Raw genomic sequence first — 48,199 nt, forward strand, 5'->3', positions numbered from 1 at the left:
CCATCCGGCTGGGAACCCTTGCAGATTCACGCTATCACGCGGCACTGATAACGCAGTTCACTATTTTCCCCGTAGCGACGCCCGGCTGGCTGCGTAACCATCCTGTAGAATCGCTTGAACAGCTGGCGAAAGCTGACTGGATTATTCATGAGCGCTTAGCCTCGCCGCTGCGCTGGCAGGTGAACGATGCCTGCGGTGAGCCCGCCACGCTGGAAATTAAAAAAGCACCGCGTTTGTTTGCGGACAGTGCTCAGGCGCTGATGGCCTTTGCGCTCGCGGGATGTGGCGTGGCGCTGTTGCCGGCGTGGCTGGTGCGCCATGCGCTTGATGACGGCAAGCTGGTGTCGGTTTTACCGGAATATACCTTTGCGCGGCAGGGCATCTATGCGGTTTATCCCGATGCCCCGCATGTGCCTGCGAAAGTGCGCACCTTTATCGACTTTATGCGCACCCGGGTTAACTAGTCGCGCATCATTTTTTTGACGAGTGCGGAGAATTGCGCCCGCTCGTCGTTGCTCAGCCGCCCTAAAAACGCCTCGTCCACGTCATTGCCGATCGGTTTACAGCTGGCAAGCAGCGCTTCACCTTCCGGCGTCAGGAAGACGAAACGACGACGCTTGTCCGCCGGATCGTGCTCGCGTTTTACCAGTCCACGCGCCTCCATGCGGCTCAGCATCTCCGCGAGCGTCGCCTTTGTGCTGACCGCCACTTCTGTCAGAGCAACTTGCTCAATCCCCGGATTTTCGGCAATAGACCGCAATACCGCGTACTGCGGTTTGGTCAGTTCCGGCAATGCATGTTGCCAACGGGCAGTATGCTGTTGAAAAAGCTGGCGTAACAGGTGAAACGCCTCTTGTCTCAGTTCCATGAACACTCCGACGAAAAATTCTCTCCCTATGATAGCCGCTCTTGCCCAGGATTTTAACGCGGCAATTTTTAGCAATTAATGTGATCGTGTACGAACAATATTGTCAGAAACGGGATCCGGGAGTAACGTATTTAACATGTTCGTATGCGAACGAATTCATTGAGGTGCTGAATGAGATTGATAGTTGGAATGACGGGCGCAACGGGCGCGCCGCTGGGCGTAGCGTTGCTGCAGGCATTACGTGACATGCCGGAGGTGGAGACCCATCTGGTCATGTCGAAATGGGCAAAAACCACCATTGAGCTGGAGACGCCCTACACCGCACAGGATGTGGCTGCGCTGGCCGATGTTGTCCACAGCCCAGCCGATCAGGCTGCCACTATCTCATCCGGCTCGTTTCGCACCGACGGCATGATCGTCATTCCCTGCAGTATGAAAACCCTGGCAGGCATTCGCGCAGGCTACGCCGAAGGACTGGTGGGCCGTGCGGCAGATGTGGTGCTGAAAGAGAGGCGCAAACTGGTGCTGGTTCCTCGTGAAACCCCGCTCAGCACCATTCATCTCGAGAATATGCTCGCACTGTCCCGTATGGGCGTGGCAATGGTGCCGCCGATGCCCGCGTATTACAACCACCCGCAGACCGCCGACGATATCACCCATCACATTGTGACCCGCGTGCTCGACCAGTTTGGTCTGGAGCACAAAAAAGCGCGCCGCTGGAACGGGTTGCGGGAAGCAAAACATTTTTCACAGGAGAATAAAGATGGCATTTGATGATTTGAGAAGCTTCCTGCAGGCGCTCGATGAGCAAGGGCAACTGCTGAAAATTGAAGAAGAGGTGAATGCAGAACCGGACCTGGCCGCGGCAGCCAATGCCACAGGCCGTATTGGTGACGGCGCACCGGCGCTGTGGTTCGAAAATATTCGCGGGTTTACCGATGCCCGGGTGGTAATGAACACCATTGGTTCCTGGCAGAATCACGCTATTTCTATGGGACTGCCCGCGAACACCCCCGTCAAAAAACAGATTGATGAGTTTATTCGCCGCTGGGATAAATTCCCCGTCACGCCAGAGCGCCGTGCAGATCCCGCCTGGGCTCAAAATACGGTGGAGGGTGAAGACATTAACCTTTTCGACATCCTGCCGCTGTTCCGTCTGAACGACGGTGACGGCGGTTTTTATCTCGACAAAGCGTGCGTCGTTTCGCGCGACCCGCTTGATGCGGATAACTTCGGCAAGCAGAACGTCGGTATCTATCGCATGGAAGTGAAGGGAAAACGCAAGCTGGGTCTGCAACCGGTTCCGATGCACGATATCGCCCTGCATTTGCATAAAGCGGAAGAGCGCGGTGAAGATCTGCCGGTCGCGATTACGCTTGGCAATGATCCGATTATTACACTTATGGGCGCGACGCCGCTGAAATACGATCAATCTGAGTATGAGATGGCCGGTGCGCTGCGCGAAAGCCCCTATCCCATTGCGACGGCACCGCTGACCGGCTTTGATGTACCGTGGGGATCTGAAGTCATTCTGGAAGGGGTGATTGAAGGCCGCAAGCGCGAAATCGAAGGACCCTTTGGTGAGTTTACCGGGCACTACTCTGGTGGCCGTAACATGACGGTGGTGCGTATTGATAAAGTGTCTTACCGCACAAAACCCATTTTTGAATCCCTCTACCTCGGCATGCCGTGGACCGAAATTGACTACCTGATGGGCCCGGCTACCTGTGTACCGCTCTACCAGCAGCTGAAAGCAGAATTTCCGGAAGTGCAGGCGGTCAATGCCATGTATACCCACGGTTTGCTGGCGATTATCTCCACCAAAAAACGCTACGGTGGCTTTGCCCGCGCAGTCGGCTTACGTGCTATGACCACGCCGCACGGCCTGGGCTACGTGAAGATGGTGATTATGGTGGATGAAGACGTTGACCCGTTCAACCTGCCGCAGGTGATGTGGGCGCTGTCCTCGAAGGTGAACCCGGCGGGCGATCTGGTGCAGTTGTCGAATATGTCGGTACTTGAACTGGACCCGGGCTCCAGCCCGGCAGGCATTACCGACAAACTGATTATTGATGCCACCACGCCTGTTGCACCCGACAACCGGGGCCACTTCAGCCAGCCGGTGCAGGATTTACCTGAAACCAAGGCCTGGGCCGAAAAACTGACTGCGATGCTGGCTGCACGCCAATAAGGAGGAAAAGATGATATGTCCACGTTGTGCTGATGAGCATATTGAGGTGATGGCAACATCACCGGTGAAAGGGGTCTGGACTGTCTATCAGTGCCAGCATTGTCTGTATACCTGGCGAGACACGGAACCGCTACGCCGGACCCACCGCGATCATTATCCGCAAGCGTTTCGCATGACGCAGAAGGATATCGATGACGCACCACAGGTGCCGACGATCCCGCCGTTACTGGCCGACGATAAGCGCTAAAAAAAGCCGGGAGGCGGTTTCGCCTTACCCGGCCTGTTTGTTTCAGATACCGCTACTTCCCGGCAGGCCCGGTAAGCATTGCGCCACCGGGTGCAGACTACACCAGGCTTTTCAGGCGATAAATCCACTCCAGCGCCTGACGCGGTGTGAGCGAGTCCGGATCGAGATTTTCCAGCGCCTCAACGGCCGGTGACGTCTCTTCTGCCGGGGCTAGCAACGACATTTGCGTGCCATCAATCTGCGTGGCCGCGGCATTCGGTGACAGGCTCTCCAGCTCACGCAATTTCTGGCGCGCACGTTTGATCACCTCTTTAGGAACCCCCGCCAGCGCGGCCACGGCCAGGCCATAGCTCTTGCTTGCGGCACCATCCTGTACGGTGTGCATAAAGGCGATGGTATCGCCGTGTTCCAGCGCATCGAGGTGGACGTTTGCCACGCCTTCCATCTTTTCTGGCAACTGTGTCAGCTCGAAATAGTGGGTTGCGAACAGCGTCATTGCCTTGATCTTATTGGCAAGGTTTTCAGCGCAGGCCCATGCCAGTGACAGACCATCATAGGTTGATGTTCCGCGCCCGACTTCATCCATCAATACCAGGCTGTATTCGGTCGCGTTATGCAGAATATTGGCGGTTTCGGTCATCTCCACCATAAAGGTTGAGCGGCCGCTGGCCAGATCGTCCGCTGCCCCGACACGGGTAAAGATACGGTCGATAGGGCCAATCTCCACTTTTTGCGCAGGAACGTAGCTGCCGATATAGGCGAGCAGAGCGATAAGCGCCGTCTGGCGCATATAGGTACTTTTACCGCCCATGTTTGGACCGGTAATGATCAGCATTCTTCTCTGTGGCGACAGGCTTAGCGGGTTGGCGATGAACGGCTCGTTCAGCACCCGTTCCACAACCGGATGACGGCCTTCGGTGATGCGAATACCGGGTTTATCGGTAAAGGTCGGGCAGGTGTAGTTCAGCGTTTCAGCGCGTTCTGCCAGGTTGACCAGCACGTCCAGCTCTGCCAGCGCACTGGCGCTTGACTGCAGGTCTGCAAGGTGCGGCATCAGCATGTCGAACAGCTCTTCATACAGCTGTTTCTCCAGCGCCAGCGCCTTGCCTTTCGAGGTGAGAACTTTGTCCTCATACTCTTTCAGTTCAGGGATAATGTAACGCTCAGCGTTTTTCAGCGTCTGGCGGCGCACGTAGTGGATGGGGGCCAGATGGCTTTGTCCACGGCTGATCTGAATGTAGTAACCGTGAACCGCGTTATAGCCCACTTTGAGGGTATCGAGCCCAAGGCGTTCGCGCTCGCGAATTTCCAGCTTATCCAGGTAGTCCGTGGCACCGTCGGCCAGCGCACGCCATTCATCCAGCTCTTCGTTGTAGCCCGGGGCAATTACGCCGCCGTCACGCACCAGAACCGGAGGTGCGTCAATAATGGCGCGTTCGAGCAGCTCGCGCAGCTCGCTAAATTCACCCATGGTTTCACGCAGTTTCTGCACCGGCGCGCTATCCACATCGGCGAGCAGGCTGCGCAATTCCGGCAACTGCTGGAAGGCATGACGCATGCGGGCGAGGTCGCGCGGACGTGCCGTACGCAGCGCCAGACGCGCAAGAATACGCTCCAGATCGCCAACCTGGCGCAGCACGGGCTGCAGTTCACTGTAGCGATCCTGTAACGCGGCAATCGTCTGCTGACGACAGGTAAGCGTGTCGGTATCGCGAATGGGCATATGCAGCCAGCGTTTTAACATACGGCTGCCCATCGGCGTCACCGTGCTGTCGAGGACGGAAGCGAGGGTGTTTTCCACGCCTCCGGCCAGATTCTGGGTGATCTCCAGATTACGACGCGTCGCGGCATCCATAATGATGCTGTCCTGCTGCCGCTCCATCGTGATCGAGCGGATATGCGGCAGGGTGGTGCGCTGAGTATCTTTGACGTACTGCAGCAGGCAACCCGCGGCACACAGTCCGCGCGGGGCATTTTCCACACCAAAGCCAATCAGATCGCGGGTGCCAAACTGCAGATTCAACTGCTGGCGCGCGGTATCAATTTCGAACTCCCACAGCGGACGACGGCGCAGACCGCGGCGGCCTTCAATCAGCGCCATCTCGGCAAAATCTTCGGCATAGAGCAGTTCTGCCGGGTTCGTGCGCTGCAATTCAGCCGCCATCGTTTCACGATCTGCCGGTTCGCTCAGACGAAAACGTCCGGAGCTGATATCCAGCGTCGCATAACCGAAACCTTTGCCGTCCTGCCACAGTGCTGCCAGCAGGTTATCCTGACGCTCCTGCAGCAGGGCTTCGTCGCTGATCGTACCAGGCGTGACGATGCGCACGACTTTGCGCTCAACCGGCCCTTTTGAGGTTGCCGGATCGCCGATCTGTTCGCAGATGGCGACTGACTCACCCTGATTCACCAGTTTCGCAAGGTAGTTTTCTACCGCGTGATGCGGAATACCGGCCATGGGAATGGGCTCGCCTGCAGATGCGCCACGCCGGGTCAGAGAGATGTCGAGCAGCTGCGACGCACGTCTGGCATCGTCATAAAATAGCTCGTAAAAATCGCCCATACGGTAGAACAGCAAGATTTCCGGATGCTGTGCTTTCAGCTTCAGGTACTGCTGCATCATCGGCGTATGTGCGTCGAAATTGTCGATTGTGCTCATGGAGTTATGATGTCCATTTCTTTGAAAATAATACGCTTTGGGCGGCTCAGTGGCCGTTAGTTCCTTCTATTGTCGCATGAAAAAAAGGTACGGCGCAGAAAAATGTCGCGGCTTTACGAGGTGCCTTCCTGCACTAACTCAATGACAATTTTTCCATGCTCAACCCCCACTCTGACCTGCGAATGGGTGGTAAACCCCGCTTTTTCAAGCCAGTCGCCCTTTAAGCTCAGCGCCGCATGCACGCTGTAGCGTTTGGGTATCTTGGTGTTACGGTCTTCATGACGCTTTCTGAAATACCCCACTTTCAAATGACGATAGGATTTGGTGATAGCGATCTCGTGCATACGGCCTCCGGACAACGTGGACAAGGGTCATTCCTGATACTGTATAAAATACCAGTGATTTACTGCAGGCGTGGGCTTAATACTGGAATCAGCCTTCAGAAAACAGAATGCAACACCTGAAATCAGTAGCTGAAAGGCGTATTATAAATGCACTTTATTATCTGGTGAGCCGTTATGTCCGGAAAACGCATTACACGTGAGAAAGAGACGATCGCGAAAATGATCGCGCTGTATGAAACACAGTGTCCCCAGGCTTCGCAGGAAGAGGGGCATTATCAGGCGCTGAAAGCGTATGCCAATAAGCGCCTGGATAAATGCGTTTTTGGTGAGGAAAAACCCGCCTGTAAACAGTGCCCCGTTCACTGCTATCAGCCTGCCAGGCGCGAAGAGATGAAGCAGGTGATGCGCTGGGCTGGCCCACGCATGTTATGGCGTCATCCCATCCTGACGGTACGCCACCTGATGGATGACCGTCGCCCGGTGCCGGAATTACCGGAAAAGTATCGCCCGAAAAAGTAACCGTTCAGGCGCTTCGCTGACAACCGTATCCCAACGCCTGCATGCGGGATCTCAGCCAGAATGACGCTACACCAGGCTCTCTTTATCAATCCCGAGACGTTTCATGCGCGAGAGCAGCGTGGTGCGTTTTAGCCCCAGTCGCTGGGCGGCACCTTTCGGTCCGGCCACGACACCGTTAGTCTCTTTCAGCACGCGCATGATCAGCTGATATTCGTCTTCACCTTCCTGCGCCACGTCGGTGGCTGTAACCGGGGTTTCGGGCAGGGAAACTTCGGGCAGGGAGAGTTGCAGTACGTTACCGCGCGTCAGCAATACCGCGCGCTCAATGACGTTTTCCAGTTCACGGACGTTACCCGGCCACTCCATCGAGGAGAGGGTACGTAGCGTCTCGGCGGGGATACTGTCGATGTTGCGGCCCATCCGGCGGGCTATTTTGGCGGTAAACGCTTTGACCAGCAGAGGGATATCTTCCGGCCGTTCACGCAGGGGCGGCAGGCAGATTGGGAAGACGTTCAGGCGATAATAGAGGTCGCTTCGAAACTCGCGGTCGGCGACCATTTTTTTCAGATCGCGGTTGGTGGCGGCAATGAGCCGCACGTCTGTCTGGATAAGTTTGTTACTGCCAAGACGTTCAAACTCCTGCTCCTGCAGGACGCGAAGCAGTTTGGGCTGCAACTCCAGAGGCATGTCACCCACTTCATCAAGGAACAACGAGCTTTTGTCCGCCAGCTCGAAACGGCCCAGGCGCTGGCTGCTGGCACCGGTAAACGCGCCGCGTTCGTGGCCAAAGAGATCGCTTTCCAGCAGGCCTGCGGGCATAGCGGCGCAGTTCATCTTCACCATGCGGCGGCTGTTACGGTTGCTGAGGTTGTGGATCGCACGGGCAATCAGCTCTTTACCGGTGCCGGTTTCACCGAGGATCAGCACCGTACTGTCACTTTGCGCCACCATCTCCACCTGTTTCAGCACGCTGTACATGGCATCGCTGCGGCCGATGATTTCGCCAAACTCGCTGTCCACGTTGTTAAGCTGTTCCGTCAGCGCCAGGTTTTCATCCACCAGCCGTTCTTTCAGACGGTGGATCTCCTGATAGGCCAGCGCGTTATCCAGTGCGATGGAGATACGCTCGGCAATCTGGCGCAACAGTTTCAGGTTGGCGGTGGTAAAGACGCCCTCTTCACACTGCGCCAGCTTCAGGACACCAAGCATAGTATTGCCGGACATCAGCGGCAGCAGGCACAGCGTCTGGATTTTATTCCCCCAGGTGTTAAACAGCATCCGCTCATAAGGCGCGAGCGCATCCTGCTCGTTGAGGTTGAGCAGCAGGATCTCTTTGCTTTTAAATACCCGCTCAGAGAGCGTGCCCGCCTCATCCACTTCACTCTGTTCGTGGGCGGGGTTTGCCTCATCAAGATAGTGGGTGGAGTAGATGTTCAGCTTGCCTTTCCGGTGCCCCCGGAGCGCAATACTGATGGCGTCGATTTTGAAATAGTGGTGGATCTCTTTTGAGACTTCGCTGACCAGCTCATCCATATCGAGGCGCGAAAGCACCGCGTTGGTGATGGCCACCAGGATCCGGAAATTGTCACGTTCGCGGCTCAGCAGGTCGTAATCCACATTATTGGTGACGCGGCTTTGAATTTGCTCTGCGACCACGGCCACAATCTGGGTAAAGGTGTGCAGACGCTCGTATTCCGCCTCGCTCCACGGCTGGTCGGTGTGACGAATAAACTCGCAGCCGCCGAAGATATGCCCTTCCACCGCCAGTGGCAGCAGGCTGTAGTGGCCGAAAGGCGGGTATAACTGACTCTGCGCCAGCATCGGCCACGCTTCGCGGAATTCCTCAAAATTGCAGTGCAGCGCCTCCGGGCGGGAAAGAATACGCCGGACAGGACCATGAGCGAGGTAGGTTTCATCCTCGTACTCAAACGCTTTGCCATTGTCGCGCGTTGAATAGTAGCTCGCGCGATGGCTTGCGCTATGCCAGAGCACAATTGCGGCGCTGTCTGCCAGCGCTGATTGCCTGACCAGCCGCGTCAGGGCATCGCTCAGCGCGCCAAGATCGGGCTGCTGTAAAAGTGTGCGCGTAATGTCAAACAGGCCCTGCTGTCCAAGATCGCTCATCGGTGTATACGGCATATTGCTTTCCAATAGAAACTGGCAAAAAAGAGAAAGTCAGTGCTGACCGCTTTTGGCGCGGTTCTAGCAAATGCGGGGTAAAGGTTCCGCGTGCGGCAGATCCAGCGTCCGCTTGACGCCATACAGCCCGGTCAGGCGCACCCCTTTGCGCTCAACCACTTCACCAATCAGCGCGGCCTCTTTCCCGAAAGGATGTGCCCGCAGCTGTTCAAGTACGGATTCGGCCGCCGCGCGCTCCACGCCAATGACCAGCTTGCCTTCATTCGCAAAGTTTAGCGGGTCGAGCCCGAGGAGTTCGCACAAGCCGCGAACGGCAGGCTTAACGGGCAGCGCGCGTTCAGTGAGTTCAATACCCAGACCGCAGCGTGCCGCGAACTCATGTACCACGGCGTTAACCCCGCCGCGGGTCGCATCGCGCAGGGCTTTCACGCCCGGAAGGGAACGCAGGGTCTGGATAAGCGGGGTCAGTACCGCGCAATCACTGCGTAATTCTCCGTCCAGCCCCAGGCCTTCACGCAGGTTCAGGATCGTCGCCCCGTGGCAACCCAGCGATCCGCTGACGATCAGCACGTCGCCGACGGCAAGCTGCTGCGCGCCCCAGTGAATGTCGGCAGGGATCGCCCCCATGCCGGCGGTATTGATGAACAGTTTGTCGGCTGCGCCACGCTGGACCACTTTGGTGTCGCCGGTGACGATGGCGATACCCGCCTCGCGTGCCGTGTGCGCCATGCTGCTGACGACCGCAGAGAGCGTCTCCATCGGCAGCCCCTCTTCAAGAATAAAGCCGCAGGAGAGAAAGCGCGGAACAGCGCCGCTGACGGCCACGTCGTTTGCCGTGCCGCAGACCGCGAGCTTGCCGATATCGCCGCCCGGGAAGAACAGCGGGTCAATCACGTAGCTGTCGGTGGAAAAGGCCAGCCTGTCGCCCTGCGCGGTCAGAATGGAGAGGTCAATGCGGGCCTGATCCTCCTGTTCCGCCAGCCAGGGGTTATCAAACGCGTCCATAAACAGACGGTTAATCAGCTGCTGCATCGCCAGGCCGCCGCTGCCGTGTGCCATTTCAACCGTATTCATGCTTCAGACTCCTGATTGCGATACTGATACCACGCGGCACACGCCCCTTCGGAAGAGACCATCAGCGCGCCAAAAGCCGTTTGCGGGTTACAGGTGTTGCCAAATAACGGGCAGTGATGGGGTTTGCATTTGCCGGTGAGCACTTCGCCACAGCGGGCCCGCGGGTCGTCACACACCTGTTGCGGCTGCGGGCGGAAGTGGGCTTCGGCGTCGAACGACCGGTAGGCTGGCGTCAGGCGCACGCCGGACTCTGCAATCAGCCCCAGACCACGCCATTCGCTGTCGCCCTCGACGCTAAATACCTCGGCTATCGCCTGCTGGGCCACCACATTTCCACTGTCGGGGACGACACGGCGGTACTGATTTTCTACTGCACTCTGGGCTGCTATTTTCTGCTCAACCAGCATGGTCACGCCTTGCAGTAGATCAAGAGGTTCGAAACCAGCCACCACTAAAGGCCGTTCGAACTGTTCAGCGATAAAGCCGTAGGCCGCCGTCCCGATAACCATGCTGACATGGCCTGGCGCCAGAAAAGCGTCAATTCCGTTGTCCGGCTCTTCAAGCAGACTGCGTAACGTCGGGATGAGCGTAATGTGCTGGCAAAAAAAGAAAAAGTTATCAATGTTGCGGGCTTTGGCCTGCTGCAGCGTGATGGCCGTGGCGGGCATGGTGGTTTCAAAACCAAGCCCGAAAAAGACGACCTTGCGACCGGGGTTATGGGTGGCCAGCGTCAGGGCGTCCATCGGCGAGTACACGATCCTGATATCCGCGCCCCGGGCTTTTGCCTGCAGCAGCGAGCCGTTTTTGCCCGGCACGCGCATCGCATCGCCAAAGGTACAGAAAATCACGTCAGGCTGGTGGGCTATCTCAAGGCAGGCGTCGATGCGTCCCATCGGCAGGACGCACACCGGGCAGCCGGGGCCATGGATAAACTCGATGTTTTCCGGCAGAAGCTGGTCGAGGCCAAATTTAAAGATGGCATGCGTGTGCCCGCCGCAGACTTCCATAATACGCAGCGGCTTTTCGGTGGTATAGCTCAGCCGTGCCGCCCGTGTTTTCAGATGTTCAATCAGCTGCATCACCTGCTCAGGCGCGCGATATTCATCAACGTAGCGCATGGTTTACCGCTCCTCGCCGTACAGCAATGCCCCGACGTCCGGCTCCACGTCGAACATATTCTGAAGGGCATCGAGCGTGTCGCGGGCCTCCGCTTCGTTGATGATGCTCATGGCAAACCCCACGTGCACCAGCACCCACTGACCGAGGCGTGAGGCGCCGGTTTCGTCGGTGCTGCCGACAAGCGTCAGGTCGACGTCACGCAATATGCCACACACCTCAACGCGGGCCTGATTCCCGTCAATGGCGTGAATTTGTCCGGGGACGCCTATGCACATCGTTCGCTCTCCAGCCAGTTCAGCCAGGCATCCATCCCGTCACCGCGGGTGGCGGACACCAGCATGATGCCAATCTCCGGGTTCACTTCACGGGCATAGGCCATGCATTTATCCACGTCGAAATTCAGGTACGGCAGCAGGTCAACTTTGTTCAGCAACATTAGCGAAGCGGCGGCAAACATATGCGGATATTTAAGCGGCTTGTCTTCACCTTCGGTCACCGAGAGCACCGCGACCTTATGTCGCTCACCGAGATCGAAGCTGGCCGGACAGACCAGATTACCCACGTTCTCAATAAACAGGATGCCGTTGTCCGCCAGCGGCAAGCGCGGCGTGGCGTCGGCAATCATTTGTGCATCCAGATGGCAGCCTTTACCCGTATTAACCTGAATGGCGGGCGTGCCGGTTTCGCGTATACGCGCGGCGTCGTTCACCGTCTGCTGATCGCCTTCGATGACCGCGCAGGAGATGCGCCCGTTCAGGCGGTGGAGCGTTTGTGTCAGCAGCGTGGTTTTGCCGGAGCCGGGGCTGGAGACCAGGTTCAGGACCAGCTGTTTACGCGTGGCAAAGCGGGCGCGGTTGCGTGCTGCAATCTGGTTGTTTTTATCCAGAACGTTGATTTCCACCTCCAGCATCTGACGCTGGCTGAGCCCCGGCGCGTGGGTACCGGCGACGCCATGCCCGTAATGCAGGTCGCCCGCAGCGGAGTGTCGGGGGGCGAAGGTGATACCGGTTAATGCCGCTGCAGGACGAGGGGCAGGTGAAAAGGGTGCGGAGCGAAACGCGGCGTGAGGACGGTGTTCATCCCCTTCTATATACAGGTTGCCTTCAGCGCAACCGCAGGTACTACACATATTTTACTCCTTCTCGATTTCGAGACGTTGGATCTGCATGCCGTCATCCGCCACGATGCGAAGCTCGCTGCTCTGGCATTGTGGACAGCGCTGAACCTTCGAAGAAAGCAGAGTGACGTATTGCTGACACTGCGCGCACCAGCACTCCGCCTGCTGTTCTTCAATATGAAGTTCACAGCCTTCCGCCAGCGTGCCGCGGCACACCAGCTCAAAGCAGAAGGTCAGGGCGCTGGTTTCAACGCAGGAAAAGGCCCCGACCTGTAGCCAGACGCCGGTGACGCGTTTCGCATTGTTTGCCCGCGCCTGCTGTTCAATTAACTCGACGGCCCGCTCGCAGAGGGTGATTTCGTGCATGACGCCTCCTCAATGAATTGCCCCGATAATGCAATAACGGTGCCAGCTTGATTTTTGTTAAGGCGTGACGATGTCAATGCTGTCGAAATGACACGTCGACACGGCGCGATTGACACGCTTCTTTTGATTAAAATAGTTAAAAATCAATTAGTTAAAAACTGGCATGGAATCTGCTTAACAGCCGCTATCTCCATTAACCGGATACCTTTTATGACTATTTGGGAAATTAGCGAAAAAGCGGATTACATTGCGCAGCGCCATCAGCAGTTACAGGAGCAGTGGCACCTTTACTGCAACTCTCTGGTTCAGGGCATCACCCTGTCAAAAGCCCGTCTTCACCACGCCATGAGCTGTGCAGCGCAGGGGGATATGCGCTTTGTGCTCTTCGGCCATTTCACGATAAACGTCACCCTGGCAGACACTTTCAACAGCCACACCATCGAGTACTACGTCGAAACAAAAGAAGGTGAAAAACAGTGTATTGCGAAGGCGCAGCTGATGGCCGACGGGATGGTCGATGGTCACGTCAGTAACCGCGATCGCCAGCAGGTGCTGGAGCACTATCTGGAAAAAATCGCGCCGGTTTATAACGGCCTGTACGCCGCTGTTGAACACGATCTCCCGGTCAACCTGAAACAGCTGATGGATGGAAATCCCTCAGCGAACGTGGCCTGACCATTGCGTGTCGAGAAGTGTCGACAAGACAGTTTTTCGTCAAAAATGACTATCACCAGAGGATGACCCGGTGAACCGTTTTGTAATTGCTGACTCGACGGTCTGTATTGGCTGTCGAACCTGTGAGGCGGCCTGTTCGGAAACGCACCGTCAGCACGGGCTACAGTCCATGCCGCGCTTGCGCGTCATGCGTAATGAAAAAGAGTCTGCGCCGCAGCTCTGCCACCACTGTGAAGATGCCCCCTGCGCGGGAGTCTGTCCTGTTAATGCCATCACCCGTGTCGAGGGGGCGGTGCAGCTGAATGAAAGTCTGTGCGTGAGCTGCAAACTGTGCGGCATTGCCTGCCCGTTCGGCGCGATTGAATTTTCCGGCAGCCGTCCGCTGCATATCCCGGCGAATGCCAACTCCCCGAAAGCGCCGCCAGCGCCACCTGCGCCGGCGAAGGTGAGCACGCTGCTTGACTGGGTTCCCGGCGTGCGTGCCGTTGCGGTCAAATGCGACCTGTGCAGCTTTGATGAACAAGGGCCAGCCTGTGTGCGCACCTGCCCGACGAAGGCGCTGATTCTGGTCAATATTCGCGACATCGTTCGCACCAGTAAACGTAAGCGTGAGCTGACCATTAACAGTGATTTCGGCGATCTTTCTCTGCTTCAGGCGCTGAACGAGGGGGCGAAATGAACGCGGTGATGATGATTACCAGCGCGGTGGCCTATTTTGCCGCCGCCGCTGTGTTGGCCTTGATCTTCTCTTTCCATAAAACCCTGAGCGGCTGGATAGCCGGTATCGGCGGGGCGGTTGGCAGCGTGATGACGCTGGTGGCCGGTGGCCTCGTGTTAACAGGCGGACAATCCGTCGAAGCGGTGATGCCGCTGATACGGCACACCGTTGAAATTACGCCGCTGAATGCCATCTGGCTGGTGACCTTTGGTCTGTGCGGCGTGTTTATCAGCCTGTTTAATATTGACTGGCACCGCCATCAGCACACTCAGCCCAACGGTCTGCTGGTCAATCTGCTGATGGCCGCGGCGGTCTGTACCGTCACTGCCAGCAACCTCGGCGCGCTGGTGGTGATGGCCGAGATCATGGCGCTGTGCGGCGTATTCCTTACGGGCTGTAGCACCTCCGGCAAACTGTGGTTTGCGCTGGGGCGTCTTGGCACGTTGCTGCTGGTACTGGCCTGCTGGCTGGTGTGGCAGCGCTTCGGCACGCTGGACTTCTCCGCCCTTAACGGTCAGTCGCTGGGGAATGATGTCTGGCTACTTGGCGTGATCGGCTTTGGTCTGCTGGCCGGGATTATCCCGCTGCACGGCTGGGTGCCACAGGCACATGCACATGCCTCCGCGCCTGCCGCAGCGCTCTTCTCGACGGTTGTCATGAAGGTTGGTCTGTTCGGCATTCTGACGATAACGCTCACCGGTGGGCAGCCACCGCTGTGGTGGGGCGTTGTGCTGCTGGTCGCCGGGATGATCACCGCCTTCGTCGGCGGCCTGTACGCCCTGATGGAGCACAATATCCAGCGTTTGCTGGCGTACCACACCCTTGAGAACATCGGCATTATCCTGCTGGGTATTGGCGCAGGCGTTACCGGGCTGGCGCTCAATCAACCGGCGCTGATTGCGGCCGGCTTTATCGGCGGCCTGTATCACCTGATCAACCACAGCCTGTTTAAAAGCACCCTGTTCCTCGGGGCAGGTAGCGTCTGGTTCCGCACCGGTCATCGCGATATCGAAAAACTCGGCGGCATCGGCAAAAAAATGCCCGTTATCTCTCTGTGCATGCTGGTGGGGCTGATGGCAATGGCTGCGCTGCCGCCGCTGAACGGCTTTGCCGGCGAGTGGGTTATCTATCAGTCCTTCTTCGCACTCGGTCAGAGCGAGGTGTTTATCGCCCGGTTGCTCGGCCCGCTGCTGGCGGTTGGGCTGGCGATAACCGGTGCGCTGGCGGTGATGTGTATGGCTAAAGTTTACGGCGTGACCTTCCTGGGTGCACCGCGCACGCGTGAGGCCGAAAACGCCTGCTGTGCACCGGCATTGATGGGGGCGAGCGTTGTCGCGCTGGCGCTGTGCTGCATCGCGGGCGGGGTGGCCGCCCCGTGGCTTCTGCCGCTGCTGGGTAACGCCATTCCTCTGCCGCTCACCACGGCGCATACCACGGTGTCCCAGCCGATGATTGCGCTGCTGCTGATTGCCGCGCCGCTGCTGCCGTTCATGCTGATGCTGTTCTTCAGACGCGACCGTCTCTCCTCCCGCGCACGCGGTACCGCCTGGGCTTGCGGTTACGCACATGAGCAATCCATGGTGATCACAGCGCACGGCTTTGCCATGCCGGTCAAAGAGAACTTTGCCGCGGTGCTGAAACTGCGGGACTGGCTTAACCCGGTGGGGTGGGTGCCGGGCTGGCAGCGCGCTGCCGTGCCCGTGCTGTTCCGCCGACTGGCGTTGATCGAGCTGGCGGTACTGGTTGTGATTGTGATTTCACGAGGAGCCTGACATGAGTCTGTTACTGGCAATACTTCAGGCGCTGGTGCTATTTGCCATGGCGCCGTTGCTCTCCGGGGTGAGCCGCGTGGCGCGTGCCCGGATGCATAACCGTCGCGGGCCTGGTGTACTCCAGGAGTACCGTGATTTGTTCAAGCTGATGGGACGTCAGAGCGTTTCCCCGGACGCGGCAGGATGGGTCTTTCGCCTGACACCGTTTGTGCTGGCTGGCGTCATGCTCACCATCGCCACGGCGTTACCGGTCGTCGCCGTCGGGTCGCCGCTGCCGGTGCTGGGCGATCTCATTACGCTTATCTACCTCTTCGCCATCGCGCGTTTCTTCTTCGCGATTGCCGGCCTTGATACCGGCAGCCCGTTTACCGGGATTGGTGCCAGCCGCGAGGCCATGCTCGGCGTGCTGGTTGAGCCGATCCTGCTGCTCGGCCTGTGGGTCGCTGCGCAGGTCGCGGGGTCAACCCATATCAGCTTTATCACTCATACCGTGTATCACTGGCCCGTGGACCGTTCCCTTCCGTTGCTTTTGGCGCTCTGCGCCTGCGCATTCGCGACGTTTATCGAGATGGGCAAACTGCCATTCGACCTCGCGGAAGCGGAGCAGGAGCTGCAGGAAGGTCCGTTGACTGAGTACAGCGGTTACGGCTTTGCGGTGCTGAAGTGGGGCATCAGCCTCAAACAGCTGGTGGTGCTGCAGATGTTTGTCGGTGTCTTCTTCCCGTGGGGGCAGATGACGCACTTTTCCGCGGCCGGTCTGGTGCTGGCGGTGGTCGTTGCCGTGCTCAAGCTACTTGTCGGCGTGCTGGTGATTGCCCTGTTTGAGAACAGCATGGCGCGTCTGCGTTTTGTGGCGACGTCGCGCATCACCTGGGCCGGTTTTGGTTTTGCATTTTTAGCGTTCGTCTCCTTGCTGGTGGCGTGATTAAAGAGAGTTTTTATGTCTGAAGAAAAGAAAGGTCAGCAGTATCTCGCCGCGTTGCACCAGGCCTTCCCGGGCGTGGTGCTGGAGGAGTCCTGGCAAACCAAAGACCAGATAACGGTGACCGTGAAAGTGAACTACCTGCCGGAAGTGGTGGAGTTTCTTTACTACCAGCAGGGTGGCTGGCTGTCAGTGTTGTTCGGCAACGACGAGCGTCAGCTGTGCGGAAACTATGCGGTTTACTACGTGATGTCGATGGAGCAGGGCGAGAAGTGCTGGCTCACCGTGCGTGTCGAAGTGGATCCCAACAAACCGGAATACCCGTCTGTCACCCCGCGCGTGCCCGCCGCCGTCTGGGGCGAGCGCGAAGTGCGCGATATGTATGGTCTGCTCCCGGTTGGGCTTCCGGATGAGCGCCGTCTGGTGCTGCCGGACGACTGGCCAGACGAACTCTATCCCCTGCGCAAAGACAGCATGGATTACCGTCAGCGTCCGGCTCCGACCACCGACAGCGAGACTTACGCGTTCATCAATGAGCTCGGCAGCAAAAAGAACAACGTGGTGCCGATAGGCCCGCTGCACGTCACGTCTGACGAGCCGGGCCACTTCCGTCTGTTTGTCGACGGCGAGAATATTATTGATGCCGACTACCGCCTGTTCTACGTGCATCGCGGGATGGAAAAGCTGGCGGAAACCCGGATGGGATATAACGAAGTGACGTTCCTCTCTGACCGCGTGTGCGGCATCTGCGGGTTTGCCCACAGTACCGCCTACACCACCTCGGTGGAGAACGGCATGGGGATTGTGGTGCCGGAACGCGCGCAGATGATCCGTGCCATCCTGCTGGAGGTGGAGCGTCTGCACTCGCACCTGCTGAACCTCGGTCTGGCCTGTCACTTTGTCGGTTTTGACTCCGGCTTTATGCAGTTTTTCCGCGTACGTGAAGCCTCCATGAAGATGGCGGAGATCCTGACCGGGGCGCGTAAAACATACGGTCTGAACCTGATCGGCGGGATTCGTCGCGATCTGCTGAAAGATGACATGATCCAGACCCGCCAGCTGGCGCAGCAGATGCGTCGCGACGTTCAGGAGCTGGTGGATATGCTGCTCAGCACGCCGAACATTGAGCAGCGTACCGTCGGTATTGGCCGACTGGATCCGCAAATCGCCCGCGATTTCAGTAACGTTGGCCCCATGGTTCGCGCCAGCGGCCACGCCCGCGATACCCGCGCCGATCATCCGTTCGTCGGCTACGGCCTGCTGCCTATGACCGTGCACAGCGAGCAGGGCTGCGACGTTATTTCGCGTCTGAAGGTGCGTATCAACGAGGTCTTCACCGCGCTGAACATGATCGACTTCGGTCTGGATAATCTGCCGGGCGGTCCGCTGATGGTTGAGGGCTTCACCTACATTCCAAACCGCTTCGCGCTGGGGTTTGCCGAAGCCCCGCGTGGAGACGATATCCACTGGAGCATGACCGGTGACAACCAGAAGCTCTACCGCTGGCGCTGCCGTGCGGCAACCTACGCCAACTGGCCAACCCTGCGCTACATGCTGCGCGGCAATACGGTATCCGATGCGCCGCTGATCATTGGCAGCCTCGATCCGTGCTACTCCTGCACCGACCGCATGACGGTGGTGGATGTGCGCAAGAAGAAAAGCCAGGTGGTGCCGTACAAAGAGCTGGAGCGCTACAGCATTGAGCGTAAGAACTCGCCGCTGAAATAGGGGATTTTGTGCAGGCTGATGCCCTCACCCTGACCCTCTTTTTGATGAGAGATCCGGGTGCGGAGCACAGGCAGCACATAAGCAGGAGTCAACATGTTTACCTTCATCAAAAAAGTGATCAAAACCGGGACGGTGACCAGCCGCTATCCGCTGGAGCCGATGCCGGTCGATAAAAACTTTCGCGGCAAGCCGGAGCACAACCCGCAGCAGTGCATCGGCTGTGCTGCCTGCGTTAACGCCTGCCCGTCAAATGCCCTGACGGTGGAAACCGATCTGAAAACGGGCGAGCTGGCCTGGCAGTTCAACCTCGGGCGCTGCATTTTCTGTGGCCGCTGCGAGGAGGTTTGCCCGACGGTGGCGATCCGTCTCTCGCAGGAGTACGAGCTGGCGGTCTGGAAGAAAGAGGATTTCCTGCAGCAGTCGCGTTTCGCGCTGTGCAACTGCCGTGTCTGCAAACGCCCGTTTGCCGTACAAAAAGAGATCGACTACGCCATCGCGCTGTTGCAGCACAACGGTGATGCCCGCGCGGAGCATCATCGCGAAAGCTTTGAAACCTGCCCGGACTGCAAACGGCAGAAATGCCTGCTGCCGTCGGACCGCATCGATATTACCCGTCATATGAGAGAGGCCAGCTGATGGAAAACCTGATCGGCCCACGCGACGCTAACGGCATTCCGGTGCCGATGACGGTGGAGGAATCCATCGCCAGCATGAAGGCCTCGCTGCTGAAAAACATTAAACGTTCGGCCTATGTGTACCGCGTGGACTGCGGCGGCTGCAACGGCTGTGAGATTGAGATCTTTGCCACGCTGTCGCCCCTGTTCGACGCCGAACGCTTCGGTATTAAAGTGGTGCCTTCGCCGCGTCATGCGGACATTTTGCTGTTTACCGGTGCCGTTACCCGCGCCATGAGATCGCCAGCATTGCGTGCCTGGCAGTCCGCACCGGATCCAAAAATCTGTATCTCTTACGGTGCCTGCGGCAACAGCGGCGGTATCTTCCATGACCTGTACTGCGTCTGGGGCGGCACCGATAAAATTGTTCCGGTGGATGTCTACATTCCCGGTTGTCCGCCAACGCCTGCGGCCACGCTGTACGGTTTTGCCATGGCGCTCGGGCTGCTGGAGCAGAAAATACATGCCCGTGAACCGGGTGAACGCGACAACCAGGCTGCCGCAATTCTGCACCCGGATATGGTGCAGCCGCTGCGCGTGAAGGTCGATCGCACGGCGCGCCGGCTCGCGGGGTATCGCTATGGTCGCCAGATTGCCGACGATTATCTGCGTCTGCTGAGTCAGGGCGATCATCAGGTCACGCGCTGGCTGGAGGCGGAAAACGATCCTCGTCTTAATGAGATCGTCGCGAACCTGAATCAGGTGGTGGAAGAGGCGCGTATCCGATGAGTGAAACGGTGGTGTTCAGTCAGCTGAGCCGTAAGTTTATTGATGAGAACGATGCCACGCCGGATGCGGCGCAGCAGGTGGTCTATTACAGCCTGGCCATTGGGCATCACCTCGGGGTGATAGATTGTCTCGAAACGGCATTAAGCTGCCCGTGGCCTGATTATCTGGCGTGGATCGCCACGCTGGAGGAGGGCAGTACGGCGCGCCGCAAAATGGAAGGCGTGCCGAAGTACGGTGAGATCGTTATCGACGCCAACCACATTGCGATGCTCGCCAGTGCTTTCGACGCCGCGCTGAGCGTGCAAACCCCACAGCAGCAGGCCTGGAGCAAAATTTTGCTCAGCATGCTGCATGATATTCATCAGGAGAGTGCCATCTACCTGATGGTGAGGAGATTACGTGACTGATGTTTTACTGTGTGTCGGCAACAGCATGATGGGCGACGACGGCGCGGGCCCGCTGCTTGCACAAATGTGTGCCGCGCATCCGCAGGGTGAATGGGTGGTTATTGACGGCGGCAGCGCACCGGAAAACGATGTGGTGGCGATCCGTGAGCTGCACCCGGACAGGCTGCTGATTGTGGATGCAACCGATATGGGACTTAATCCGGGGGAAACTCGCCTGATTGATCCGGATGACATCGCCGAGATGTTTATGATGACCACCCACAATATGCCGCTGAACTATCTGGTCGATCAGATTAAAGACGATGTGGGAGAGGTATTGTTTCTGGGCATTCAGCCGGACATCGTTGGGTTTTATTATCCGATGACGCCGCCGGTGAAAGAGGCCGTCGAAGAGGTTTACTCCCGGCTTGCCGGATGGCGTGGGGACGGCGGTTTTTCCCGACTGTGAGCAGTGCCGGGTGGTGGTAGCTTCCACCCGGCCTGGACACTCCCTCGCCCTCGCCCTGTGGGAGAGGGCGAGGGCAATAGGCTACGCCAGATCCGCGCCGTTACTTGCAATCACCTTCTTATACCACCAGAACGATTTCTTACGCGTTCTGTCCAGCGTACCGTTGCCCGCGTCGTCGCGGTCAACATAGACAAACCCGTAGCGTTTGCTCATCTCGCCCGTGGATGCGGCCACCAGGTCAATGCAGCCCCAGGTGGTGTAGCCCATCAGCGGTACACCGTCTTCTATGGCATCGCCCATCGCACGAATATGTTCGCGCAGGTAGCTGATACGGTAGTCGTCATTAATCTCACCGTGTTCATCCATGACGTCTTTCGCGCCGAGGCCGTTTTCCACCAGGAACAGCGGCTTCTGATAGCGGTCGTACATCATGTTCATGGTGATGCGCAGCCCCAGTGGGTCGATACCCCAGCCCCATTCGCTGACCTGGATGTGCGGGTTGCGCAGGGATTTCACGATATTCGCCGCATTAGTATTACTGGCGTTCATGTCCGCCGACGCGCAGCGCGAGGCGTAATAGCTGAACGACACAAAATCGACGGTGTTTTTCAGCAGTTCATCGTCGCCAGGGTCTTTGACAATCACCACCCCTTTTTCGCGGAACACGCGGGCAGAATAGGCCGGGTAGCTGCCGCGCGCCTGCACGTCGATAAAGAACAGGTTTTCGCGGTCTTTCTCCAGCGCCATCCACACGTCTTCCGGTTTGCAGGAGTAGGGGTAGAAGTTGCCGCCGGCCAGCATACAGCCGACCTGGTTTTCCGGGTTCACCTCATGGGCGATTTTGGTCGCCAGGGCGCTTGCCACCAGTTCGTGATGCGCGGCCTGATATTTCACCTGATCTTCGTTCTCACCCTCTTCAAACACCAGCCCCGCGCCGGAGAACGGGCTGTGCAGCATGATGTTGATTTCGTTGAAGGTGAGCCAGTATTTCACCAGACCGTTAAATTCTTCGAAACAGGTACGGGCATAGCGGGCGAAGAAATCGACCATCTTGCGGTTGCGCCAGGATCCATACTCCGTGACCAGATGCATCGGTACGTCGAAATGGCACAGGGTGACCAACGGTTCGATGTTGTATTTTTTGCACTCTTCGAACACTGCGCGGTAGAAGGCAATCCCCTCTTTATTGGGCAGTGGCTCATCGCCGTTCGGATAGAGGCGGCTCCAGGCAATCGAGGTACGAAATACCGTAAAGCCCATCTCCGCCATCAGGGCGATGTCTTCTTTGTAGCGATGGTAAAAATCAATCGCCTCGTGGCTCGGGTAAAACTCGTCGTCACGCAACGTAAAACGTTTTTCCTTACCGACCTTCACCGCCAGACGATTCGCGCCGTGGGGGATCATATCGACCGTCGTCAGTCCTTTGCCGCCTTCACGGTAAGCCCCTTCACTCTGGTTGGCGGCAAGCGCGCCGCCCCATAAAAATCCTTGTGGAAAAACAGACATCTTTACCTCGCTATAAATTTAGACTTGTGCTGCTTTGGCCTGAACCGGAGCGCTCTGCAGGGCGCGTGCTTTCTCAGCGTCGTCTTCGACCGGGATATCTTCAAAACCTAAAATCAGGGTCAGAACAAACGAGAGCACAACCGCCAGCGCCATGACCCCGAATACCCAGACGATGGTCATCGGGTTGGCCGGATCGAAGAACTGTACGCTGGTAAACAGCCCCGGCGCCGCCATTGAATGGCTGGCAAGACCGGCTATGCCAGCCACTGCCCCGCAGATGAAGCCGCTGATAAGGCTCGCAATCAGCGGGCGTTTCAGGCGTACCGCCACACCATAGAGGGCAGGTTCTGAAATGCCTGCCATGATGGCAGAAGCCGCTGCCGCCAGCGCCGTCTGGCGCAGTTCCGGGTTTTTCGTTTTCCATGCCACCGCCAGCGATGAACCGCCGAGCGACAGGTTGGCTCCGATTTCCGACGGCATAACCATTCCCTCTTTGCCCGTCTCGGCAATGGTCTGAATGATCGTCGGCGTAAATACGCGGTGCATCCCGGTCATCACCAGCAGCGGCCAGAGGGCGCCCATAATGGCCACGGAGAGCCAGCCCAGATAGCCGTGAATAGTGTAGACCAGCGCTGAAATCGCGCTCCCGATCCAGATCCCGAGCGGCCCTATCAGCACAATGGCGAGCGGGGCGGCAATCAGAACGATCAGCATCGGTTTAAGGAAGTTTTTCGTGACCGCCGGCGTAATACGATCAACCCAGCGCTCGATGTACGACAGGCACCAGGTCATCACCAGCGCCGGGATGACCGTGTAGGTGTATTTCACTGCCGTCACCGGAATAAAGGCGAATTCAACGTGCTCGCCCTGTGCGGCTTTCGCCATCAGTTCGATAAAGCCCGGGTGTACCAGCACGCCCGCGATGGCAATCGCCAGCGACATGTTGGTTTTGAATTTCACTGCGGCAGAGGCGGCGACCATCAGCGGCAGGAAGAAGAACGCGCCATCGCCAATCAGCGTCAGAAGGGTGAGCGTCGGTGCCCCTTTTTCCAGCGCGCCGGTCATCTCCAGGATCATTGCCAGCAGTTTGACCATTGAACCGCCGATGATCGCCGGGATCAGCGGTGACATGGTGCCGATCAGCGCATCGAGGATCCCGGCACCGATGCGGCGCAGGGTCATTTTTTGCGGGCCTTCCGGTACGGCAGGCTGCAGGTCGGTGGGCAGCAGGCTTACCACTTCGCGGTAGGCCTGAGACACGGTGTTGCCAATGATCACCTGGCACTGGTTGTCGTTGCGGACCACGCCGAGCACGCCGTTAATGCTTTTCAGGCGCGGGGCATCGGTGAGGCTTTCGTCTTTGAGGACGAAACGCAGTCGCGTCATGCAGTGGGTGACGGCGACGATGTTGTCTCTGCCGCCGAGCGCGCTGACAACGTCATTCGCCAGCGCAGCGTAATTTTTGGCCATCGGATGTAATCCTGTTATCGTTGTGAGAAATGTAGGAAACCGGTTCCACATAATCATCAATAGTTTCTTTGAATGAAACAAGATCACATTTTGTACATTTTTTCATTTCGTGATGATGATCACCTGAAGGGGTAAAAAGCGTGATATCGCCGCTGCGACAATTTTTCTGCAGTGCAGTACACTGCGCCCTGGTAGTTTCAAACGGAAGATTACGATGACCACGATGCTTGAAGTCGCGAAGCGGGCAGGCGTTTCGAAAGCGACGGTTTCCAGGGTATTGTCGGGCAATGGCTACGTCAGCCAGGAGACCAAAGACCGGGTGTTTCAGGCGATTGAAGAGAGCGGCTATCGCCCGAATTTGCTGGCACGAAATCTGGCGACCAAACGTACCCAGACGCTGGGTCTGGTGGTCACCAACACCCTTTATCACGGCGTCTATTTTAGCGAACTGCTCTTTCACGCCGCCCGCATGACGGAAGAGAAAGGGCGGCAGCTGATCCTGGCGGACGGTAAGCACAGTGCGGATGAAGAGCGCGAGGCCATTCAGTATTTGCTCGATATGCGCTGTGACGCGGTGATCATTTACCCGCGTTTCCTGAGCGTGGATGAGATGGACGATATCGTTGAGAAATGCGAACAGCCGATTATGGTCCTCAACCGCCGCTTACGGAAAAACAGCAGTCACAGCGTCTGGTCAGATCATAAAGCCTCCTGCCAGGACGCCGTGTCGCAGCTGATTCAGAAAGGGCACCGGGAGATTGCGTTTATCACCGGTTCGCTGGATTCTCCCACGGGCGTTGAGCGTCTCTCGGGCTACAAAGATGCCCTGGCGCAACACCAGATCCCGCTGCGCCCGTCGCTGATTGCGCAGGGGAAATGGAACCCGGCCAGCGGTGCGGCAGCGGTGTCTGAGCTGCTTTCGCGCGGTGAAACCTTTTCGGCGCTGGTGGCGAGTAATGACGATATGGCGATTGGTGCCATGAAACAGCTGCATGAGCGCGGGATCGCCACCCCGGATGCCGTGTCGGTGATTGGCTTTGACGATGTGGCCATCGCCCCCTACATCGTCCCCTCGCTCTCCAGCGTGCGCATTCCGGTGACGGAGATGATCAAAGAGACCATTAGCCGCCTGATCTTCCTGCTGGATGGCGGTGAGTTTAAGTACCAGCAAACCTTCTCCGGCGAGCTTATCCTGCGTGACTCGGTTATTGACGGGCCTCACCGCTGATGTCGACAGCTGTCATCGTCAGAAGTGACGATGACAGCCCTGCTGTCATTTTATAAACTGCATAAAATCAACAGGTTAATAATTGGCACGGTTTATGTATATCTCCGCGCAGGACTGTAATGCTGGAGAAGCAGATGAACCGTTTTATTATGGCCGATGCCAGTAAATGCATTGGCTGCCGTACCTGTGAAGTGGCGTGTGTGGTTTCCCATCAGGCGGAGCAGGATTGCGCGTCGCTCACCCCTGATACCTTTTTACCGCGGATCCACGTCATTAAAGGCGTGAATATCTCCACTGCCGCTATTTGTCGCCAGTGTGAGGATGCGCCGTGCGCTAACGTCTGCCCAAACGGAGCCATCAAACGTGAGAAAGGATTCGTGCATGTGATGCAGGAGCGCTGCATCGGCTGCAAAACCTGTGTGGTTGCCTGCCCGTACGGTGCGATGGAAGTCGTGGTGCGTCCGGTTGTGCGCAACAGCGGCATGGGGCTGAGCGTGCGCGCGGAAAAAGCGGAAGCCAATAAATGCGACCTCTGCTACCACCGTGACGCCGGCCCGGCCTGTATGGAAGCCTGCCCGACGCACGCCCTGGTCTGCGTGGATCGTGACAAGCTTGAGCAGATGAGCGCGGAAAAACGTCGTCGTGCCGCGTTCGACACATCATCGTCACTGCTGTTTTAAGTCGCGATGGGCGATAACGGCGTACAGTTGCGGGTGCGCGGCAAGGTGCAGGGGGTAGGGTTTCGTCCCTTCGTCTGGCAGCTGGCGCATCAGCTACAGCTGACGGGTGACGTTTGTAATGACGGAGAGGGCGTGCTGGTGCGTCTCGCGGGTAATGGGGGGGCCTTTACTGCGAGGCTGCATCAGGACTGCCCACCGCTGGCACGTATCGATGCTGTCGACAGCCAGCCGTTCACCTGGGCAACGGTGCCGCAGGCGTTCACCATTCGCCATAGCGCGGGCGGAGCGATGGACACCCAGATTGTGCCGGATGCCGCCACCTGCCCGGCGTGCCTGGCTGAAATGCGCGATCCCCGAGCGCGGCGTTATCGCTATCCGTTTATCAACTGTACCCATTGCGGTCCACGTTTTACCATCATTCGCGCCATGCCCTATGACCGCCCGGCCACGTCAATGGCGGCATTTCCCCTCTGTGAGCCGTGTGAAACCGAGTACCGCAATCCCGCTGACCGCCGTTTTCACGCGCAGCCGGTAGCCTGTCCGGATTGCGGACCCGAGCTGGAATGGCGCGCGGGCGAGACCGTTGCCACCCGCGAGTCTGCGCTGAGTGCGGCGGTCCACATGCTCAAAAATGGCGGGATTGTCGCCATCAAAGGGCTGGGCGGTTTTCACCTTGCCTGTGACGCATCCAACGCGCAGGCGGTGGCAACCCTGCGGGCGCGCAAACAGCGCCCGATGAAGCCACTGGCGGTCATGATCCCGCAGGCGGAGGGAGTGCCGGAATCAGTGCAAACGCTGCTGCGCTCGCCCGCAGCGCCCATCGTGCTCACGCCAAAAGCATGGTGTCCTCCGCTTCCTGACGCGATCGCGCCAGGGCTGGACACCGTTGGACTGATGCTGCCCGCTAACCCGCTACAGCATGTGCTGATGATGGACTGTCAGCGCGCGCTGGTGATGACCTCCGGCAACCTCAGCGGGCGTCCGCCGGCCATCACCTGCCAGCAGGCACTGGATGAACTGGGCGACATCGCTGACGGATTCCTGCTGCACAACCGCGACATCCTGCAACGTATGGATGATTCCGTGATGGATCAGGACGGTATGATGCTGCGTCGCGCGCGCGGTTTTGTGCCGGATGCCATCACGCTGCCCGCCGGTTTCAGCGCTGTCCCGGCGATGGTGTGCACCGGTGCTGATATGAAAAATACCTTCTGTCTGGTGCGCGGTAACCAGGCGGTACTGAGTCAGCACTTTGGCGATCTGAGTGACGACGGTGTCGAGGCCCAGTGGCGTTCGGCGCTGTCGATGATGCAGCAGATCTATGCGTTTCAGCCGCAGCGCGTGGTATGCGACGCCCATCCGGGCTATCACGCCCGACAGTGGGCGCAAGCCCAGGCTTTGCCGATCGACACCGTGCTTCACCACCACGCTCACGCGGCGGCATGCATGGCAGAAAACGGCTGGCCGCTTGAGGGCGGAGATGTCATTGCCCTGACGCTGGATGGGATCGGCATGGGTGAAAACGGCGCGCTGTGGGGCGGGGAGTGCCTGCGGGTAAACTATCTCGACTGCGAACGTCTGGGCGGTCTGCCTGCGGTTGCGCTGCCGGGCGGGGACAGGGCTGCCATGCAGCCGTGGCGCAATTTACTCGCCCACTGCCTGGCGTTTGTGCCGGACTGGCAACAGTACCCGGAAACGCGTGACGTTCAGCGGCAAAACTGGCCGCTGCTGGCTACGGCCATTCAGCGCGGTTTAAACGCGCCGCTGTCCTCATCCTGCGGACGTCTGTTCGACGCGGTGGCCTGCGCGCTCGGCATCACGTCAGAAACCCAGAGCTACGAAGGTGAGGCCGCCTGCCGGCTTGAAGCGCTGGCCGCGCAGTGCCACAACGTTCAACACCCGGTTACGCTTCAGGCCGAAAACCTTACGCGCTTCTGGCAACAGTGGCTGAACTGGCAGGCGGAACCCTGCGAGCGGGCATGGGCGTTTCACGATGCGCTGGCGAAAGGGCTGGCGGAGCTTGTCACCTCCCATGCCCGGCGACTGGGGCTTTCCACCGTATGCTTCAGCGGCGGCGTGTTACATAACCGTCTGCTGCGCGCGCGACTGCGCCATTACCTCTCAGACTTCACGCTGCTTTTTCCTCATCATCTGCCGTCAGGTGACGGCGCTATCTCCTTCGGGCAGGCGGTGGTTGCTGCCGCCCGGTCATGTTCACAAAGGATGTAAAATGTTACGACTCTTACGCAATGAACCCCGCGCGGCGTTTCTGCTGCTGGCTCTGGTAATGGCTAATCTTCTGGCATGGGGCTGGGCATGGCAAACCTTCAGCGGCAGTACGGCGCTGATGGCCGCCAGCCTGCTGGCCTGGTGTTATGGACTCCGTCATGCGGTGGATGCCGACCACATCGCGGCCATTGATACCGTCACGCGTAAGATGATGCAGCAGGGTAAACGCCCTTCCGGCGTGGGGGCATGGTTCTCTCTGGGACACTCCACCATTGTGGTGCTGGCCTCCATTGCCATTGCGGCCACCGCCACGGCGTTTCAGAAGAATATGGCATGGTTTCATGAAACCGGCAGCCTGATTGGCACCGCCGTTTCTGCAACGTTTCTGCTGGCGATGGCGCTGGTCAATCTGGTGATTTTGCGCGGCGTGTGGCGTAATTTTCAGGCGCTGAAGAACGGTCAGGTCACGCGTGACGACATCACGCTTCCGGCATCAGGCGGAGTCATGAACTGGCTGTTTGGCGCAACGTTCCGCCTGGTGAACAAGAGCTGGCAGATGTACCTGGTCGGTTTCCTGTTTGGTCTGGGGTTTGATACCGCGACGGAAATCGGTGTGCTTGGGATTTCAGCCGCCAGCGCGTCAAATGGGATGTCAGTCTGGTCCATCATGATCTTCCCGGCGCTGTTTGCCAGCGGTATGGCGCTGGTCGATACCCTCGACAATCTGCTGATGGTCGGCGCTTACGGCTGGGCGTTTAACAAGCCGCAGCGCAAGCTTTACTACAACATGACCATCACCGGTACCTCCGTGGTGGTGGCGCTGTTTATCGGCGGGCTGGAAGCTCTGGGTCTGTTGATGGATAAGTTTGCCCTCAGCGGAGGCCTCTGGGATCGCATTGGCGCAGTTAATGACAACCTCGGTAACGCCGGGTTTGTGGTGGTCGGGCTGTTCGTTGCCTGCTGGCTGATTTCCATGATCAACTATCGCTGGCGCGGCTACGATGCGCTTGTCGTGCGCTCCTGACGCGGCGTCTGAACATCATTGTCGTTATCTGGCTAAACGACGTTGAAAAAAAGCCCCGGGACATCGGGGCTGTGGACCATAAAATCCAAAGGTTACGTTAGCGCGGCAGGCGAATCAGCGTTAAGCGGGTAATGATTTCAGCAGAGCGAAAGCCTCTTTCATCCGGTCTTCGCTCACCACAAAGGCACGCATTTGTCCTTCGCAGTCGCACCCACGAGCCACCATTCCCTGAGGTTCAATGGTGAGTTGCCAGTGCAGATCCGGACGCTCGGTTTCGCCTGCCAGGTGCAGCGGGAGCGCCGGCGTTTTTACTTTTACCAGCATGGCGGGTAATTTCAGTGGCGCACTGCCGCCAGACAGGTTTTTCGCCAGGTACATCGCGCTCAGTTGAATGGGCTGCAGGAAGGGCAGGACCTGTCCGTTAATTTCAGCGCAGTCACCCAGGGCGTAAATATCGGGCTGCGTGGTTTGCAGGTAGCTGTCTACCTTCACGCCACGACCTGTTTCCGCGCCGGCGCGATGCGCCAGCGCCGTTTCCGGACGCAGGCCCGTGGCGGCAACCACCACATCCACCTCAACGCTGCGGCTGCGGTCGAGCGTTGCATGAATCCCACTCCCGGTTTTCTTCAGGCTTTGCAGCTGGGATTTCAGCAGCAGATGTACGCCCATATCGGTCAGACGATGCTGTAAGCGACTACTTACTTCTGCGGGCATCAGCGCCGACAAAATGCTTGCCGCATGGTCGACCAGGGTGACGGTTTTGCCCGCCCGGTTAAAATCCATCGCCAGCTCTGTGCCAATCAACCCTGCGCCGACAATCATCACCCGCTTCGCGTCACGCAGCAGGGTTTCACTGGCCTGATACGCCTGCTGGCTGTTGAGGGTGATCATCAGTTCCCGGCCTTCCACCGGCGGGACAAAAGCAGACGCCCCTGTCGCCAGTACCAGCTTGTCGTATTGCCAGGTTTTGTCTTTTGCTTTCACCACATGGGCGGCGGCGTCGATATCGGTTATCCAGGTGTGCGGAAATAACCGCAGACTAAACTGTTCCGCGAACGCCCCCGCGGTCTGGCGGGTGAGGTCTTCGGCTCGCTGATTCTGGCTGATAACGTGGCTTAAATCAGGCTTGTTGTACTCGTCCATGCTGTCGGCGGCAATGAGCGTCAACGGCACGCTGGCGTCTTGTTTGCGAATGTTTTTCGCCAGCTGGCGGGCGGCAAAGCCCGAGCCGATGATAACGATACCGTGGTTCATTGTGCCTCCGTCGCCAGTTCGTCAAAGACCTCTTTTCCCAGGGAACATTCCGGGCAGAGGAAATTGTCCGGCACGTCGCACCAGGGGGTACCGGGGGCAACATCCTGCAGCGGCTCGCCCTGTGCCGGGTCGTAAATCCACTGGCAGACGCTGCACTGCATGCGAGGGCCAACGTCAGCGACCGCTGCGGCGCAGGCTTGTTGCGGCGCGGGGTTTTTGGCGTTCATGTCGGGGAGCGGCGCGAGCGCCCACTGACGCGCAATGTCACGGCCATGCTGGCGGCACAATTCAAGCGCGTCGATGTCCGGACGCCATTTCGCCTTCAGGCTCATGGACATCTCAAAACCGGCATCCTGCAAACGCGTGGAGAGCCGGTCTACTGCGCCGCCGCTCCAGCCGTGGGAGCCAAATGCGCTGGCCCGTTTATTACGAAAGCGCAGGCCGGTCATCTCTTCTACAAGGCCCGCAATTTTCGGCATCATCACGTTGTTCATCGTGGAGGTGCCCACCAGCACGCCCTTGGAGCGGAAGACGTTGGTCAGGATCTCGTTTTTATCGCTACGCGCCACGTTGAAGATTTTCACCGCCACGTTCGGGTCGACTTCGTTAATACCCTGCGCAATGGCGTCCGCCATCATGCGGGTGTTATTAGACATGGTGTCGTAGAAAAGCGTGATACGGTCTTCCTGATAATCCGCGGCCCATTTGAGGTACAGCTCCACGATCTGGGTGGGGTTTTCGCGCCACACCACGCCGTGAGAGGTGGCAATCATATCCACGGGCAGGTTAAAGCCGAGGATTTCGGTGATTTTTGGCGTCACCAGACGGCTGAACGGCGTCAGGATATTGGCGTAGTAGCGCTGACACTGTTCGAATAGCTCAGTTTGATCCACTTCGTCGTTAAACAGGCGCTCGTCACAATAGTGCTGGCCGAAGGCATCGTTGCTGAACAGCACCGCATCGCCGGTCATGTAGGTCATCATACTGTCGGGCCAGTGCAGCATCGGGGTTTCAACGAAGATCAGCTGTTTGCCGTTGCCGATATCCAGCGTGTCGCCGGTTTTGACGGTGTGGAAATTCCACTCCGGGTGGTGGTGATGGCCGTTAATCGAGTCGATGGCGTTGGTGGTGCAGTAAATCGGGGTGTCGGGAATGCAGGACATTAACTCGGTCAGCGCCCCGGCATGATCCTCTTCCGCATGGTTAATGATGATGTAGTCGATATCAGCAAGATCGATTTCACTGCGCAGATTTTGCACGAACTCCCGGCTGAATTTGTGATCGACGGTATCGATGAGCACGTTTTTGCCTTCACGGATGAGATAGCTGTTGTAGCTGCTGCCGCGCAGCGTTTTGTACTCCGTTCCGTGAAAGTCACGCACTTCCCAGTCACGTTGGCCAACCCAATGAATGTTATTTTTAACCAGAATAGACATAGCAACCTCAATTAATACGGCGTTTTTCAAATAAGATGTCTAGCCTTTATCAAGTTGCGTGCCAGTTTTTCATGTTGCTGTTTTTTATGGTTTTTTGATTTTATCATCCGTAATGGGTAGTCAATATGACTATCTGATTTATGGTCATTGTGACAATATGCATGGTCAAAATGACAGTGAGGCGCAGATGAGCTTTTCCGTGGACGTACTGGCAAAAATTGCCATTGAACTGCAAACCGGTATCGGTCATCAGGACCGTTTTCAGCGGCTGATTTCGACGCTGCGCCACGTGCTGGCGTGCGATGCGTCGGCACTGCTGCGCTACGACGCCCGGCAGTTTATTCCGCTGGCTATCGACGGGCTGGCGCAGGACGTTCTTGGGCGACGCTTCTCCCTGGAAGGCCATCCGCGTCTGGAAACCATCGCCCGGGCCGGTGACGTGGTGCGCTTTCCGGCGGACAGTGATTTGCCCGACCCTTACGACGGGCTGATCCCGGGGCAGGAGAGCCTGAAAGTTCATGCCTGTATCGGTCTGCCGCTGTTTGCCGGACAAAACCTGATTGGGGCATTAACCCTCGACGGCCTGTCGCCGGATCAGTTCGACACCTTTAGCGATGAAGAGCTGCGGCTGATTGCCGCGCTGGCCGCCGGTGCGCTGAATAACGCGCTGCTGATCGAACAGCTTGAGAGCCAGAACATCCTTCCCGGCAGCCCGTCGGCGTTTGAACCGGTGGCACACACGGAGATGATTGGGCTGTCACCGGGGATGGTGCAGCTAAAAAAAGAGATCGATATCGTGGCGGCCTCGGATTTAAACGTGCTGATTTTCGGGGAAACCGGCACCGGTAAAGAGCTGGTGGCGAAGGGCATCCACGAAGCCTCGCCGCGCGCGGTCAACCCGCTGGTGTACCTCAATTGCGCCGCGCTGCCGGAAAGCGTGGCGGAAAGTGAACTGTTTGGTCACGTCAAAGGGGCGTTTACCGGGGCGATCAGCAACCGCAGCGGCAAATTCGAAATGGCGGATAACGGCACGTTGTTCCTCGATGAAATTGGCGAACTGTCGCTGTCGCTTCAGGCCAAACTGCTGCGCGTCCTGCAGTACGGCGATATTCAGCGCGTCGGCGACGATCGCAGCCTGAGAGTCAACGTGCGTGTGCTGGCGGCAACCAACCGCGACCTGCGCGAAGAGGTGTTGGCCGGGAATTTCCGCGCTGACCTGTACCATCGTCTGAGCGTGTTTCCGCTTACCGTGCCGCCGCTACGCGAGCGCGGTGACGATGTGGTGCTGCTGGCGGGTTTTTTCTGCGAACAATGTCGGTTACGAATGGACCTTTCCCGCGTGGTATTAAGCCCCGGCGCGCGAGCCCATCTGATGCGCTACGGCTGGCCGGGAAACGTGCGCGAACTGGAACATGCGATTCACCGCGCCGTAGTGCTGGCGCGGGCGACACGTTCGGGAGATGAGGTGGTGATCCACGCGCGGCATTTCGCATTGCAGGATGACACCGCCTCGTTCGTTACGCCCGCCGCGCCGGAAATGGCCCATGAGAACCTGCGGGAAGCAACAGAAGCGTTTCAGCGTCAGACTATCGCCCGCGCGCTGGAGCAGAATAACCGCAGCTGGGCGGCGTGCGCGCGAGCGCTGGAAATGGACGTCGCCAACCTGCACCGGCTGGCGAAACGTCTGGGACTCAAAGGTTAAATAATCCCGGCCTGGTAGAAATCCTGCAGGTTGATGGCGCCGCACAGCTTGCCGTGCTCATCCACCACCGGCGCGGCGGTGATTTTGCGTTTCATCAGCACCTCTTTGGCTTCGATGGCGCGGCTCTCGGCGTTCAGGGTCAGCCCGCCCCGGGTCATCGCTTCCGAAACCTGGGATTCCAGCTTGCCGCCGCCCACCAGCCAGCGGCGCAGGTCGCCGTCGGTAAACACGCCTTTAACGCTACCGGTTTCATCGCACACCGCTACCAGACCCAGCCCGGTGCGGCTCAGTTCCAGCATCGCATCCATTACGCTGGTGTTGAGTTTGACCTGCGGAATGGCCTCGTCGGTCCGCATCAGATGATGAACCTTATTGAGCAGTCGCGCACCGAGCGCGCCCGCCGGGTGCGAGCGGGCAAAATCTTCTTCGTTAAAGCCGCGTGCCTGCATTACCGCCATTGCCAGCGCGTCGCCCATCATCAGCGTATTTACGGTGCTGGAGGTGGGGGCGAGGTGCATCGGGCAGGCTTCGCGCTCAACGGAGATATCAAGCGTGGCCTTGGCCGCCAGTGCCAGCGGTGAGCGGGATTTACCGGTCATCGCCAGCAGCGCGACCGATTTTTCCTGCAGACGCGGGATGATGAGATCCAGCTCTTTGGCCGAACCGGAGTAGGAGATAAACAGCATCACGTCGCGGCTTTCAATCATCCCCAGATCGCCGTGCAGCGCTTCGGCCGGATGCACGAAGAATGCCGGTGTGCCGGTGCTGGCAAGCGTAGCGGCAATCTTTTTGCCGATATGACCGGACTTGCCGATCCCGGAGACCACCACTTTACCTTCGCACTGGATAATGGTGTTTGCCGCGCGCACAAAATCCTCGCCCAGACGTTCCGGCAGGCGGCTGGCTTCCTGCAGCTCCAGCATCAGGGTCTGGCGGCCTGCGTTTAACAGAAAATCACTCATCTCTCTCTCCGGTTACAATCACGTCGATCCCTTTCTCTTCCAGCGCTTTTTTGAACGCCGGGTCGATACCTGCGTCGGTAATGAGCTTATCGACGCTTTCAAGGCTGCAGACTATGTTGGGACTTTTACGGCCAAACTTCGACGAGTCTGCCATCAAAATCACTTCGCGCGCGGCGTTGCACATCGCTTTGCTGACGCTGAACACCTCGTTAAAGGTCGTCACGCCGGCGTTCAAATCGATACCGTCCGTGCCCATAAAGAGTTTATCAAAGCTGAAGTGTTCAAAGGCGTTTTCCGCCAGTTGACCGTGAAACGACGCAGATTTTTTACGGAACGTCCCGCCGGGCATCAGAATGGTTTGCTCGCTGTCGAACTCCGACAGGGCGTTGACGATGTGCAGACTGTTGGTCATCACCGTGATGTTGTTAAAGCGGCTGAGCATCGGGATCATCTGCAGCACGGTGCTGCCTGCATCAAGGATAATGGAGTCGCCATCATGGATAAATTTTACGGCGGCCTCGGCAATCAGCGCTTTCTGGTGAGTATTGATCAGCGTTTTGTGATCGATAGGCGGGTCGGCTTCATCTTTGTTGAGCATCACGCCGCCGTAGGTTCGGATGACTGCACCAGAGTTTTCGAGCAATACCAGATCCTTTCGTATTGTCGTGCCGGTGGTGTCAAAGTAGTGGGCCAGTTCTTCTACCGAGCATTTTCCCTGCTTTTGCAGATGCTCCAGAATGGCCGCCTGACGCTGACGTGGTTTCATAGGCGCTCAATTCCTTAGGTTGCGAAATGATAATTTCGCAAGCTTATCGCGTTCACAACGAAATTATCCATGTTTCAGATTAAGCGCTAATGATAGAGCATTCTGACAGAGCGAATCATGGGGAAAGATCACATCGGGTTGTAATTCCTGCAGCGATATCCCGTTAATCGCCTGGATTTTCGCCGGGCGGGCAAAAACGGTCATCCCGCGCATGATGAGGGAATCGCAGACCCTATTGTGTTCGTCCAGCGCAATGGCAACCACCACGCGCGGTTTGAAACGCCCGCCGGAACGCCCGACGCCCACGCGCCCTTTCTGACAAAGGGCATCAAACGCGCGGTTAAACTGGCGGATTTGCCAGCCGCCAAAGATCAGTTGGCACATCCAGGCGATGGCGGCGACGGTAATGAGTGCGGTAACCATACGAGCTCCTTGTTGTCCCCTCTCCCGAAGGAGAGGGGGATACGGGCATCAGCGTGTTCGATCAGAACATCACCTGCCCGCCGGTGACATTAATGGACTGCCCGGTGCAGTAAGAGGCTTTGGGGCTGGCATAAAACAGCAGCATGTTCAGCACGTCCTGATAATCGCAGCCGCGCTTCAGCGGCACTTTGTCGATGTAATACTGCTCCACTTCCTCCTCTTTCAGCCCGAGCTTGGTGGCATATTGTGGCAGCAGGGACTGGAACATCGGCGATTTCAGCAGGTTGCCCAGCATCAGCGAGTGAACGGTAATGCCATATTCGGCCAGATCGAGGGCCAGAGATTGCGTCAGCCCTACGCCGCCAAATTTCGCCGCGCTGTAACCGGAGTTGTGTTTGCTGCCCACTTTGCCCGATTTCGAGTTGATCTGGATGATGCGCCCCTGAATGCCATCGCGGATCATCAGACGGGAAAACTCGCGTGCGCAGAGGAAATAGCCCACCAGGTTAACCTGCAGGGAGCGGTCGAAATCCCCCAGTTCGAAATCGCTGATAAAGGCCGCTTTGGCTATCCCTGCGCTGTATACCAGCAGGTCGGTACGGCCAAAAATCTCGTCCACGCCGCGGGCCAGCGCCATTACGCTCTGCTCGCTGGTGGCATCAGCACCAAATCCGTAGGCCATCCCTTCACCCAATTCGGTGTTGATGGTGTCCGCCACGCGTGCGGCTTTTTCACTCTGAATATCCACTACCGCCACGCGGTAACCCTCTGCAGCAAGCCCACGGCAGAGGAACTCGCCTAAGGTTTGTCCCCCACCAATGACAACGGCAACCTGACTCATATCTTTCTCCTTAAATTACGCAACAAACTTCAACGTGCAGCCTGGGGTGACAGCCTGCGGAACCGGGCCATCCACATGAACCGTACCGGGATATTCCGCCTGCGGCTGGCCATCAAAACGCAAAGTGATATGGCCGAGCTCCCGCAGGTTTTGTTCGGCCACGTCGCCGACGGCGGTCACGGCGTAGCGCGCGTCACCCAACTCCAGCTGGCTCCCGGCCTTCAGCTCACCGTTCATCTCGCCGTGACAGTGGATAAAGCAAAACTCTTCGATATCCGCGGGCGCGCCTTCGCGGAAGGTAATCAGCATCTTGTCGCTGAGCGCATCGGCCGCGCTCTGGCCAATGCGGGTGATGGTGGTCTGGTAAATTACGGTCATCACAGGAACCTCTTATTGGTAAATAAAGCCGGAGACAAACCAGGCAATCAGCACCGTCGGTGCGCCGGTCAGGAAACGGCTGACCAGTACAGAGGGCACGCCAACGCGCACGGTGTCCTGGCGCGCTTCTGCCAGCGACAGCCCGACAGGAATGAAATCACACGCCGCCTGGGCGTTAATGGCAAACAGGGCGGGCAGAGCCAGATGCGGGGGAATGTTGCCAAGGCCAATCTGCACGCCAATCAGCACGCCGATAACCTGCGCAATGACCGCGCCTGGGCCGAGAAACGGCGACAGCAGCGGGAAGGAGCAGATCAGCGCCAGCGTCACCAGCCCTAGCGGGTGGCTCGCCAGCGGGGCGAGGCCATGGGCAATCCAGTCGCCCAGACCCGAGGCCATGATGATGCCGATCAGCGCCGAAACGAATGCCATAAACGGCAGAATGGTTTTCAGCACCGTGTCGATGGTGTCGCGCCCGGACTGGAACAGCACGGCCACGGCAGAGCCCATCCCCATTCCGACTTTTGCCAGCAGGCCGTCACTCTGTTCGGTGATTTTTTTACTCGTGTCGTAATCGCGCGGGGCCGCTTTCTGAGGGGCAGCAGACCCCTGTGCCAGGTGAATGTTTTCCTCTTTCACGCCGGAGACATAAATGTCCTCCAGGATGTACTGCGCCAGCGGACCTGATTTACCGGTGGAATGGATATTCACGGTAGGAATACGCCGCTTGGGGTAGATGCCGCAGCGCAGCGTGCCGCCGCAGTCAATCACCGCCACGCCAATTTCCGCTTCAGGCGGTTCGCCCTCTTTGAAGCCGTCGACCGCTTCCCAGCCGGTCAGCTCACGCAGTTTGTCGACAATGGCCGGACGTGTACCTGCGGTGATATAGACGATTTTTTTGCCTTCAGTGGCGTCGAATTCCAGCGGGCCGCCCCAGCCGCCCGTTCCTTTTTCAATGCGAATACGGCTCATGCTGCGGCTCCTGAAAGATGGACTTTCTGTTCAAGCTGGATACCCATTTTCTTCTCGAAAATGGCGGTGGTGAGGTCCGTGACCCAGCCGCGGAAAAAGTTGGTGACCAGACCGACCAGCAGATAACTCACCGCCAGCGGACCGAGCGGCAGGCCAAGCGTGGTCAGGCCGCTGGCAATGCCCAGATAGACAAACAGCTCGCCGGGGTTGATATGCGGGAACAGGCCATTCATGGAGTGGCAGCTGTAGGAGGCTGCGGCGTAATAGCTGGGTTTGTACTTTTCAGGCATAAAGCGGCCGAGGCTCAGCGTCATCGGGTTGCAAAAAACAAACGTACCGATGAAGGGCAGAACCAGGTAACGGGACAGCGGATTGCCGGCGCAGCGCTGGGCAAAGCGTTCAATGCGTTGCTGGCCGATAAAGTTAATCAGCGCGTTCATGATGACCAGCAGGCTAATCAGTAGGGGCAGGATCCCGGTCACCATGCCGGTGAACACTTCTCCGCCTTTCTGAAACAGCCCGATGAACCACTCGGCGCCGTGGGTGATGGTTTCTATCATTCTTCTCTCCTGTGGGGCTTTTTTGTTTTTGTATAACCGAGGCTAATAATAATCACTTTGAAAGGTTTTAAAGTGTTAATTAGATCTCACAATGAAAGGAAAATGGATTATTTTGAAAGTTAATTGCCGACGGGAGTCTTGGGTGGACGAAAATCGCACAGATTTGCGATGGGGAGCGTAAAGATTTGGTGGGGGAGGTGCGTACCACTTCCTTGAGGTGTTGCGGATGCTTTACCATACTGGGTTCTTATCGAACCCGTTAAATGGATGTCACATGTTCAAGCGTCGTTATGCAGCGTTGTTACCTGCGCTTATTCTGCTGTCTGCCTGTAGTAGCAAACCCAAGACCGAAGCCGTGCAGCAAACGGCTGGCGCGCCTTCCGGAGGATTCCTGCTGGAGCCGCAGCATAATATGATGCAGATGGGCGGCGACTTTGCGAATAACCCGGCGGCCGAGCAGTTCATCGATAAAATGGTGAGCAAACACGGTTTTGACCGCCAGCAACTGCATGAAATTCTGTCGCAGGCGAAGCGACTGGATTATGTTCTGCGTTTGATGGATCGCCAGGCACCGACGGCTCAGGTACCGACCGGGCCAAATGGCGCATGGCTGCGTTATCGCAAACAGTTCATTACGCCGGATAACGTGCAAAATGGCGTGGTCTTCTGGAACCAATACGAAGATGCGCTGAACCGTGCGTGGCAGGTGTATGGCGTACCGCCTGAAATCATCGTCGGGATTATCGGCGTGGAAACCCGCTGGGGCCGCGTGATGGGCAAAACCCGTATCCTCGATGCGCTGGCGACGCTCTCCTTCAACTACCCGCGTCGCGCTGAATATTTCTCGTCTGAGCTGGAAACCTTCCTGCTGATGGCGCGCAATGAACAAGATGACCCGTTAGATCTCAAAGGCTCGTTTGCCGGTGCGATGGGCTACGGCCAGTTTATGCCGTCCTCTTATAAGCAATATGCCGTCGACTTTAACGGAGATGGTCATATCAACCTGTGGGATCCGGTGGATGCCATCGGCAGCGTGGCAAACTACTTTAAAGCGCACGGCTGGGTGCCGGGCGGTCAGGTGGCGGTGCAGGCTAACGGCCAGGCACCAGGGCTTGAGAACGGCTTTAAAACCAACTACAGCGTTTCGCAGCTGGCCGCTGCAGGCTTAACGCCAACGCAGCCGCTGGGAAATACGCAACAGGCGAGCCTGCTGCGTCTGGATGTCGGTACGGGTTATCAGTACTGGTATGGGCTGCCTAACTTCTACACCATCACCCGCTATAACCACAGCACTCACTATGCGATGGCCGTATGGCAGCTGGGGCTGGCGGTGTCACAGGCGCGCGTGCCTGCCGCGTCGCCGTTCAGTCAGTAACGCTTGATGTTCAACCCTCGTCCGCCGGGAGAGGGTTGGGCTGATATCCAGAAACATTTCGCCACACTCCCGTTAATCTCCGCTCATTTACATCCGCATTATCTTTCATTATTGTTATGTTATAACATTTGATGTGGTGATGAGATGTCTACTTCCTTTTTTTCTCTGTCTGCGCCGGTCCGGCTTCTGATGGCGCTGGCGCTGATTGTCTTTATCGGGCTGGCCGTGTGCTGGGCGGTGGCATTGCCATGATTGTGATGAGTCAACTCACGGCGGGTTACGACCGCGAGCCGGTCACGCGTCCTCTTTCCGGGGTGATTGAATGCGGGAGCATGACCGCCATCCTCGGGGCCAACGGCTGCGGTAAATCAACGCTTCTGAAAACCCTCGCCGGGTTTATCCCGCCGGTAAGCGGCCGTTTTCACTGGCAGAAAAAACGCCCGGTAATGGGCTGGCTGGCACAGCGTCATGCCCTGGAGGCGCAATTTCCGCTAACCGTACAGGATGTGGTCAGCATGGGCTGCTGGCCTGAAACGTCGCTTTTTTCTGGCCTTCGCCGTGAAATGCGGCTGCGCATTGCCGGTGCGCTTGAGCGGGTGGGGCTTGGAACGATGGCGCTAACGACCATTGATGAGCTCTCCGGCGGTCAGTTTCAGCGCATGCTGTTCGCGCGGGTATTAGTGCAGCAGGCGCCGCTGGTCATGCTCGATGAGCCCTTTACCGGCGTTGATGAAGCTACCTGTAATGTGCTGATGGACCTGATGCTGGAAATGTATATGCAGGGGCAAACGGTGCTTGCGGTGTTGCACGACAGCGAGCGTGTATCGCGCCACTTCCCGCAGACGTTACGGCTGGACGCTGATATTCCCCAGTGGAAAACCGAGCGGGTGCGGGTGGCATGATCTGGCATATCTTTTTTCAGCCTTTTATTGAGTATGGCTTTATGCGCCGCGCGCTGGTGGTTTGCCTGGCGTTGTCCGTCAGTACCACTGCTCTGGGCGTTTTCCTTCAGCTGCGCCGGATGAGTCTGATGGGCGATGCCCTCTCTCACGCCATTTTGCCCGGTGTCGCGGTGGGGTATTTGCTCAGCGGTATGTCGCTGCTGGCCATGAGCGTGGGAGGCTTTATTGCCGGTATTACCGTGGCGCTGGTGGCCGGGCTGGTCAGCCGTCGAACGCCGCTTAAAGAGGACGCCAGTTTTGCCGGGTTCTATCTTGGTTCGCTGGCGCTGGGCGTCACGCTGGTATCACTGCGCGGTTCGAACGTCGATCTTCTGCACCTGTTGTTTGGCTCCATCCTGGCGGTGGATAACGATGCCGCGCTGTTTGTGGCAGGCGTTTGCATGTTCACCCTTATCACGCTGGCGATTTTCTACCGTGGGCTGGTGACCGAGGCCTTTGACACCGCCTGGCTGCAGGTAAACGCCCGCCATGTTCCCGGCTTATTACACGGCCTGTTTCTGGCGCTGCTGGTGCTTAACCTCGTTGCCGGTTTTCAGGTGCTTGGCACGTTGATGGCGGTCGGGCTGATGATGCTCCCTGCGGTAGCGGCACGCTGCTGGGCACGCACCTTACCCGGACTGCTATTGATGGCGGGTATCAGCGGTATTTTCTGCGCGTGGCTCGGACTCAGTCTCTCCTGGGCCGCCAGCCTGCCCGCGGGGCCGTCCATCGTGCTTACCGCCAGCGCGCTGTTCTTTATTTCCATTTTATTTGGCACGCGCAGCAGGCTGGCTGGCAGCCTGCGTGCGCTTTTTTAACGCAAGGGGAAACGATGAAACGTACGGGATTCGTAGTGGCGCTCGCGCTGGGGATGATGTCGCAAACGGTGATGGCGAAAACGCTCAATGTGGTGACCAGCTTTTCCATTCTGGGGGATATGACCCGGGAGGTGGGCGGTGACCATGTGAACGTCACGACGCTGGTGGGGCCGGACGGCGATCCGCATACCTTCGAGCCCTCGCCAAAAGATAGCGCGGCGCTAAGCAAGGCAGATGTTGTGGTGGTCAATGGTCTGGGACTGGAAGGGTGGCTGGATCGCCTGGTGAAAGCCTCCGGGTTCAAAGGCCAACTGGTGGTGGCGTCGCGTGGTGTGCAGACGCATACCCTCGAAGAAGAGGGCAAAACCGTCACTGACCCGCACGCCTGGAACAGCGCGGCGAACGGGGCGCTGTACGCGCAAAATATTCTCAACGGGCTGGTGAAAGCCGACCCAGAAGATAAAACCGCGCTGGAAGCGACCGGAAAACCGTACATCGCGCAGCTTAAGCAGCTGGATAGCTGGGCCAAAACGCGTTTTAGCCAGATCCCGCTGGTGAAACGTAAAGTGTTGACCAGCCATGACGCGTTCGGCTATTTCAGCCGCGCCTACGGGGTGACGTTTATGGCGCCCCAGGGGTTGTCGTCAGAGAGCGAGGCCAGCGCGGCACAGGTTGCTGAGATCATTAATCAGATTAAAGCGGACGGCGTGAAAAGCTGGTTTATGGAAAACCAGCTCGACCCGCGGCTGGTTAAACAGATTGCTACAGCCACCGGCGCGCAGCCGGGAGGCGAGCTTTACCCGGAAGCGCTCTCGGCAAAAGGGGGCGTGGCAGAGACCTACGTTAAGGCGTTCCGCCACAATGTGGATACCCTCGCTGACAGCATGAAATAATCCTCGCCACCGCCGGTGCGCTCGCATCGGCTTTTTTCTGAAGCCCCCTCGTAAATCCTGCAGCGCATCCCCATATCTGACGAGAAAGTGCTATCTTGTGCTGCATGTTTTTCTAAGGCCTGGAGCGAGAATGACTGACCATGAATTGATGCAGCTTAGCGAAGTGGTAGGGCTGGCGCTTAAGCAACGCGGGGCGACCCTCACCACCGCGGAGTCCTGCACCGGCGGCTGGGTGGCGAAAGCGATTACCGATATTGCCGGCAGTTCCGCCTGGTTTGAACGTGGTTTTGTGACCTACAGTAATGAAGCTAAAGCGCAAATGATCGGCGTGCGGGAATCTACGCTCGAACAGCATGGCGCGGTCAGCGAGCCGGTGGTGATTGAGATGGCTATTGGTGCGCTCAAAGAGGCGCGCGCGGATTATGCAATATCGATTAGCGGCATCGCGGGCCCGGACGGGGGCAGTGACGTGAAGCCTGTCGGCACCGTCTGGTTTGGTTTTGCTACCGCCAGAGGAGAAGGGATCACCCGCCGGGAGTGCTTTAGCGGCGATCGCGAAAGCGTGCGTCGTCAGGCAACCGTTTATGCGTTAAAAACGCTCTGGCAACAATTTCTACAAAATACTTGATACTGTATGACCATACAGTATAATTGCACCAACAGAACAGAAATCCACGGTGAAGCACAGTCGCTTCTCCCGGCATGACAGGAGTAATAATGGCTATCGACGAAAACAAACAGAAAGCGTTGGCGGCAGCACTGGGCCAGATCGAAAAGCAATTCGGTAAAGGCTCCATCATGCGCCTGGGTGAAGACCGTTCCATGGATGTGGAAACTATCTCCACCGGTTCGCTTTCTCTGGATATCGCGCTGGGCGCTGGCGGCCTGCCAATGGGCCGTATCGTAGAAATCTACGGGCCCGAGTCCTCAGGTAAAACAACCCTGACGCTGCAGGTTATCGCTGCGGCACAGCGTGAAGGTAAAACCTGTGCGTTTATCGATGCCGAGCACGCGCTGGACCCTGTTTATGCTCGTAAGCTGGGCGTTGATATCGACAACCTGCTGTGTTCTCAGCCGGACACCGGTGAGCAGGCGCTGGAAATTTGTGACGCGCTGGCCCGTTCCGGTGCGGTTGACGTTATCGTGGTCGACTCCGTTGCCGCTCTGACGCCAAAAGCTGAAATCGAAGGCGAAATTGGTGACTCTCACATGGGCCTCGCGGCACGTATGATGAGCCAGGCAATGCGTAAGCTGGCCGGTAACCTGAAGCAGTCCAACACGCTGCTGATCTTCATCAACCAGATCCGTATGAAAATTGGTGTGATGTTCGGTAACCCGGAAACCACTACCGGTGGTAACGCGCTGAAATTCTACGCGTCTGTCCGTCTGGATATCCGCCGTATCGGCGCGGTGAAAGAAGGTGAAAACGTGGTGGGTAGCGAAACCCGCGTGAAGGTTGTGAAGAACAAAATCGCAGCGCCGTTCAAACAGGCTGAATTCCAGATCCTCTACGGTGAAGGTATCAACTTCTACGGCGAACTGGTTGACCTGGGCGTGAAAGAGAAGCTGATTGAAAAAGCGGGCGCATGGTACAGCTACAACGGCGACAAGATTGGTCAGGGTAAAGCAAATGCAATCTCCTGGCTGAAAGAGAACCCGGCTGCGGCGAAAGAAATTGAGAAGAAAGTGCGTGAGCTTCTGCTGAACAACCAGGACGGTACGCCTGATTTCGTGGTGGATAACGCGGGTGCTGAAGAAACCAACGAAGATTTCTAATTCTCTCGTTTAAAGATGAAGGGCTGCTAATGCGGCCCTTTTTGCATTTCTGAATCAGCAGGTTTTTTATGAGTGAATCGACTTCACGCCGCCCTGCCTATGCACGCTTACTGGACCGTGCGGTACGCATTCTTGCCGTCCGTGACCACAGCGAACAGGAGTTGCGGCGAAAACTGTCGGCCCCCGTCATGAGTAAAAACGGGCCGGAAGAGATTGATGCGACTGCGGAAGATTACGACCGCGTCATTGCCTGGTGCTATGAGCACCGCTATCTGGATGACGAGCGTTTCGCTTCCCGGTTTCTTGCCAGCCGTGGCCGCAAAGGATATGGCCCCGCGCGTATCCGCCAGGAGCTGAACCAGAAAGGGGTCGCCCGTGAAACCATTGAAAAGGCCATGCGCGAATGCGACACAGACTGGTGCGCGCTGGCAAAAGAACAGGCCATTCGCAAGTACGGCGAACCCTTGCCACGTGAATTTTCAGAAAAAGTTAAAATCCAGCGCTTTTTGCTCTACCGCGGCTTTCTGATGGAAGATATTCAGGATATCTGGCGTAATTTTGCGGATTGAACGCATGCGGGATTTTACTTCCCACTAAAGAAAACTTATCTTATTCCCACTTTTTCCAGTAGCTGGTCTGTCCAACGTTTTACCGATACAGGCTTGCTACGACATTTCGTTAGCTTGATTTCAGGATAATTATGAGCAAGAGCACCGCTGAGATCCGTCAGGCGTTTCTCGATTTTTTCCATAGTAAGGGACATCAGGTAGTTGCCAGCAGCTCCCTGGTACCGAACAACGATCCGACTCTGCTGTTTACCAACGCCGGGATGAACCAGTTCAAGGATGTGTTCCTTGGTCTCGACAAACGTAATTATTCCCGCGCCACAACCTCACAGCGTTGCGTGCGTGCGGGCGGTAAACACAACGACCTGGAAAACGTCGGTTACACCGCGCGTCACCACACGTTCTTCGAAATGCTGGGTAACTTCAGCTTCGGCGACTACTTCAAACACGATGCCATTCAATATGCGTGGGAACTGCTGACCGGTGAAAACTGGTTCAACCTGCCGAAAGATCGTCTGTGGGTTACCGTCTATGAAACCGATGACGAAGCCTACGAAATCTGGGAAAAAGAGGTTGGTATCCCGCGCGAGCGTATTATTCGCATCGGTGATAACAAAGGCGCACCTTATGCGTCTGACAACTTCTGGCAGATGGGCGATACCGGTCCTTGCGGTCCGTGCACCGAGATCTTCTACGATCACGGCGACCACATCTGGGGTGGTCCTCCAGGCAGCCCGGAAGAAGACGGCGATCGCTACATTGAGATCTGGAACATCGTCTTCATGCAGTTCAACCGTCAGGCTGACGGTACGATGGAGCCGCTGCCGAAACCGTCCGTTGATACCGGTATGGGTCTGGAGCGTATCGCGGCTGTTCTGCAGCACGTTAACTCCAACTACGAAATTGACCTGTTCAGCACCCTGATTAAAGCCGTTGCGCAAGTGACGGGTGCAACCGATCTGAACAACAAATCGCTGCGCGTTATTGCAGACCATATCCGTTCCTGCGCGTTCCTGATTGCCGACGGCGTGATCCCGTCGAATGAAAACCGTGGCTATGTACTGCGTCGTATCATTCGTCGTGCTATCCGTCACGGCAACATGCTGGGCGCTAAGGACACCTTCTTCTATAAACTCGTTGGGCCACTGATTGGCGTGATGGGCGCAGCCGGTGATGAGCTGAAACGTCAGCAGGCGCAGGTTGAGCAGGTTCTGAAAACGGAAGAAGAGCAGTTTGCTCGTACTCTGGAGCGCGGACTGGCGTTGCTGGATGAAGAGCTGGCGAAACTTAAGGGCGATACGCTGGACGGCGAAACCGCTTTCCGCCTGTACGACACCTACGGTTTCCCGGTTGACCTGACGGCGGACGTTTGCCGTGAGCGCAACATTAAAGTGGACGAAGCAGGCTTTGAAGCCGCAATGGAAGAGCAGCGCCGCCGTGCGCGCGAGTCCAGCGGTTTTGGTGCTGACTATAACGCGATGATCCGCGTTGATGGCGCATCAGAATTCAAAGGCTACGAAAATCTGGAACTGACTGGCAAAGTGACCGCCCTGTTTGTTGACGGTAAAGCCGTAGACAGCATCAACGCGGGTCAGGATGCGGTTGTCATTCTGGACAAAACGCCGTTCTACGCGGAATCCGGCGGCCAGGTTGGCGATAAAGGCGAACTGAAAGGCAACGGTTTCAGCTTCAGCGTAAGCGACACGCAGAAATACGGTCAGGCGATTGGCCATCAGGGCAAACTGACTGCCGGTTCTCTGAAAGTGGGCGAGGGTGTCCAGGCGAACGTTGATGAAGCTCGTCGTGCGCGCATTCGTCTGAACCACTCAGCTACGCACCTGATGCACGCTGCCCTGCGTGAAGTTCTGGGAACGCACGTTGCACAGAAAGGTTCTCTGGTTAATGATAAAGTGCTGCGCTTCGACTTCTCTCATTTTGAAGCGATGAAGCCGTCAGAAATCCGCGCGGTGGAAGATCTGGTGAATGCGCAGATCCGTCGTAACCTGCCAATCGAAACCCATATCATGGATCTCGAGGCGGCGAAGAAGAAAGGCGCGATGGCACTGTTCGGCGAGAAATACGACGACCGCGTTCGCGTGCTGAGCATGGGCGACTTCTCGACTGAGCTCTGCGGCGGGACGCATGCCTCCCGTACCGGCGACATTGGTCTGTTCCGCATTGTTTCCGAATCAGGAACGGCGGCGGGCGTGCGTCGTATTGAAGCGGTAACCGGTGAAGGCGCGATTGCCAGCCTGCATGCGCAGAGCGATCAGCTGCACGACATCGCGCAGTTGTTGAAAGGTGATAGCCAGAACCTGGGCGAGAAAGTGCGCGTTGCGCTGGATCGTACGCGTCAGCTGGAAAAAGAGCTGCAGCAGCTGAAAGAGCAGGCTGCGGCGCAGGAGAGTGCAAACCTCTCCAGCAAAGCTGTAGACATTAAAGGCGTCAAACTGCTGGTCAGCGATCTGGCGGGCGTTGAGCCTAAGATGCTGCGTACTATGGTCGACGATCTGAAGAACCAGCTCGGTTCCACAGTTATCGTGCTGGCGACAGTGGCAGAAGGTAAGGTTTCTCTGATTGCGGGCGTCTCTAAGGATGTGACCGACCGCGTAAAAGCAGGGGAACTGATTGGTATGGTCGCCCAGCAGGTGGGCGGTAAGGGTGGCGGTCGTCCGGACATGGCGCAAGCCGGTGGTACGGATGCGGCGGCACTTCCTGCGGCATTGGCCAGTGTTGAAAGCTGGGTGAGCGCGAAACTGTAATAACTACAAAGCACAAGCAGACGCCATAGCGGTAACGTTATGGCGTCTTGTTCACTGCGCTATCGATAACGATAAAGTCAGGTTGAGTTTGTGTATATCGGCTAAACTTACGTTTAACAGAATGTGATGCCGTGACTGCTTACACTTTACGTGTTTGTCATCGCTTACTTTTTGGCGTTATATGATGGATAATGCCGGGATACAAGAGACCCGACTCTTTTAATCTTTCAAGGAGCAAAGAATGCTGATTCTGACTCGTCGAGTTGGTGAGACCCTCATGATTGGGGATGAGGTCACCGTGACAGTTTTAGGGGTAAAGGGTAACCAGGTACGTATTGGTGTAAACGCTCCTAAAGAAGTATCTGTCCACCGTGAAGAGATCTACCAGCGTATCCAGGCTGAAAAATCCCAGCAGTCCAGTTACTGATATTGTCGCGTCTCGCTGTCGGGCGAGACGCAACCTCTCCCGCCATTTTTCCTGCTTAAAGTTACCGTTTAATTTCAATCGCTCTGTTTTTAACCACTCTCTTACCCTTAACTCGCCTCAACATTACTATTCTGTCATCAGTTTTCTGAGAAGATGCCTGCAAAATCCGCTTATAAAACACCCTCTTTGCAGCTTTTGCATGCGAATTGCGTGTGATTTGTGCAAACGATAAAAGCTTTTGGAAAATTGTTTGACTTATAAGTCCCAGAAAGTAATATATGCGCCACGCAGCGACGAGAAGCTCTTAATGAGTTACTCGGAGCACTCGAAAGAGGCGTTGTGTGGTGAGGTGGCCGAGAGGCTGAAGGCGCTCCCCTGCTAAGGGAGTATGCGGTCAAAAGCTGCATCCGGGGTTCGAATCCCCGCCTCACCGCCATTTTGCATCCGTAGCTCAGCTGGATAGAGTACTCGGCTACGAACCGAGCGGTCGGAGG

48 protein-coding genes and 2 tRNA genes (2 of these 50 only partly in view) are annotated in these 48,199 nt (G+C 57.4%); 30 read left to right on the plus strand and 20 right to left on the minus strand.

Annotated elements, in window-relative coordinates; all coding sequences use genetic code 11:
• Positions 1-464, plus strand: partial view of a LysR family transcriptional regulator gene (locus QLG09_RS04155; protein WP_049022831.1) — the 3' portion only. The gene continues 424 nt to the left of window position 1, outside the view; the window shows 464 of its 888 coding nt (coding positions 425-888); the start codon falls outside the window, past its left edge; it ends in the stop codon at positions 462-464.
• On the opposite strand, the gene QLG09_RS04160 is transcribed toward QLG09_RS04155, so the two are convergent.
• The gene (locus QLG09_RS04160) at positions 461-868 is read right to left on the minus strand and encodes a MarR family transcriptional regulator (RefSeq protein ID WP_025203368.1); all 408 of its coding nucleotides are present in this window, start codon (positions 866-868) and stop codon (positions 461-463) included. The two genes, QLG09_RS04155 and QLG09_RS04160, sit on opposite strands and share 4 nt — an antisense overlap.
• A 171-nt stretch (positions 869-1,039) precedes the next feature.
• Here QLG09_RS04160 and QLG09_RS04165 point away from each other — a divergent pair, with 171 nt between their 5' ends.
• Genes QLG09_RS04165 through QLG09_RS04175 form a run of 3 tightly spaced genes read left to right on the plus strand, consistent with a single transcriptional unit; the run spans position 1,040 to position 3,306 of the window.
• Positions 1,040-1,642 (plus strand): non-oxidative hydroxyarylic acid decarboxylases subunit B, encoded by a 603-nt coding sequence (locus QLG09_RS04165; protein ID WP_049022830.1) that lies wholly within the window; start codon positions 1,040-1,042, stop codon positions 1,640-1,642.
• On the plus strand, positions 1,632-3,059 hold the full coding sequence (locus tag QLG09_RS04170; protein WP_049022829.1) for a non-oxidative hydroxyarylic acid decarboxylases subunit C: 1,428 nt from the start codon (positions 1,632-1,634) through the stop codon (positions 3,057-3,059). The genes QLG09_RS04165 and QLG09_RS04170 overlap by 11 nt, the downstream gene beginning before the upstream one ends.
• A 10-nt stretch (positions 3,060-3,069) precedes the next feature.
• Positions 3,070-3,306, plus strand: coding sequence for a non-oxidative hydroxyarylic acid decarboxylases subunit D (locus QLG09_RS04175; RefSeq protein ID WP_014171381.1), 237 nt, complete (start codon positions 3,070-3,072; stop codon positions 3,304-3,306).
• A 97-nt stretch (positions 3,307-3,403) separates the two neighbouring features.
• Here the strand turns inward: QLG09_RS04175 and mutS are convergent, their stop codons facing one another.
• The gene (gene mutS / locus QLG09_RS04180; RefSeq protein ID WP_014171380.1) at positions 3,404-5,965 is read right to left on the minus strand and encodes a DNA mismatch repair protein MutS; all 2,562 of its coding nucleotides are present in this window, start codon (positions 5,963-5,965) and stop codon (positions 3,404-3,406) included.
• Positions 5,966-6,078: 113 nt separating this feature from the next.
• Positions 6,079-6,309, minus strand: coding sequence for a SymE family type I addiction module toxin (locus QLG09_RS04185; protein WP_020883826.1), 231 nt, complete (start codon positions 6,307-6,309; stop codon positions 6,079-6,081).
• Positions 6,310-6,483: 174 nt separating this feature from the next.
• On the opposite strand from QLG09_RS04185, the gene QLG09_RS04190 reads away from it, so the two are divergent.
• Positions 6,484-6,828 carry a nitrous oxide-stimulated promoter family protein gene (locus QLG09_RS04190; protein WP_040018915.1) on the plus strand — a complete coding sequence of 115 codons (345 nt, stop codon included), beginning with the start codon at positions 6,484-6,486 and terminating at the stop codon, positions 6,826-6,828.
• Between the two features lie 66 nt (positions 6,829-6,894).
• Here QLG09_RS04190 and flhA read toward each other — a convergent pair whose 3' ends face one another.
• From flhA to hypA, 6 genes are all read right to left on the minus strand, one after another.
• Positions 6,895-8,967 carry a formate hydrogenlyase transcriptional activator FlhA gene (gene flhA, locus QLG09_RS04195; protein ID WP_020883827.1) on the minus strand — a complete coding sequence of 691 codons (2,073 nt, stop codon included), beginning with the start codon at positions 8,965-8,967 and terminating at the stop codon, positions 6,895-6,897.
• 63 nt (positions 8,968-9,030) lie between these two features.
• Positions 9,031-10,041: a hydrogenase expression/formation protein HypE gene (gene hypE, locus QLG09_RS04200; RefSeq protein WP_049022826.1), complete on the minus strand. Its 1,011-nt coding sequence runs from the start codon at positions 10,039-10,041 to the stop codon at positions 9,031-9,033.
• A complete protein-coding gene (gene hypD / locus QLG09_RS04205) occupies positions 10,038-11,159 on the minus strand; it encodes a hydrogenase formation protein HypD (protein ID WP_025203372.1) in 1,122 nt (373 codons plus the stop codon). The genes hypE and hypD overlap by 4 nt, the downstream gene beginning before the upstream one ends.
• A gap of 3 nt (positions 11,160-11,162) precedes the next feature.
• On the minus strand, positions 11,163-11,435 hold the full coding sequence (locus QLG09_RS04210; RefSeq protein WP_014171373.1) for a HypC/HybG/HupF family hydrogenase formation chaperone: 273 nt from the start codon (positions 11,433-11,435) through the stop codon (positions 11,163-11,165).
• Positions 11,426-12,289: a hydrogenase nickel incorporation protein HypB gene (gene hypB, locus QLG09_RS04215; protein WP_049022825.1), complete on the minus strand. Its 864-nt coding sequence runs from the start codon at positions 12,287-12,289 to the stop codon at positions 11,426-11,428. The genes QLG09_RS04210 and hypB overlap by 10 nt, the downstream gene beginning before the upstream one ends.
• Positions 12,290-12,292: 3 nt before the next feature.
• Positions 12,293-12,643, minus strand: coding sequence for a hydrogenase maturation nickel metallochaperone HypA (gene hypA / locus QLG09_RS04220; RefSeq protein ID WP_049022824.1), 351 nt, complete (start codon positions 12,641-12,643; stop codon positions 12,293-12,295).
• Between the two features lie 210 nt (positions 12,644-12,853).
• On the opposite strand from hypA, the gene hycA reads away from it, so the two are divergent.
• The 9 genes from hycA to hycI all read left to right on the plus strand — a co-directional run bounded on the left by hycA (position 12,854) and on the right by hycI (position 20,716).
• The gene (hycA, locus tag QLG09_RS04225; RefSeq protein WP_032680403.1) at positions 12,854-13,318 is read left to right on the plus strand and encodes a formate hydrogenlyase regulator HycA; all 465 of its coding nucleotides are present in this window, start codon (positions 12,854-12,856) and stop codon (positions 13,316-13,318) included.
• Positions 13,319-13,388: 70 nt separating this feature from the next.
• Positions 13,389-13,997, plus strand: a complete 609-nt coding sequence (locus QLG09_RS04230; protein WP_014171368.1) for a 4Fe-4S dicluster domain-containing protein — start codon at positions 13,389-13,391, stop codon at positions 13,995-13,997.
• Positions 13,994-15,808 carry a formate hydrogenlyase subunit 3 gene (gene hycC / locus QLG09_RS04235; protein ID WP_049022823.1) on the plus strand — a complete coding sequence of 605 codons (1,815 nt, stop codon included), beginning with the start codon at positions 13,994-13,996 and terminating at the stop codon, positions 15,806-15,808. The genes QLG09_RS04230 and hycC overlap by 4 nt, the downstream gene beginning before the upstream one ends.
• 1 nt (position 15,809) lies before the next feature.
• A complete protein-coding gene (locus QLG09_RS04240) occupies positions 15,810-16,733 on the plus strand; it encodes a respiratory chain complex I subunit 1 family protein (RefSeq protein WP_049022822.1) in 924 nt (307 codons plus the stop codon).
• 15 nt (positions 16,734-16,748) lie between these two features.
• Positions 16,749-18,458: a formate hydrogenlyase subunit HycE gene (gene hycE / locus QLG09_RS04245; protein WP_025203377.1), complete on the plus strand. Its 1,710-nt coding sequence runs from the start codon at positions 16,749-16,751 to the stop codon at positions 18,456-18,458.
• 93 nt (positions 18,459-18,551) lie between these two features.
• Positions 18,552-19,094 carry a formate hydrogenlyase complex iron-sulfur subunit gene (locus QLG09_RS04250; RefSeq protein ID WP_014171363.1) on the plus strand — a complete coding sequence of 181 codons (543 nt, stop codon included), beginning with the start codon at positions 18,552-18,554 and terminating at the stop codon, positions 19,092-19,094.
• Positions 19,094-19,861: an NADH-quinone oxidoreductase subunit B family protein gene (locus QLG09_RS04255; protein WP_014171362.1), complete on the plus strand. Its 768-nt coding sequence runs from the start codon at positions 19,094-19,096 to the stop codon at positions 19,859-19,861. The genes QLG09_RS04250 and QLG09_RS04255 overlap by 1 nt, the downstream gene beginning before the upstream one ends.
• A complete protein-coding gene (locus QLG09_RS04260; RefSeq protein WP_020883837.1) occupies positions 19,858-20,268 on the plus strand; it encodes a formate hydrogenlyase maturation HycH family protein in 411 nt (136 codons plus the stop codon). Before QLG09_RS04255 ends, QLG09_RS04260 begins: the two co-directional genes overlap by 4 nt.
• On the plus strand, positions 20,261-20,716 hold the full coding sequence (hycI, locus tag QLG09_RS04265) for a hydrogenase maturation peptidase HycI (RefSeq protein WP_014171360.1): 456 nt from the start codon (positions 20,261-20,263) through the stop codon (positions 20,714-20,716). Before QLG09_RS04260 ends, hycI begins: the two co-directional genes overlap by 8 nt.
• Before the next feature lie 81 nt (positions 20,717-20,797).
• On the opposite strand, the gene QLG09_RS04270 is transcribed toward hycI, so the two are convergent.
• Positions 20,798-22,222 carry a 6-phospho-beta-glucosidase gene (locus QLG09_RS04270; protein WP_020883838.1) on the minus strand — a complete coding sequence of 475 codons (1,425 nt, stop codon included), beginning with the start codon at positions 22,220-22,222 and terminating at the stop codon, positions 20,798-20,800.
• An 18-nt stretch (positions 22,223-22,240) separates the two neighbouring features.
• On the minus strand, positions 22,241-23,692 hold the full coding sequence (gene ascF / locus QLG09_RS04275; RefSeq protein WP_020883839.1) for a PTS cellobiose/arbutin/salicin transporter subunit IIBC: 1,452 nt from the start codon (positions 23,690-23,692) through the stop codon (positions 22,241-22,243).
• Positions 23,693-23,906: 214 nt separating this feature from the next.
• Between ascF and QLG09_RS04280 the strand changes: the two genes are divergently transcribed.
• From QLG09_RS04280 to QLG09_RS04295, 4 genes are all read left to right on the plus strand, one after another.
• The gene (locus QLG09_RS04280) at positions 23,907-24,920 is read left to right on the plus strand and encodes a LacI family DNA-binding transcriptional regulator (RefSeq protein ID WP_049022820.1); all 1,014 of its coding nucleotides are present in this window, start codon (positions 23,907-23,909) and stop codon (positions 24,918-24,920) included.
• A 134-nt stretch (positions 24,921-25,054) separates the two neighbouring features.
• Positions 25,055-25,600, plus strand: a complete 546-nt coding sequence (gene hydN / locus QLG09_RS04285) for an electron transport protein HydN (protein WP_023308960.1) — start codon at positions 25,055-25,057, stop codon at positions 25,598-25,600.
• A gap of 6 nt (positions 25,601-25,606) precedes the next feature.
• The gene (gene hypF / locus QLG09_RS04290) at positions 25,607-27,829 is read left to right on the plus strand and encodes a carbamoyltransferase HypF (RefSeq protein WP_049022819.1); all 2,223 of its coding nucleotides are present in this window, start codon (positions 25,607-25,609) and stop codon (positions 27,827-27,829) included.
• Position 27,830: 1 nt separating this feature from the next.
• Positions 27,831-28,853 (plus strand): HoxN/HupN/NixA family nickel/cobalt transporter, encoded by a 1,023-nt coding sequence (locus QLG09_RS04295; protein ID WP_040018923.1) that lies wholly within the window; start codon positions 27,831-27,833, stop codon positions 28,851-28,853.
• Positions 28,854-28,973: 120 nt separating this feature from the next.
• On the opposite strand, the gene norW is transcribed toward QLG09_RS04295, so the two are convergent.
• Together norW and norV are read right to left on the minus strand one after the other, a co-directional pair.
• A complete protein-coding gene (gene norW, locus QLG09_RS04300; protein WP_049022818.1) occupies positions 28,974-30,107 on the minus strand; it encodes an NADH:flavorubredoxin reductase NorW in 1,134 nt (377 codons plus the stop codon).
• Complete coding sequence (gene norV / locus QLG09_RS04305) at positions 30,104-31,543, minus strand: anaerobic nitric oxide reductase flavorubredoxin (RefSeq protein ID WP_047356664.1); 1,440 nt, start codon at positions 31,541-31,543, stop codon at positions 30,104-30,106. Before norV ends, norW begins: the two co-directional genes overlap by 4 nt.
• Before the next feature lie 187 nt (positions 31,544-31,730).
• Here norV and norR point away from each other — a divergent pair, with 187 nt between their 5' ends.
• Positions 31,731-33,245: a nitric oxide reductase transcriptional regulator NorR gene (gene norR, locus QLG09_RS04310; protein WP_049022846.1), complete on the plus strand. Its 1,515-nt coding sequence runs from the start codon at positions 31,731-31,733 to the stop codon at positions 33,243-33,245.
• Here norR and gutQ read toward each other — a convergent pair.
• The 7 genes from gutQ to srlA form a co-directional block, all read right to left on the minus strand.
• Positions 33,242-34,207 carry an arabinose-5-phosphate isomerase GutQ gene (gutQ, locus tag QLG09_RS04315; protein ID WP_020883846.1) on the minus strand — a complete coding sequence of 322 codons (966 nt, stop codon included), beginning with the start codon at positions 34,205-34,207 and terminating at the stop codon, positions 33,242-33,244. The two genes, norR and gutQ, sit on opposite strands and share 4 nt — an antisense overlap.
• Positions 34,200-34,973 carry a DNA-binding transcriptional repressor gene (locus QLG09_RS04320; RefSeq protein WP_014171348.1) on the minus strand — a complete coding sequence of 258 codons (774 nt, stop codon included), beginning with the start codon at positions 34,971-34,973 and terminating at the stop codon, positions 34,200-34,202. Before QLG09_RS04320 ends, gutQ begins: the two co-directional genes overlap by 8 nt.
• A gap of 63 nt (positions 34,974-35,036) precedes the next feature.
• Positions 35,037-35,396 (minus strand): transcriptional regulator GutM, encoded by a 360-nt coding sequence (gene gutM / locus QLG09_RS04325; RefSeq protein ID WP_020883847.1) that lies wholly within the window; start codon positions 35,394-35,396, stop codon positions 35,037-35,039.
• 61 nt (positions 35,397-35,457) lie between these two features.
• The gene (gene srlD / locus QLG09_RS04330; protein ID WP_014171346.1) at positions 35,458-36,237 is read right to left on the minus strand and encodes a sorbitol-6-phosphate dehydrogenase; all 780 of its coding nucleotides are present in this window, start codon (positions 36,235-36,237) and stop codon (positions 35,458-35,460) included.
• A 15-nt stretch (positions 36,238-36,252) separates the two neighbouring features.
• Positions 36,253-36,615 (minus strand): PTS glucitol/sorbitol transporter subunit IIA, encoded by a 363-nt coding sequence (gene srlB, locus QLG09_RS04335; protein WP_032678837.1) that lies wholly within the window; start codon positions 36,613-36,615, stop codon positions 36,253-36,255.
• A gap of 12 nt (positions 36,616-36,627) precedes the next feature.
• The gene (locus QLG09_RS04340; RefSeq protein ID WP_014171344.1) at positions 36,628-37,587 is read right to left on the minus strand and encodes a PTS glucitol/sorbitol transporter subunit IIB; all 960 of its coding nucleotides are present in this window, start codon (positions 37,585-37,587) and stop codon (positions 36,628-36,630) included.
• Entirely contained in the window at positions 37,584-38,147 is a 564-nt protein-coding gene (srlA, locus tag QLG09_RS04345; RefSeq protein ID WP_014171343.1) for a PTS glucitol/sorbitol transporter subunit IIC, read from the minus strand. Before srlA ends, QLG09_RS04340 begins: the two co-directional genes overlap by 4 nt.
• Positions 38,148-38,421: 274 nt before the next feature.
• On the opposite strand from srlA, the gene mltB reads away from it, so the two are divergent.
• From mltB to QLG09_RS04400, 11 genes are all read left to right on the plus strand, one after another.
• Positions 38,422-39,522 (plus strand): lytic murein transglycosylase B, encoded by a 1,101-nt coding sequence (mltB, locus tag QLG09_RS04350; protein WP_025203388.1) that lies wholly within the window; start codon positions 38,422-38,424, stop codon positions 39,520-39,522.
• A 248-nt stretch (positions 39,523-39,770) separates the two neighbouring features.
• A complete protein-coding gene (locus QLG09_RS04355; RefSeq protein ID WP_049022815.1) occupies positions 39,771-40,424 on the plus strand; it encodes an ATP-binding cassette domain-containing protein in 654 nt (217 codons plus the stop codon).
• Complete coding sequence (locus QLG09_RS04360; protein ID WP_025203390.1) at positions 40,421-41,281, plus strand: metal ABC transporter permease; 861 nt, start codon at positions 40,421-40,423, stop codon at positions 41,279-41,281. The genes QLG09_RS04355 and QLG09_RS04360 overlap by 4 nt, the downstream gene beginning before the upstream one ends.
• Before the next feature lie 14 nt (positions 41,282-41,295).
• The gene (locus QLG09_RS04365; protein ID WP_047956012.1) at positions 41,296-42,174 is read left to right on the plus strand and encodes a metal ABC transporter substrate-binding protein; all 879 of its coding nucleotides are present in this window, start codon (positions 41,296-41,298) and stop codon (positions 42,172-42,174) included.
• A gap of 130 nt (positions 42,175-42,304) precedes the next feature.
• Positions 42,305-42,802, plus strand: coding sequence for a nicotinamide-nucleotide amidase (gene pncC, locus QLG09_RS04370; RefSeq protein WP_020883854.1), 498 nt, complete (start codon positions 42,305-42,307; stop codon positions 42,800-42,802).
• Positions 42,803-42,891: 89 nt separating this feature from the next.
• A complete protein-coding gene (gene recA / locus QLG09_RS04375) occupies positions 42,892-43,950 on the plus strand; it encodes a recombinase RecA (RefSeq protein ID WP_020883855.1) in 1,059 nt (352 codons plus the stop codon).
• 68 nt (positions 43,951-44,018) lie between these two features.
• Entirely contained in the window at positions 44,019-44,519 is a 501-nt protein-coding gene (recX, locus tag QLG09_RS04380) for a recombination regulator RecX (protein ID WP_014171334.1), read from the plus strand.
• Positions 44,520-44,650: 131 nt separating this feature from the next.
• On the plus strand, positions 44,651-47,278 hold the full coding sequence (gene alaS / locus QLG09_RS04385) for an alanine--tRNA ligase (protein WP_014171332.1): 2,628 nt from the start codon (positions 44,651-44,653) through the stop codon (positions 47,276-47,278).
• 241 nt (positions 47,279-47,519) lie between these two features.
• A complete protein-coding gene (csrA, locus tag QLG09_RS04390; protein WP_000906486.1) occupies positions 47,520-47,705 on the plus strand; it encodes a carbon storage regulator CsrA in 186 nt (61 codons plus the stop codon).
• Positions 47,706-48,048: 343 nt separating this feature from the next.
• Positions 48,049-48,141 (plus strand) — tRNA-Ser (locus tag QLG09_RS04395).
• Between the two features lie 4 nt (positions 48,142-48,145).
• Positions 48,146-48,199, plus strand: a tRNA-Arg gene (locus QLG09_RS04400); it runs 154 nt beyond the window's last position.

Origin of the sequence: Enterobacter sp. V89_11 (assembly GCF_029967775.1) — a bacterium.
GTDB classification, from domain to species: Bacteria; Pseudomonadota; Gammaproteobacteria; order Enterobacterales; family Enterobacteriaceae; genus Enterobacter; species Enterobacter ludwigii.

What these genes read in the sequence shown, in the direction of transcription:
- norW (WP_049022818.1), bottom strand. Translation starts at nt 30,107, where the DNA reads ATGAACCACGGTATCGTTATCATCGGCTCGGGCTTTGCCGCCCGCCAG.
- hycE (WP_025203377.1), top strand. Translation starts at nt 16,749, where the DNA reads ATGTCTGAAGAAAAGAAAGGTCAGCAGTATCTCGCCGCGTTGCACCAG.
- norV (WP_047356664.1), bottom strand. Translation starts at nt 31,543, where the DNA reads ATGTCTATTCTGGTTAAAAATAACATTCATTGGGTTGGCCAACGTGAC.
- QLG09_RS04280 (WP_049022820.1), top strand. Translation starts at nt 23,907, where the DNA reads ATGACCACGATGCTTGAAGTCGCGAAGCGGGCAGGCGTTTCGAAAGCG.
- mltB (WP_025203388.1), top strand. Translation starts at nt 38,422, where the DNA reads ATGTTCAAGCGTCGTTATGCAGCGTTGTTACCTGCGCTTATTCTGCTG.
- pncC (WP_020883854.1), top strand. Translation starts at nt 42,305, where the DNA reads ATGACTGACCATGAATTGATGCAGCTTAGCGAAGTGGTAGGGCTGGCG.
- csrA (WP_000906486.1), top strand. Translation starts at nt 47,520, where the DNA reads ATGCTGATTCTGACTCGTCGAGTTGGTGAGACCCTCATGATTGGGGAT.
- QLG09_RS04250 (WP_014171363.1), top strand. Translation starts at nt 18,552, where the DNA reads ATGTTTACCTTCATCAAAAAAGTGATCAAAACCGGGACGGTGACCAGC.
- gutQ (WP_020883846.1), bottom strand. Translation starts at nt 34,207, where the DNA reads ATGAGTGATTTTCTGTTAAACGCAGGCCGCCAGACCCTGATGCTGGAG.
- QLG09_RS04360 (WP_025203390.1), top strand. Translation starts at nt 40,421, where the DNA reads ATGATCTGGCATATCTTTTTTCAGCCTTTTATTGAGTATGGCTTTATG.
- hypF (WP_049022819.1), top strand. Translation starts at nt 25,607, where the DNA reads ATGGGCGATAACGGCGTACAGTTGCGGGTGCGCGGCAAGGTGCAGGGG.
- hypA (WP_049022824.1), bottom strand. Translation starts at nt 12,643, where the DNA reads ATGCACGAAATCACCCTCTGCGAGCGGGCCGTCGAGTTAATTGAACAG.
- alaS (WP_014171332.1), top strand. Translation starts at nt 44,651, where the DNA reads ATGAGCAAGAGCACCGCTGAGATCCGTCAGGCGTTTCTCGATTTTTTC.
- QLG09_RS04355 (WP_049022815.1), top strand. Translation starts at nt 39,771, where the DNA reads ATGATTGTGATGAGTCAACTCACGGCGGGTTACGACCGCGAGCCGGTC.
- ascF (WP_020883839.1), bottom strand. Translation starts at nt 23,692, where the DNA reads ATGGCCAAAAATTACGCTGCGCTGGCGAATGACGTTGTCAGCGCGCTC.
- hypB (WP_049022825.1), bottom strand. Translation starts at nt 12,289, where the DNA reads ATGTGTAGTACCTGCGGTTGCGCTGAAGGCAACCTGTATATAGAAGGG.
- QLG09_RS04190 (WP_040018915.1), top strand. Translation starts at nt 6,484, where the DNA reads ATGTCCGGAAAACGCATTACACGTGAGAAAGAGACGATCGCGAAAATG.
- recX (WP_014171334.1), top strand. Translation starts at nt 44,019, where the DNA reads ATGAGTGAATCGACTTCACGCCGCCCTGCCTATGCACGCTTACTGGAC.
- recA (WP_020883855.1), top strand. Translation starts at nt 42,892, where the DNA reads ATGGCTATCGACGAAAACAAACAGAAAGCGTTGGCGGCAGCACTGGGC.
- QLG09_RS04270 (WP_020883838.1), bottom strand. Translation starts at nt 22,222, where the DNA reads ATGTCTGTTTTTCCACAAGGATTTTTATGGGGCGGCGCGCTTGCCGCC.
- QLG09_RS04295 (WP_040018923.1), top strand. Translation starts at nt 27,831, where the DNA reads ATGTTACGACTCTTACGCAATGAACCCCGCGCGGCGTTTCTGCTGCTG.
- flhA (WP_020883827.1), bottom strand. Translation starts at nt 8,967, where the DNA reads ATGCCGTATACACCGATGAGCGATCTTGGACAGCAGGGCCTGTTTGAC.
- QLG09_RS04160 (WP_025203368.1), bottom strand. Translation starts at nt 868, where the DNA reads ATGGAACTGAGACAAGAGGCGTTTCACCTGTTACGCCAGCTTTTTCAA.
- hydN (WP_023308960.1), top strand. Translation starts at nt 25,055, where the DNA reads ATGAACCGTTTTATTATGGCCGATGCCAGTAAATGCATTGGCTGCCGT.
- QLG09_RS04320 (WP_014171348.1), bottom strand. Translation starts at nt 34,973, where the DNA reads ATGAAACCACGTCAGCGTCAGGCGGCCATTCTGGAGCATCTGCAAAAG.
- QLG09_RS04185 (WP_020883826.1), bottom strand. Translation starts at nt 6,309, where the DNA reads ATGCACGAGATCGCTATCACCAAATCCTATCGTCATTTGAAAGTGGGG.
- QLG09_RS04170 (WP_049022829.1), top strand. Translation starts at nt 1,632, where the DNA reads ATGGCATTTGATGATTTGAGAAGCTTCCTGCAGGCGCTCGATGAGCAA.
- srlD (WP_014171346.1), bottom strand. Translation starts at nt 36,237, where the DNA reads ATGAGTCAGGTTGCCGTTGTCATTGGTGGGGGACAAACCTTAGGCGAG.
- QLG09_RS04210 (WP_014171373.1), bottom strand. Translation starts at nt 11,435, where the DNA reads ATGTGCATAGGCGTCCCCGGACAAATTCACGCCATTGACGGGAATCAG.
- QLG09_RS04175 (WP_014171381.1), top strand. Translation starts at nt 3,070, where the DNA reads ATGATATGTCCACGTTGTGCTGATGAGCATATTGAGGTGATGGCAACA.
- QLG09_RS04365 (WP_047956012.1), top strand. Translation starts at nt 41,296, where the DNA reads ATGAAACGTACGGGATTCGTAGTGGCGCTCGCGCTGGGGATGATGTCG.
- hypE (WP_049022826.1), bottom strand. Translation starts at nt 10,041, where the DNA reads ATGAATACGGTTGAAATGGCACACGGCAGCGGCGGCCTGGCGATGCAG.
- hypD (WP_025203372.1), bottom strand. Translation starts at nt 11,159, where the DNA reads ATGCGCTACGTTGATGAATATCGCGCGCCTGAGCAGGTGATGCAGCTG.
- QLG09_RS04240 (WP_049022822.1), top strand. Translation starts at nt 15,810, where the DNA reads ATGAGTCTGTTACTGGCAATACTTCAGGCGCTGGTGCTATTTGCCATG.
- QLG09_RS04255 (WP_014171362.1), top strand. Translation starts at nt 19,094, where the DNA reads ATGGAAAACCTGATCGGCCCACGCGACGCTAACGGCATTCCGGTGCCG.
- mutS (WP_014171380.1), bottom strand. Translation starts at nt 5,965, where the DNA reads ATGAGCACAATCGACAATTTCGACGCACATACGCCGATGATGCAGCAG.
- QLG09_RS04260 (WP_020883837.1), top strand. Translation starts at nt 19,858, where the DNA reads ATGAGTGAAACGGTGGTGTTCAGTCAGCTGAGCCGTAAGTTTATTGAT.
- srlB (WP_032678837.1), bottom strand. Translation starts at nt 36,615, where the DNA reads ATGACCGTAATTTACCAGACCACCATCACCCGCATTGGCCAGAGCGCG.
- QLG09_RS04165 (WP_049022830.1), top strand. Translation starts at nt 1,040, where the DNA reads ATGAGATTGATAGTTGGAATGACGGGCGCAACGGGCGCGCCGCTGGGC.
- QLG09_RS04340 (WP_014171344.1), bottom strand. Translation starts at nt 37,587, where the DNA reads ATGAGCCGTATTCGCATTGAAAAAGGAACGGGCGGCTGGGGCGGCCCG.
- norR (WP_049022846.1), top strand. Translation starts at nt 31,731, where the DNA reads ATGAGCTTTTCCGTGGACGTACTGGCAAAAATTGCCATTGAACTGCAA.
- srlA (WP_014171343.1), bottom strand. Translation starts at nt 38,147, where the DNA reads ATGATAGAAACCATCACCCACGGCGCCGAGTGGTTCATCGGGCTGTTT.
- gutM (WP_020883847.1), bottom strand. Translation starts at nt 35,396, where the DNA reads ATGGTTACCGCACTCATTACCGTCGCCGCCATCGCCTGGATGTGCCAA.
- hycC (WP_049022823.1), top strand. Translation starts at nt 13,994, where the DNA reads ATGAACGCGGTGATGATGATTACCAGCGCGGTGGCCTATTTTGCCGCC.
- hycA (WP_032680403.1), top strand. Translation starts at nt 12,854, where the DNA reads ATGACTATTTGGGAAATTAGCGAAAAAGCGGATTACATTGCGCAGCGC.